Source organism: Streptomyces sp. SAI-127 (genome assembly GCF_029894425.1).
Taxonomy (GTDB): Bacteria; Actinomycetota; Actinomycetes; order Streptomycetales; family Streptomycetaceae; genus Streptomyces.
The window spans coordinates 57187-112919 of sequence record NZ_JARXYJ010000003.1; the positions used below are offsets into that span (position 1 = coordinate 57187).

General features: G+C 68.1%; 52 protein-coding genes and 13 pseudogenes (2 of these 65 only partly in view). 29 read left to right on the forward strand and 36 right to left on the reverse strand.

Annotation, left to right across the window (positions count from 1 at the left end; all coding sequences use genetic code 11):
• The 3 genes and pseudogenes from M2157_RS47415 to M2157_RS47425 form a co-directional block, all read left to right on the forward strand.
• Nucleotides 1-79, forward strand: the 3' end of a protein-coding gene (locus M2157_RS47415) for a MerR family transcriptional regulator (RefSeq protein WP_280859300.1). 716 nt of this gene lie to the left of the window's left edge; the window shows 79 of its 795 coding nt (coding positions 717-795); the start codon falls outside the window, past its left edge; the stop codon is at nt 77-79.
• A 169-nt stretch (nt 80-248) separates the two neighbouring features.
• Nucleotides 249-927: pseudogene (locus M2157_RS47420) on the forward strand (transposase); the annotation flags it as partial.
• 401 nt (nt 928-1328) lie between these two features.
• Nucleotides 1329-1961, forward strand: coding sequence for a hypothetical protein (locus M2157_RS47425; RefSeq protein ID WP_280868597.1), 633 nt, complete (start codon nt 1329-1331; stop codon nt 1959-1961).
• Between the two features lie 27 nt (nt 1962-1988).
• On the opposite strand, the gene M2157_RS47430 is transcribed toward M2157_RS47425, so the two are convergent.
• Nucleotides 1989-2894, reverse strand: a complete 906-nt coding sequence (locus M2157_RS47430; RefSeq protein WP_280859298.1) for a hypothetical protein — start codon at nt 2892-2894, stop codon at nt 1989-1991.
• A gap of 266 nt (nt 2895-3160) precedes the next feature.
• Here M2157_RS47430 and M2157_RS47435 point away from each other — a divergent pair.
• Nucleotides 3161-3341 (forward strand): annotated as a pseudogene (locus tag M2157_RS47435) (transposase); the annotation flags it as partial.
• Nucleotides 3342-3361: 20 nt separating this feature from the next.
• Here the strand turns inward: M2157_RS47435 and M2157_RS47440 are convergent.
• Nucleotides 3362-3767: pseudogene (locus tag M2157_RS47440) on the reverse strand (helix-turn-helix transcriptional regulator); the annotation flags it as partial.
• 443 nt (nt 3768-4210) lie between these two features.
• Here M2157_RS47440 and M2157_RS47445 point away from each other — a divergent pair.
• From M2157_RS47445 to M2157_RS47460, 4 genes are all read left to right on the forward strand, one after another.
• Complete coding sequence (locus M2157_RS47445) at nt 4211-4408, forward strand: toxin-antitoxin system HicB family antitoxin (protein WP_280859297.1); 198 nt, start codon at nt 4211-4213, stop codon at nt 4406-4408.
• On the forward strand, nt 4405-4701 hold the full coding sequence (locus M2157_RS47450) for a hypothetical protein (RefSeq protein WP_280859295.1): 297 nt from the start codon (nt 4405-4407) through the stop codon (nt 4699-4701). Before M2157_RS47445 ends, M2157_RS47450 begins: the two co-directional genes overlap by 4 nt.
• A gap of 592 nt (nt 4702-5293) precedes the next feature.
• Complete coding sequence (locus M2157_RS47455; RefSeq protein WP_280868598.1) at nt 5294-5962, forward strand: class I SAM-dependent methyltransferase; 669 nt, start codon at nt 5294-5296, stop codon at nt 5960-5962.
• Nucleotides 5963-6667: 705 nt separating this feature from the next.
• Complete coding sequence (locus M2157_RS47460) at nt 6668-7165, forward strand: lamin tail domain-containing protein (RefSeq protein ID WP_280859293.1); 498 nt, start codon at nt 6668-6670, stop codon at nt 7163-7165.
• A gap of 340 nt (nt 7166-7505) precedes the next feature.
• On the opposite strand, the gene M2157_RS47465 is transcribed toward M2157_RS47460, so the two are convergent.
• The 4 genes from M2157_RS47465 to M2157_RS47480 form a co-directional block, all read right to left on the reverse strand.
• Nucleotides 7506-7649 carry a hypothetical protein gene (locus M2157_RS47465; protein ID WP_280859292.1) on the reverse strand — a complete coding sequence of 48 codons (144 nt, stop codon included), beginning with the start codon at nt 7647-7649 and terminating at the stop codon, nt 7506-7508.
• A gap of 765 nt (nt 7650-8414) precedes the next feature.
• A complete protein-coding gene (locus tag M2157_RS47470) occupies nt 8415-8999 on the reverse strand; it encodes a class F sortase (RefSeq protein ID WP_280859644.1) in 585 nt (194 codons plus the stop codon).
• A 186-nt stretch (nt 9000-9185) separates the two neighbouring features.
• Complete coding sequence (locus M2157_RS47475; RefSeq protein ID WP_280859291.1) at nt 9186-9683, reverse strand: sortase; 498 nt, start codon at nt 9681-9683, stop codon at nt 9186-9188.
• Nucleotides 9684-10603: 920 nt separating this feature from the next.
• Nucleotides 10604-11338 (reverse strand): DUF4232 domain-containing protein, encoded by a 735-nt coding sequence (locus M2157_RS47480; protein ID WP_280868599.1) that lies wholly within the window; start codon nt 11336-11338, stop codon nt 10604-10606.
• A gap of 924 nt (nt 11339-12262) precedes the next feature.
• Here M2157_RS47480 and M2157_RS47485 point away from each other — a divergent pair.
• The 3 genes and pseudogenes from M2157_RS47485 to M2157_RS47495 form a co-directional block, all read left to right on the forward strand.
• Nucleotides 12263-12499, forward strand: coding sequence for a hypothetical protein (locus M2157_RS47485; protein ID WP_280868600.1), 237 nt, complete (start codon nt 12263-12265; stop codon nt 12497-12499).
• Nucleotides 12500-12875: 376 nt separating this feature from the next.
• A pseudogene (locus M2157_RS47490) lies at nt 12876-13701 on the forward strand (IS110 family transposase); the annotation flags it as partial.
• Nucleotides 13702-15072: 1371 nt separating this feature from the next.
• A pseudogene (locus M2157_RS47495) lies at nt 15073-15237 on the forward strand (AhpC/TSA family protein); the annotation flags it as partial.
• A gap of 240 nt (nt 15238-15477) precedes the next feature.
• Here M2157_RS47495 and M2157_RS47500 read toward each other — a convergent pair.
• Nucleotides 15478-16131 (reverse strand): DUF1326 domain-containing protein, encoded by a 654-nt coding sequence (locus tag M2157_RS47500; protein ID WP_280859287.1) that lies wholly within the window; start codon nt 16129-16131, stop codon nt 15478-15480.
• Between the two features lie 423 nt (nt 16132-16554).
• Between M2157_RS47500 and M2157_RS47505 the strand changes: the two genes are divergently transcribed.
• Nucleotides 16555-17388 (forward strand): DUF2182 domain-containing protein, encoded by an 834-nt coding sequence (locus M2157_RS47505; protein ID WP_280859286.1) that lies wholly within the window; start codon nt 16555-16557, stop codon nt 17386-17388.
• A 268-nt stretch (nt 17389-17656) separates the two neighbouring features.
• On the opposite strand, the gene M2157_RS47510 is transcribed toward M2157_RS47505, so the two are convergent.
• From M2157_RS47510 to M2157_RS47520, 3 genes are all read right to left on the reverse strand, one after another.
• Nucleotides 17657-18058 (reverse strand): hypothetical protein, encoded by a 402-nt coding sequence (locus M2157_RS47510; protein ID WP_280868601.1) that lies wholly within the window; start codon nt 18056-18058, stop codon nt 17657-17659.
• Between the two features lie 95 nt (nt 18059-18153).
• The gene (locus M2157_RS47515) at nt 18154-18576 is read right to left on the reverse strand and encodes an SRPBCC domain-containing protein (RefSeq protein ID WP_280868602.1); all 423 of its coding nucleotides are present in this window, start codon (nt 18574-18576) and stop codon (nt 18154-18156) included.
• Nucleotides 18577-18616: 40 nt separating this feature from the next.
• Nucleotides 18617-18829: a hypothetical protein gene (locus tag M2157_RS47520; protein ID WP_280859284.1), complete on the reverse strand. Its 213-nt coding sequence runs from the start codon at nt 18827-18829 to the stop codon at nt 18617-18619.
• A gap of 50 nt (nt 18830-18879) precedes the next feature.
• Between M2157_RS47520 and M2157_RS47525 the strand changes: the two genes are divergently transcribed.
• Nucleotides 18880-19050, forward strand: coding sequence for an SRPBCC domain-containing protein (locus tag M2157_RS47525; protein ID WP_280859283.1), 171 nt, complete (start codon nt 18880-18882; stop codon nt 19048-19050).
• Between the two features lie 48 nt (nt 19051-19098).
• Here M2157_RS47525 and M2157_RS47530 read toward each other — a convergent pair whose 3' ends face one another.
• The 4 genes from M2157_RS47530 to M2157_RS47545 all read right to left on the reverse strand — a co-directional run bounded on the left by M2157_RS47530 (nt 19099) and on the right by M2157_RS47545 (nt 22000).
• Complete coding sequence (locus tag M2157_RS47530) at nt 19099-19623, reverse strand: thiamine pyrophosphate-dependent enzyme (RefSeq protein WP_280859282.1); 525 nt, start codon at nt 19621-19623, stop codon at nt 19099-19101.
• 236 nt (nt 19624-19859) lie between these two features.
• On the reverse strand, nt 19860-20231 hold the full coding sequence (locus tag M2157_RS47535; RefSeq protein WP_280859281.1) for a DUF1330 domain-containing protein: 372 nt from the start codon (nt 20229-20231) through the stop codon (nt 19860-19862).
• Nucleotides 20232-20391: 160 nt separating this feature from the next.
• On the reverse strand, nt 20392-21270 hold the full coding sequence (locus tag M2157_RS47540) for an alpha/beta hydrolase (RefSeq protein WP_280859280.1): 879 nt from the start codon (nt 21268-21270) through the stop codon (nt 20392-20394).
• Between the two features lie 28 nt (nt 21271-21298).
• Nucleotides 21299-22000 carry an SDR family oxidoreductase gene (locus tag M2157_RS47545; protein WP_280859279.1) on the reverse strand — a complete coding sequence of 234 codons (702 nt, stop codon included), beginning with the start codon at nt 21998-22000 and terminating at the stop codon, nt 21299-21301.
• A 320-nt stretch (nt 22001-22320) separates the two neighbouring features.
• On the opposite strand from M2157_RS47545, the gene M2157_RS47550 reads away from it, so the two are divergent.
• Nucleotides 22321-22938: a hypothetical protein gene (locus tag M2157_RS47550; RefSeq protein ID WP_280868603.1), complete on the forward strand. Its 618-nt coding sequence runs from the start codon at nt 22321-22323 to the stop codon at nt 22936-22938.
• Nucleotides 22939-22958: 20 nt separating this feature from the next.
• Entirely contained in the window at nt 22959-23984 is a 1026-nt protein-coding gene (locus M2157_RS47555; protein ID WP_280859278.1) for a 6-phosphofructokinase, read from the forward strand.
• Between the two features lie 45 nt (nt 23985-24029).
• Here M2157_RS47555 and M2157_RS47560 read toward each other — a convergent pair whose 3' ends face one another.
• The 4 genes and pseudogenes from M2157_RS47560 to M2157_RS47580 all read right to left on the reverse strand — a co-directional run bounded on the left by M2157_RS47560 (nt 24030) and on the right by M2157_RS47580 (nt 27137).
• Nucleotides 24030-24920 carry a universal stress protein gene (locus M2157_RS47560; RefSeq protein ID WP_280868604.1) on the reverse strand — a complete coding sequence of 297 codons (891 nt, stop codon included), beginning with the start codon at nt 24918-24920 and terminating at the stop codon, nt 24030-24032.
• A gap of 542 nt (nt 24921-25462) precedes the next feature.
• Nucleotides 25463-26122 carry a DUF4389 domain-containing protein gene (locus M2157_RS47570; RefSeq protein ID WP_280868782.1) on the reverse strand — a complete coding sequence of 220 codons (660 nt, stop codon included), beginning with the start codon at nt 26120-26122 and terminating at the stop codon, nt 25463-25465.
• A 416-nt stretch (nt 26123-26538) separates the two neighbouring features.
• Nucleotides 26539-26685, reverse strand: a pseudogene (locus M2157_RS47575) (transposase); the annotation flags it as partial.
• Between the two features lie 248 nt (nt 26686-26933).
• Nucleotides 26934-27137, reverse strand: a complete 204-nt coding sequence (locus tag M2157_RS47580) for a hypothetical protein (protein WP_280868605.1) — start codon at nt 27135-27137, stop codon at nt 26934-26936.
• 44 nt (nt 27138-27181) lie between these two features.
• Here M2157_RS47580 and M2157_RS47585 point away from each other — a divergent pair, with 44 nt between their 5' ends.
• The gene (locus M2157_RS47585) at nt 27182-28021 is read left to right on the forward strand and encodes an aldo/keto reductase (protein WP_280868606.1); all 840 of its coding nucleotides are present in this window, start codon (nt 27182-27184) and stop codon (nt 28019-28021) included.
• A gap of 292 nt (nt 28022-28313) precedes the next feature.
• Complete coding sequence (locus M2157_RS47590) at nt 28314-28475, forward strand: hypothetical protein (protein ID WP_280859274.1); 162 nt, start codon at nt 28314-28316, stop codon at nt 28473-28475.
• 251 nt (nt 28476-28726) lie between these two features.
• Here M2157_RS47590 and M2157_RS47595 read toward each other — a convergent pair whose 3' ends face one another.
• The 3 genes from M2157_RS47595 to M2157_RS47605 form a co-directional block, all read right to left on the reverse strand.
• Entirely contained in the window at nt 28727-29446 is a 720-nt protein-coding gene (locus M2157_RS47595) for a hypothetical protein (RefSeq protein WP_280859273.1), read from the reverse strand.
• A 79-nt stretch (nt 29447-29525) separates the two neighbouring features.
• The gene (locus tag M2157_RS47600) at nt 29526-29732 is read right to left on the reverse strand and encodes a hypothetical protein (protein WP_280859272.1); all 207 of its coding nucleotides are present in this window, start codon (nt 29730-29732) and stop codon (nt 29526-29528) included.
• A 69-nt stretch (nt 29733-29801) separates the two neighbouring features.
• Nucleotides 29802-30770: a TIGR01777 family oxidoreductase gene (locus M2157_RS47605; protein ID WP_280859271.1), complete on the reverse strand. Its 969-nt coding sequence runs from the start codon at nt 30768-30770 to the stop codon at nt 29802-29804.
• A gap of 361 nt (nt 30771-31131) precedes the next feature.
• Here M2157_RS47605 and M2157_RS47610 point away from each other — a divergent pair, with 361 nt between their 5' ends.
• Nucleotides 31132-31593 (forward strand): hypothetical protein, encoded by a 462-nt coding sequence (locus M2157_RS47610; protein ID WP_280859270.1) that lies wholly within the window; start codon nt 31132-31134, stop codon nt 31591-31593.
• Nucleotides 31594-31647: 54 nt separating this feature from the next.
• Nucleotides 31648-31839, forward strand: a pseudogene (locus M2157_RS47615) (lamin tail domain-containing protein); the annotation flags it as partial.
• A gap of 126 nt (nt 31840-31965) precedes the next feature.
• On the opposite strand, the pseudogene M2157_RS47620 reads toward M2157_RS47615, so the two are convergent.
• From M2157_RS47620 to M2157_RS47635, 4 genes and pseudogenes are all read right to left on the reverse strand, one after another.
• Nucleotides 31966-32055: pseudogene (locus tag M2157_RS47620) on the reverse strand (TetR family transcriptional regulator); the annotation flags it as partial.
• Nucleotides 32056-32107: 52 nt separating this feature from the next.
• Nucleotides 32108-32605, reverse strand: coding sequence for a hypothetical protein (locus M2157_RS47625; protein WP_280859269.1), 498 nt, complete (start codon nt 32603-32605; stop codon nt 32108-32110).
• Nucleotides 32606-32773: 168 nt separating this feature from the next.
• The gene (locus M2157_RS47630) at nt 32774-33712 is read right to left on the reverse strand and encodes a hypothetical protein (RefSeq protein ID WP_280868607.1); all 939 of its coding nucleotides are present in this window, start codon (nt 33710-33712) and stop codon (nt 32774-32776) included.
• Nucleotides 33709-34065 carry a PadR family transcriptional regulator gene (locus M2157_RS47635; protein WP_150485061.1) on the reverse strand — a complete coding sequence of 119 codons (357 nt, stop codon included), beginning with the start codon at nt 34063-34065 and terminating at the stop codon, nt 33709-33711. The genes M2157_RS47630 and M2157_RS47635 overlap by 4 nt, the downstream gene beginning before the upstream one ends.
• A gap of 382 nt (nt 34066-34447) precedes the next feature.
• On the opposite strand from M2157_RS47635, the gene M2157_RS47640 reads away from it, so the two are divergent.
• The 4 genes and pseudogenes from M2157_RS47640 (at nt 34448) to M2157_RS47655 (ending at nt 36385) form a co-directional block, all read left to right on the forward strand.
• Nucleotides 34448-34666, forward strand: a complete 219-nt coding sequence (locus M2157_RS47640; RefSeq protein WP_280859267.1) for a hypothetical protein — start codon at nt 34448-34450, stop codon at nt 34664-34666.
• Between the two features lie 52 nt (nt 34667-34718).
• Nucleotides 34719-35123: pseudogene (locus M2157_RS47645) on the forward strand (oxidoreductase); the annotation flags it as partial.
• Nucleotides 35124-35204: 81 nt separating this feature from the next.
• A protein-coding gene (locus tag M2157_RS47650) for an IS5 family transposase (protein ID WP_280868608.1) occupies nt 35205-35998 on the forward strand; the annotation gives its coding sequence in 2 pieces (ribosomal slippage) (nt 35205-35522 and nt 35525-35998; 792 coding nt in all).
• Between the two features lie 138 nt (nt 35999-36136).
• Entirely contained in the window at nt 36137-36385 is a 249-nt protein-coding gene (locus tag M2157_RS47655) for a hypothetical protein (protein ID WP_280859265.1), read from the forward strand.
• Between the two features lie 563 nt (nt 36386-36948).
• Here M2157_RS47655 and M2157_RS47660 read toward each other — a convergent pair.
• The 6 genes and pseudogenes from M2157_RS47660 to M2157_RS47685 form a co-directional block, all read right to left on the reverse strand.
• Nucleotides 36949-40965 (reverse strand): caspase family protein, encoded by a 4017-nt coding sequence (locus tag M2157_RS47660; RefSeq protein ID WP_280868609.1) that lies wholly within the window; start codon nt 40963-40965, stop codon nt 36949-36951.
• On the reverse strand, nt 40962-41834 hold the full coding sequence (locus M2157_RS47665; RefSeq protein WP_280859262.1) for a hypothetical protein: 873 nt from the start codon (nt 41832-41834) through the stop codon (nt 40962-40964). Before M2157_RS47665 ends, M2157_RS47660 begins: the two co-directional genes overlap by 4 nt.
• 662 nt (nt 41835-42496) lie before the next feature.
• A complete protein-coding gene (locus M2157_RS47670) occupies nt 42497-43183 on the reverse strand; it encodes a hypothetical protein (RefSeq protein ID WP_280868610.1) in 687 nt (228 codons plus the stop codon).
• A 488-nt stretch (nt 43184-43671) separates the two neighbouring features.
• Nucleotides 43672-43875 (reverse strand): hypothetical protein, encoded by a 204-nt coding sequence (locus M2157_RS47675; protein ID WP_280859260.1) that lies wholly within the window; start codon nt 43873-43875, stop codon nt 43672-43674.
• Nucleotides 43876-44637: 762 nt separating this feature from the next.
• A pseudogene (locus M2157_RS47680) lies at nt 44638-44864 on the reverse strand (DnaB-like helicase C-terminal domain-containing protein); the annotation flags it as partial.
• 268 nt (nt 44865-45132) lie between these two features.
• Nucleotides 45133-45342 (reverse strand): annotated as a pseudogene (locus tag M2157_RS47685) (amidohydrolase family protein); the annotation flags it as partial.
• Between the two features lie 102 nt (nt 45343-45444).
• Between M2157_RS47685 and M2157_RS47690 the strand changes: the two are divergent.
• Complete coding sequence (locus tag M2157_RS47690; protein WP_280868611.1) at nt 45445-45912, forward strand: MarR family winged helix-turn-helix transcriptional regulator; 468 nt, start codon at nt 45445-45447, stop codon at nt 45910-45912.
• 790 nt (nt 45913-46702) lie between these two features.
• On the opposite strand, the gene M2157_RS47695 is transcribed toward M2157_RS47690, so the two are convergent.
• On the reverse strand, nt 46703-47509 hold the full coding sequence (locus M2157_RS47695; RefSeq protein WP_280868783.1) for an alpha/beta hydrolase: 807 nt from the start codon (nt 47507-47509) through the stop codon (nt 46703-46705).
• A gap of 617 nt (nt 47510-48126) precedes the next feature.
• Between M2157_RS47695 and M2157_RS47700 the strand changes: the two genes are divergently transcribed.
• A complete protein-coding gene (locus M2157_RS47700; RefSeq protein WP_280859258.1) occupies nt 48127-48372 on the forward strand; it encodes a DUF5133 domain-containing protein in 246 nt (81 codons plus the stop codon).
• Between the two features lie 232 nt (nt 48373-48604).
• Nucleotides 48605-49048 (forward strand): annotated as a pseudogene (locus tag M2157_RS47705) (IS110 family transposase); the annotation flags it as partial.
• Nucleotides 49049-49284: 236 nt separating this feature from the next.
• On the opposite strand, the pseudogene M2157_RS49205 reads toward M2157_RS47705, so the two are convergent.
• The 4 genes and pseudogenes from M2157_RS49205 to M2157_RS47720 all read right to left on the reverse strand — a co-directional run.
• Nucleotides 49285-49489, reverse strand: a pseudogene (locus tag M2157_RS49205) (IS630 family transposase); the annotation flags it as partial.
• A gap of 83 nt (nt 49490-49572) precedes the next feature.
• Nucleotides 49573-51006, reverse strand: a complete 1434-nt coding sequence (locus tag M2157_RS47710; protein WP_280868612.1) for a non-reducing end alpha-L-arabinofuranosidase family hydrolase — start codon at nt 51004-51006, stop codon at nt 49573-49575.
• A gap of 338 nt (nt 51007-51344) precedes the next feature.
• A complete protein-coding gene (locus M2157_RS47715; RefSeq protein ID WP_280859641.1) occupies nt 51345-52088 on the reverse strand; it encodes an IclR family transcriptional regulator in 744 nt (247 codons plus the stop codon).
• Between the two features lie 290 nt (nt 52089-52378).
• Nucleotides 52379-53125, reverse strand: a complete 747-nt coding sequence (locus tag M2157_RS47720; RefSeq protein ID WP_280868784.1) for an IclR family transcriptional regulator — start codon at nt 53123-53125, stop codon at nt 52379-52381.
• Nucleotides 53126-53405: 280 nt separating this feature from the next.
• Here M2157_RS47720 and solA point away from each other — a divergent pair, with 280 nt between their 5' ends.
• From solA to M2157_RS47735, 3 genes are all read left to right on the forward strand, one after another.
• Entirely contained in the window at nt 53406-54542 is a 1137-nt protein-coding gene (gene solA / locus M2157_RS47725; RefSeq protein ID WP_280868613.1) for an N-methyl-L-tryptophan oxidase, read from the forward strand.
• 5 nt (nt 54543-54547) lie between these two features.
• Nucleotides 54548-55546 carry a succinylglutamate desuccinylase/aspartoacylase family protein gene (locus M2157_RS47730; RefSeq protein ID WP_280859255.1) on the forward strand — a complete coding sequence of 333 codons (999 nt, stop codon included), beginning with the start codon at nt 54548-54550 and terminating at the stop codon, nt 55544-55546.
• A gap of 109 nt (nt 55547-55655) precedes the next feature.
• A protein-coding gene (locus tag M2157_RS47735; RefSeq protein ID WP_280859254.1) for an ABC transporter substrate-binding protein crosses the window boundary here: on the forward strand, nt 55656-55733 show its beginning. It continues 1026 nt past the right edge of the window; only the first 78 of its 1104 coding nucleotides appear in the window; the start codon lies at nt 55656-55658; its stop codon lies beyond the right edge, outside the window.

A 55733-nucleotide genomic window follows, 5' to 3' on the forward strand; every position in this document is an offset into this window, starting at 1 on the left:
CGTTGTCGGCCCTCGCGACACAAGCGATCCCGCTGCGTGGCGCACCGAGATCGGCTGGCCGGTCTTTCGTGTCACCTGAAGCGGTCAGTGCGGTGCGGAGTCTTGGAACGACGGGGCGCACGCCTTAAGGCCTCGCGTTTTCACGGGTTGGGGCGCCGAGGCTTGATCAAATAAGCAGAGAGCGCTGACCTGCAACGATGGGACTTGTCTAGGGTCCTGTTGGCTGCACGGAAAGAAGCACTCTGCAGGTGAAGAAGCGTATCGGGTCGTACCCGCGTGTCCGCATCGAGGGCGGCGGCCGGACGGTGGTCTCGCAGTCCGGGGGCGTGCTGCTGGTCGAGACCGTACGCAAGGCCGGCTTGGACACCGCGATATCAGCGGCGCTGACGCCGTGGCGGAAGCCTCCTGCCGTGCACGATCCGGGCAAGATGCTGCTGGACGTGGCCCTGGCGGTCGCGCTGGGCGGGGACTGCCCTCGCGGATGTCGCCATGCTGCGGGCCGAGCCGGCCGTGTTCGGGCCGGTGGCCTCCGACCCGACGGTCTCCCGCCTCATCGACACCCTCGCAGTCTCCGGGAAGAACGCCCTGCGGGCCATTCGTGCCGGGCGGGCTGAAGTACGCCGACGTGTCTGGCGGTTGGCCGACCGGAAAGCGCCTGATGCGGGCGGGACGGTGACCGTGGACCTGGACGGGGTGCTGGTGATCGCACACTCGGACGAGGAGGACGCCGCGCCCACGTGGAAGCGAACCTACGGCCACCACCCGCTGATGGGGTTCGTCGACCACGGCCCGGGCGGCACGGGTGAACCGGTCGCGGTCGTGCTCAGACCAGGCAACGCGGGATCGAACACGGCCATCGACCACATCAGCGCCGCTCAACTGGCCGTGGCCCAGCTGCCGAAGAAGTACCGGCGCGGGCGCCGGACGGCTCGTACTCCTGCCCAACCCCGGCTGACCAGCAACTCTTGACCATCTCGCCGACAACATCACTCGCCCGGGCAGCGGAACCCGGCGCCCAGCCGACGTGACAGCCGGGCCGCCGGCCTGTCCACCGTCAGCACCGGAAAGTGAAAAAGGGTCCACCGACTCCGTCGCCAGGCCCTCGCGCTAGATCGAGATTAAACCAAATTTCACCCGTTTGGCTCAATAGTTGTGCCCGTATTTCTGATTCCCAGCAAGCTGAGACACGGGGTGTTCGATTCCATTCCAGCGGCTTGGCTCAAGAAACCAGCCGCTGCTCCGGCTCCGTCGGTGAAGGGCCCCGCAGTGGTCACCTGTGCGGCGGGCTCCCAGCCGAAGGACTGGTCGAGCGTGTAACGGAGGCCGTTATGTCTGATAGGAGCGGGACGAGCAGATCGACTCTCGGGACGGTCGTTGCGCTTACTGTTCTGCTCGCGGTCGGCGGCTGCGGGGGAGGCAGTGATTCCTCACGCGAGGCCGCGACATCCCTGGACGCCGAGCCGGTAGGAGCCGCCACGCTCTTCCCGGGAAGCGAGCAGGAAGAGGGGCAGGATATCGATATCCCGCAGACCGCCGTCGGTGAGCCCGCGGCCAGGGAAGTGGAGATCCGCAATAACTCGGATGAACCGATGACGGTAAACGACGTGTCGGCGAGCGGATTCGAGGTGTCCGATGACACCTGTACCGGTGAGACGGTCGATCCCGGAGATTCCTGCACGTTCCAACTGCTCGGATCGTCAGACGATGGAGGAACGGCAACGGGAAGCCTGACGGTCGAGACCGACCAGGGATCCGTCAGCTCGAGCCTGTCGGCAACATCCGTTGACGAGGACGGGAGCCCGTCGCCCGATGAGACCGCCACGCCCACACCCACCGAACCGCCTTCGGAGAATGATGAGACCGAAATCACTCCGACTGAGACACCACAAACCCCGGACGAGCCGGACGACACTCCTGATGACACAGAGGACTTCCAAACGGACTCCCCCGCGGTGCCGTAGGAGGACTGCCGGCGCCGCCGGCACAGGTTACCGAACCACCCCACGCCATGTGCCGACGACCTCCACGCGGACGTTGTCGTCGTCGCGCAGGACCAGGACGACGTCGACATCTCTCGGTCGCTTGTGCGGCACCAGAAAATATCGGGTTCTCGACTTGGCAAGAATGCGAAACCCGGCACACCGGAACTGATACGGCTGATGCGCCCGGCCACGGTCCTCACAGGTGATGGACGGGGCCGAGGCGTGGATCGGCGTGCGCGAATGGACCAGCACACGCGTGGTTCCCTGGTAGCCGTTCTCGGCGTCGTGCTGGGCGCGGGACACCCCCGCCCCATACGCATAGCGGGCCATAGCGAAGAAGAGGATCATCGCAACCGCTGCCAGCAGCAGTCCTTGTGCGGCATTCCAGTGCCGCTGCCTCCGATACTCAGGGCCCCGCCGCAGATACAGCGCGAACAGCAGCATGAGGATGCCGACGGCCACCACTACTGGGGGAAGCAAGTCGCGAAGCCAGAAGCTGGGGAGCCCCCGCAGCACTCCACGTTGCCACCAGAGCGGCTCCAACAGGACCGGAAAGCTGATCAGGAGCAGTACGGCACCCACAGAGGAAACCGCGCCGGCTGCCAGCCTCCTTTGCCTGTCCGACGCCTGCTCCGCCAGCCGTCGCTCCATCGCGCGGAAGAACAGCACCCCCACGAGGCCCACGACAAGCAGGACCCACAGGGGAAAGAACAGTGCGGTGGGGCTGTCGAGCAGGTAATCCTGCGGAGTGAGCTCCAAGTCGCGCATCGGGATGCCGAAGTAGGAGTAGTAGGCACTCCGATACCTGTTCCCCAAGTAGTACAGCAGTCCGATCACGACCGAGCCTGGGGTCACGACATAGGCAGCCCTCTCAAAAAAGGACTTCTTCCCCGGCTCCGTCTCCTGCTCCATAAGTCGTCAACCTCCAACATTCGGCCGTTTGAAAGCTAAGCGCCAGCCGTCACCACAACGGGTTATGACACGCACCGTGCGACGGGACTGTAGGACGTTCGGTGTAACTCCCGGTCATGGAATATGCACCGATGACCAGTGAGAACGTAGCCAGCTCTGAGCTGTCGGGCCTGCGAAGACTCTTCCGGCGAAAGAGTGGACGACCAGTTGATCGACGAGCTGGTGGGCCGGGCCCAGGCCGAGGGGGGACTGGGACAAGATCGTCCGTTTACACGGCCCCCACCGAAGAAGCCGCCCGGGACCGGTTCGCCGAGTTCGCCGATGCGTGGGGCCGAAAGTATCCGGCGATCGTGAAGCTGTGGGAGAACGCCTGGGGGAGCTCACCCCCCTTTTCTGCGCTTCGACACCGAGATCCGCCGCATCGTCTGCACCACCAATGCGATCGCGTAGGTCAACGCCCGCATTTGCGGGAACCGCGGATTCGCCGGCCGCCCAGCCTTTTCAGTGCCCGGACGCCGCGATGCCGCGCCGGCCAGGGGTGGCGGGACGCGCCGCTCCTGCACCTGGAACTTCGACAGGCTGCGGGGCGTCTGTCGTCTCCAGCTCGGACGCGCCCGGTGCGGCGACCGCCGTCGGCACCGGCGCGGCAGCCGAGACGGCACCGGGGGCCGGATACTTCGCCGCCCACCCGTTGAGTAGCCCCTGGTGGGCATCAAGGCGCGGCGACTTCGGCTCGCTCCGGCCGTTCTCCCAGTTCTTCACCGACTGGGTCGTCGTCTTCAATGCGGTAGCGAGGCGGGACTGGGTGATGCCGGCAGCCAGACGCAGCCGGGCCCGCTCCGCCGGAGGCGGCAGGTGCGGCTCCTCATTCAACAGAGCGTCGACGGACGCGAACAGCTCTTTCTGAGCCGTGTGGACGGCCGGGCGGCGGCCTCCCACGTCATGGCACTCGGAGCAGCGTAGGCACGGACCTGCAGTCTCTGGTCCACCCAACAGGCCGAAACGGCCCCCCAGTTGCGTCCACTGGCGGGCCGCCGTGAACTGCCGGGGCGCTACTGCGGGACGGCGGGTTCGTGACTACATCCTCGACGGCACCCCTGCCCCCCGCAGCTATCGGCGACAGCGCGAGCGCCACTGCGCTGCAGGCGGCAATGACGCCGACAGCCACCTTCTCGAGCTGGAAGCCCACGAGGTGGAGGGGCACTGCCCCGAGCCGGTGATGCCGGCCAAGCGGAGCCGACCGCTACCGCCAGCCAGGAGATACCGGTTGATGCTACTGACTTACGCCACCGCGAAATGGTGGCTAGTCTGAGGTCATGCCTGTCACCACGATGACCCTGCGGATCCCCGATGAGCTGGCTCCCTCCATCAAGGCGGCTGCCTCGGAGGCCGGCCTGAGCGTGAACCAGTACGTCGTGCGCGCCGCTCGCCGTGCCGCCACCCTCGACGCCGCGCACCAGCTCGCCGCGCTGGGTCTCGGCGACGACTTGGCGGGCGAGGGAGACACTCTGTGAGACGTGGAGAGATCTGGACCCTCGGCGATGGACGCAATGTCCTGATCGTCTCCCTGACCGGCTTGGAAGAGGCCTACGGTGCGGTGGTCACGATCGTGCTGCATCCCTCCGGCCGCTACCCCGATACGGCCATGTCGGTCGTGATCGGAGACCCGATCCCGTGCACCGCGGTCGCCGTCAACCTCCAGCAGCTGCGGGTGACCCGCTTCGACGGCGCGAAACTCCTCGGTGAAGTCGACCCCACCGCGATGGCCCGCGTCGACCAGGCGCTGCGCGCCGCCCTGGACCTGTAGCCGCCCCCACCAGAGAAGAGAGAGGCTGCGGCCCAGAGCGCCGCAGCCGTGCATAGAACTCGCAACACGATCATGCGCCCCAGACCCAGGAGTCGTCCGTGGTGGAGCATGGGAGAGTGGCCCTGGATCGCGGGCGATGACCTGTGGGGGGAAGAGGGGCGAGGTGCGCGGCGCGCTCCCTCCAGGCTGGCCGTTCCGAGGAGGGAGTGTCCTGCCAGGGCGCATGCAGTCTGATCAAGGTCAAGCCGGTGGGCGGCCGGCCCCATCTGGCGCCGCTGATCGCGCGTAGGACCTGCTGGCAGGCAGCGTCGTCCGCCGCCCATGCCGCGTCGCGGGCCTGCGCGGCCAGCGCCCGGGCCTGTTGCCGTTCGTCAATGCTTCCCATGGGTCCACCGTGCCCAGCCAGCCGACGGCCCCAACACCCGTACGTCGAACGAGAGTCCAGGCGGCATTCGTCTCGGTTTCGCCGCCGAGGGTGGCGACGGTGGGAGGCCGCCGCCAGCGATCCGGACAGCACACCGGCCGACCACCAGGCTCAGGGGCATGGGGGTCTACTGTCTGGCTTGTCAGTGCACCCGTCTAGATTCGCCGGGTGACTGAGCCTTTCTATCTCGCCGCGGTCCGGGAGTCATGCGACACCGTCGCCGACGACTACGCCGCCCTCGTCAAGAACCCGTCTGAGCTGGACCCGTTGTCCCGCTCGATGCTGACCGCGTTCGCCGAACTGGTGCGGGCATCTGACCTAGGACCGGTCGCAGACCTGGGCTGCGGACCCGGAAAGGTGACGTCACACCTGGCCGGACTCGGGGTGTCTCCGGTCGGCATCGACGTGTCGCCGAGGATGATCGAACTGGCTCGAAGCGCCTACCCGGACCTGCGTTTCTCCGTGGGCTCCATGACCGCGCTGGAGATCGAGGACGACACGCTGGGCGGCATCCTTGCCTACTACTCCATCCACCACACGCCTCCCGAGCTGCTGCCGGCCGTGTTCGCCGAGTTCCACCGCACCCTGGCACTCGGTGGACATCTTCTCCTCGTAGGCCACGTTGGCGCCGGTGAGCACCGCCGTCCGACACACGCCTACGGCGACCATCCCGTGTCCTACGAGTCCTATCGACTGCCCGCATATCAGCTCGCGGAGCTGCTGAAGCGGGCCGGGTTCACCATCACTGCTCAACTGGTCCAGGAGCCCGATGAAGCGCTGAAGTGGAAGATCGCCAGTTTCATGGCCCAGAAGTCGACGACCGACGGCGCAGCATGACTTCCTAGCCACGAGGGATGTCTGGACCGCGACCGCTACCGTCCGCGTCCTCGCGCGCGGTGCGGTGCGCACTCCTGGGTGACGGTGCGCACCACCGTGCGGGGAGTGCGCTGCATCGGGCACGACATATCGCGCCGCGCCGCGTGTGGGCGGTGCGCGGTTGTGCGGGCTGGTGAAGGCCGGGAATTCAGCCGGGACCACCGTGCGTACCTCGCTGGTCGGGCCGGCATCGGCACGCGGGAGCGGTGCCGGTGGCTGCAACCACTCAACAGCTTTGCAGAGGAGGTGCTCCTTCGAAAAGCGGCTCCTCGGGGAGGCCCGCCGTGCGCGGTCGGAGTTGGCGCACGCCAGGACGCGCGGGCCTGTTACGCACTTTCGGGTGACGGGACGACGAGGGCTGGGGTGGCGTATTCCGTCGGTCGAAGGCGGGGGCCAAGGCGTATACGGGTCGGTGATCTGGCGTGGCGTCAACTTGGTGCGTACGCCGTATAAATGGACGATGCATCCAAGAGTCACAGCAATATGGACGAAGAGTAACGGAGGGCGCATATCGCGTTCACAACCTGCACAGGGCGGTCATGGTGTGGGTGTGCGGCCGACCGGCCGCCACCCGCACACCGCACCAGCCCGTTCCGCCGCCCTGTCAGGGGCCGGGAACAGGGCGGGTGCTCGTACAGCCCTGGGGGCTTTGTGTCTTCTTCCACGGTGACTGCCCGTCGTCTGTCCGCCGCCGCGTTGGCGGCCGCCGCGATCGTCGGGGCGGTGGCGCTGCCGGCGTCGGCGGCCGACCACGCCCGGCCCGACCGGACGAAGGTGGAGATCAGCGCGGTCCAGTACGACTCACCCGGCCGTGAGGACCGCTCGCGGCGCTCGCTGAACAAGGAGTGGGTGGAGCTCACCAACACCTCGCGGCGCACCGTCAACCTCGACGGCTGGACTCTGAAGAACGAGGACGGCGACACCTACACCTTCGACCACTACCGCCTCGAGGGCCGCGCCACGGTCCGCGTCCACACCGGCCGGGGCCACGACACCGACAGCGACCTCTACATGGACCGCCGCAACTACGTGTGGGACAACCACTCCGACACCGCCACCCTGCGCAACGACCACGACCGCTTCATCGACGACGAATCCTGGGGCCGCCACGGCGGTCGCCACCACGGCGGTGGCCACCGCCACGGTGGTGACCGCCACCACTGACCCGTCTTCCCGCACTTGCGGCATGAGGTGATGGCACGGGTGTGAGGGGATGTGGCCCCGGATGGTTCGCCCGGATGCTGGTTGGTTGATCAGGGGCCCAACGTGACGTCGGCCTTCGAGACCTGGTGGTGGTCGTGAAGGCCGACGTTGTCGTGTGGGATGTGTACGGATGTCGATGCAGCCGAAGCGACCGCGGGGGAGCGCCCGGCGGCGACGGCGCGGGCCGCGTCCCCGTAGGGCAGTTTTGCGATCCGGCTGCGGGATGAGGGACAGCTCGGGGGACTGCGCCGCCGCCTGATGCGGCACAGCCACCGACTGGTGTGCTGCCCTGGATCCGTTGTCAGGGTGCGAGGTCGTGCGTGGCGTCCGCAGGGGGTGCGTTCCCGGCAGGCTCGGAGGGGGGAAAGAGCCAGTCCTCGAAGGCGTCCAGGGCGAAGAGGGCGGCCAGCATTATCAGGGGCAGTGCGAGCGCGAGCACGATCACAGGACCTCCCTTGGCTGTGGGCCTGCGGCTGAGGAAGTGACCGGACTTCAGGATGCGGCCGAATGGCTGATACCGCACTTTGGCCCCCACGCTGACCGCCAGCGGGACAGTGGCGGGCGGTGCGCAACGCAACGGGCCGTGCCCAATGCCGCAGAGCCCTCGTTCACAAGACATGGAGGAAGATCCGCAGCTGAGACGACCCCGCCTGCTGGGTGACTACTGGTCGGGCTCGCCGCCCCTGTCACAGGAGCACTGCGTCTGCCGGGAAAGCAGCTCGCAGGGACGAGGCTGGTGTGGTGCATCGAAGGGCACATGGCTGCACACGGGCATAGCACTGCTGGCTTGGAGCCTGGTCGTCACCGCCATGCTGGCCACGATCATGAAGTAGGCCCCCGCACCGTGCCCAGGTCGTGCCGCCGCCCATTCTTCGTCAGCGGCGGCGGCACTCCGGAGCTTCCGGCCCAAGTGGCGACGTGGGAAGACCGGATCAGCCCGTACGACGAGTCTGTAAGGCGGCATGGTCCAAAGCCAGCCGTGCGCCGCCGAACGGAGAAGCACACCCTGTTGTGGTCGAGGTCCTGGCGGCCGTGGTCAGACCTGCACCCGCTGCAGGCCTTGTCGTATGGCTGTTCGGGCCACACGCATCCCAGGAAACCCTCACCAAAGGGCGAGCTGCAGATCTGTATGCCCTTACACGGGTGGATGCTGTGCCCAGCACGTCCGCTGTCTGGCGCGGGGCATAACGAACAGGCTGGTTCGGTGTGGTCACGTCACCGCGGTCAGCGTCGCGAATACCACGACATTGCCTCGGTAGCCAGTTTCTTCGGCGTATTCACCCCCACAGGTGATCACGCGCAATTCAGGCCTCGGGGAACTGCCGTAGACCTTCTCGTCCGGAAATGCCTCCTTGTCGTAGACCTCGACGGCGTCGACCGTGAAGACTGCTGTTTGCCGGTCTGCCCGGGTGATCTCGATGGTGTCGCCCTTGGCCAGCTCCCCGAGCCGGTAGAAAACCCCGGGTCCTTCGTGTGTGTCGACATGTCCCGTAGTGATGGCTGTCCCCTCTGAGCCGGGAGTTGTGCCATCGCCGTACCACCCGGCAAAGGCCGGCATATCTGCCGGTGGTGGGCGCAGTGCTCCTGTCTCGTCGAGGGTCAGTTCCGTCAGGGGGGCATTCACGCCGATGGCGGGGACCCACAGCCGGACCGGATCAGAGCGAGGCAGCGCCGACACTGAGGGGTGGTGGGCCGAGGCGGTGTTGCTGGGACCGGGCCGCAGGGAGGGGGAGAAGGACTGCGTGGTCGAAGGCTGCGGAGGCTGTCCGCCCCGGAGTGCCGTGATCATCAGCATCAAGCCCGTCAGCAGGGCGCAGACGAGGAACTTGGTGGAGGGGGTGAACAGGGGGGAAGGATCGACGGGCTCATCGCCGGGTGCCATCGTTCTAGCGCCTTTGCTTTGCGGCCGAAATGGGTGACGGGAGCGACTCGGGCCCCCGGGCCGGCACAGGCCCGGGGGCTGGGCCGATGGAACAGAGCGTCAGGTGCGGGCACGGGCCGGGCGGCGGCGCATCTTGATCGCGCCTCCGGCGGCGGCTCCGGCGAGCAGCATCGCCCCCAGGGCAAGCTGTGTGCCCTTGTCGTTGCCCGTCCCGAAACCAGCATCGACTGGACCGCTGGGGTTGCCCGTCCCGACCAGGTACATGCCCGTGACTTTGACTCGCGGCGGGCATTTCAGAGTGACGGTGTAAGCACCGGGCTCGGTGCCACTCGGCACCTGGAACTCGCCGGTCAGTACGCCCGTGCGGTCGCCTGGGAAGAGGTGGAACTTGCCTCCTGCCTCGGACTCGCCCTTCCCATAGGTCTCCGAGCCACAGGCTGTCGTGCTGACGCGGACGGTGGAGCCTGGGGCGGCGTGTCTAGTGCTGATGTGGATATCTGAACTGGTGGGGGCGCTCGCGGCTGCTGCGGCTGGGCTCGACAGACCGACGGCACCGAGAACCAGACCGATGCCGGCGCCTGCACACTTGATGCGCATGAAGTTCCCTCCGGGGAAGCAGTGGCCGGCCCGAATGCGCAGCCGCGTTGTTGTGCTCCGCTCATGAGAAAACCGACAGACCGGCCGGGCCGCAACACGGCATACGGACGGATGGGTCATCCGGCCACACCCAGCGATCGCAGTCCTTTGATCATTTACGCAGGTGAGCGGCTTTGAGGGAGAGATGGGAAGAATGCACCGCACAGGTGACGAAGGACCAGCGTCCGTCCCCTGGGTGAACCTTGAAAGCGCAGGACGCCGGTGGCTGCCGCTGCAGTGGTTCATCCTCCCGCGGCGAGTGACCGTGAAGAGGGGGGTCGATTGATTCCCCACGTTGCCTTTGGAACGACGATCGGCCTCCTGCATCGTGCGGGGGTGGAGTGCACCGGCTCCTACTGAGCTGCCCTGGCACGGTTCCTGAGCCGGGAGAAAATCAAGGTCGTCGAGGTCAACCCAGCCCGATGGCGCGCCGCCGTCACGACCAAGACGGGCGAGGGCCCGGCCGCCGACCTGCTCGTGCTGAACGGGCGAAGGAATCGGCCGTCAAGCCCGAATACAGTCGAAGGACCAGCTCAAGGCCGTACTTGTCGGCAGCGATCCCGAGCGGCGCGAATCCCTGTCCGTGTGGGGGCGGCTGCGGTGAGGGCGGCTGAGGCGAGGGCGTCGCCGGTACGGGAGCCGGGCAGTTGCGCCATGATGCTGCGTCGTGTGCGGGCGGCCTCACTGCGGCGACACTGATGCAGTGGTTTACTTGTACGCTAACCCGCGTGTTCTGATGGCGATGGCGTCCCGTGTGCAGGTCGCCAGGCCACATCCATGTCATCTGCGATGGACCCGCCACGAACGGCTGTCGGTGAGAACTGACGCCGCTCCGCTTGACATCGTCCTGCTGCGCGCGCTGGTGCTGCGGCCGGAATCGGTCAAGAAGGCCTGACCTCCGATACGGCGGTGACGGTCACGGTGTCCTCGCACTCGGCGAACTGCCCGTCGTCCAGGGCCACCTGGTGCGCCCCGGACCCCGGCAGCCGTACGACCATCGTGGGATACACCACGGGCGCCGAACCGGACACGCAGTACCCATCGGCCTCTCCCTGCACCTGCACGAACGTCAGCTTCACCCACGCCATGCCGCCGGGGGCCACCTTCACCTGCGCCGCGGCTCCGGTCGGCTTGACGGTGAGCGGCACGTTCATCTCGGGAGAGCCGTTCCCGGCGCCGGCCACCGTGGGGTGCCCCATGAGGACGCACGTGCGTCCGGACACGTTGGTGAACTCGACGACGGCCGCCCCGGTTCCCGTACCGGCCGGCCGCGCGGCGGCCTGACGGGCGGTCGCCTTCAGACTGTCCGCGGAACAGGTCGCCGCCGAACCGCCCGGAGCGGGTGCCGACGACGGAGGTACGGAGGCGGCGGGCGAGGAGGAGCCGGGAGCGGAGGCGGAGGGCGTCGACGACGAGGAACCGGAGGCGGAGCTGCCGGGCTTCGGGGCGCCGGGCGTGGGGGAGGAGGCCGCTGAGCTGACGGCCCCGGACGGGGTGACGCCGCCGTCTCCGGTGTCCGTACCGCTCCCACCGGGCTGACATCCCGCCACCGCCAGTGCCGCCGAAGCCACGACGACCGCCACCGCCGAATAGCGCATTCCGTTGACGTACCGCATGCTGTCCCCCGAGTACCAGTTGTCCGGAGCACGGCTCCTCGCCGCCCTCGTCGAACCAGACAGAACCGTGGAGCCGGCAGTTCTCCCTCACTCCGCCCTGTGACCCACCGGTGACGAAATCCGGCCACAACCACCGTGGAACGCCCCGGCAGACCGAGCTCCTGACCCGCGGCCTCCAGGCCGAGGGCGTCTCTTGCGCACCGGACGCGCCGGTTCGATCTCCAGCGCCACGTCGCCCAGGACGAACTGAGCGCGGGAGACCTGCGCGATCGGCTCTTTGGCCTGAGCGACGAGCTGTTCGTATCGCTGGGTGACGCCCCGATCCGGTCAGTCACGTCGGTCATGAAGACCACCGCCCTCGTCAGGGTCCGGCCCGGCCACCATGACGTGACCGGGCAAAGAGGCGCCGGCCCTGGTCACCGTCAACTGTGACGCGGACACGACACGTCGACGCAGAGCGTGAACCAGAGGCGCTCAAGCACCCAGCGGCCGCCGCCAACTCCCCTTCAATGCAAGGCGTGTTCGAGGTGCTCAAGAGACGTTCGGCTAGGGCGTTTCCGAAACGCCGGTCCGCGACGCCCGCCGCTCACGGCAGGCCCGCACCCGGCAGTGGTCAGAGCAGAACACCGCCGCCCTCGACCGCTCTACTCCCGCGGTCCACGACCTGCCACATACTGGACACTCCGCCTGCTCACCCCGCTGCATCGCGATGACCCGCTGCCGGGTCCGCTGAAGCCTCCGCCGCGACCTGCACCGGCCGAGCAGAACACCGCCTCCGCCACCATCGCCTGCGGAAGCGGATCACCACGAATCCTGCTGCGCAGGCCGCTCTCTTGGCGGGCCAAGCGGCCGAGGTGTACGCCGTTGGCGGTACAGCAGCGATGGCAGCCGAGAGGCTCAGTGCTGCACGGATAAGGTCCCTACGTGACACACACCTTCGAAGAACTCCTGGACAAGCAACGTGCCGCCGACGAGGCGCACGCCGCCGTGCAAGCCCTACGCGGCCAAGGCGACCCGCCCGCTTACGAGACGGCGTGGCAGGCATGGCGCGACCTCGTCCGAGACGTGCAGGCCGCGGTCGCCGAGCACGCGAAAGAGCAGGGCGCGATGCGGGCCGGAGTGGAACTTGATGTGAAGAGGGCGGTCCGGTACACCGAGTAGCGAGCACGCCGGTCATCCTTCAGATCGTGTTGATCTGGGAGCAGGCGCGGATGGCAGCTTGGGCCTTCACTGGAGGTCTGATCTTGCTCCCCAACCGTGCCCGGCTGCTCGACGCCGCGGACGCGGTCGACGAGCTGCGTGCCCTGCTCTGAGCTTGGCACATATGGTCGGAGCTCGTCCTACCTTTCAAGCGTGGGCCTGAGGCGGTCATTCGTAAGATCGTCGGGCCCGGGGGTTCCGGGTATGGCTGTGAGCTTGGTCCCCGTTGGATAGCTCAAATGACTTGGCCGCCCGGGGCACCGCGACGACTCGACACGATTGCTGTGTAGGACAACGTCTGCGGGACTGTTGCGACGACGAGCTGGCGGAGGTGACCGTGCCCGAGATCTGGGCCGGCGTGGACATCGGCAAAGAACATCACCACTGCGTGGTGATCGACGCGCAAGGTGAGCGTCTGTTGTCGCGGCGGGTGCTGAACGATGAGTCCGCGCTCCTGGAGCTGATCGGCGACGTCCTTGCGCTTTCGGAGGACGCGTTGTGGGCGGTGGACATCAACCACGGCGGTGCCGGACTTCTCACAGGCCTGCTGCTGGGCCACGACCAGCCGAGGGTCTATCTCACCGGCCTCGCTGTTCACCAGGCATCAACTGCTTACCGCGGCCAGAGCAAGACTGACGCCAAGGACGCCTTCGTCATCGCCGACCAGGCCCGCATGCGCAATGACCTCGGCGTGCTCCGGCCAGGCGACGAGATAGCCGTCGACCTCAAGCTTTTGGTCCGCCGCCGCACCGACCTCGTCAACGATCGCACCCGCCAGATCAACCGGCTCCGAGAGCAACTCCTGGAGATCTGCCCAGCTTTGGAGCGGGCCCTCAGCCTGACGAACAAAGGGCCCGTCCTGCTGTTGACCGGCTATCAGACGCCGGCAGCCATCCGTCGCAGCGGTGTCAGGCGCATCGAGACCCGGTTGAAGAACCGCAAGGTCAAAGCTGCCACAGCGCTCGCCCAGGTCGTCGTCGAGGCAGCCCAGGCTCAGCACACTTCGCTGCCAGGCGAGACGCTGGCCGCGTCAATGGTGGCCCGCCTTGCGAAGGGGGTGATGGCTCTCGAAGAGGAGATCGCCGAGCCTGGACGCGCTCATCGAGGCCCGGTTTCACGAGCACCCGCACGCCGAGGTGATCCGCAGCCTGCCCGGCATGGGGCGTTCGCGCCGTCCAGGCTGCCCAGCTGGCAGCTTCGCCCCAGGCAAGCCCGGCATCTACCCAGCGTCCGCCCTCAGCCGCCTCCTGCCCAGCGACGAGAAGCTCTTGTATCTGCGCGCCGACTCAGGTTGGGGCTGGACGGACGTCACGGAGGCTCCTGGAAAGAGTGCGGGTGGCAACCGGCCGATGGAAGCAGAAGCGCCTCTTCCGCATGGCGTGCATTTGATTTTGCATCGGAGATCGGCGCCGACACTGCTGTCGGTCAGTGGGGATGCCGACGTGCTCGCCGTCATCCTGAGGGCTACGGCGAGGTGACGGAGGACGAGTTCAACGAGGAGCCTCGCCTTCACCGTCATTCCCGTGTTGTGGCTGGGCGATCCGTGCACGGCCACAGTTATAAGTTGGACTCATTGTGCCCAACTGAATTGTCGGCCAACAGCGGATGCGTCAGCGGTGCAGCGGTGTGACAGTAGGAAGTAAGGTGCCGAGCGAGAAGGCGGTTCTTGAGGTCGCGAAGCCTGATTGGAAAGGTTGGGTTACCAGTGCCTGACTCTAAGGTGACTGACGCTCAGAGCGATGCAATCTTCGCTGAGCTAGATGAGGCTGAGGCGCGTCTTCGAGAGGTGCAGAGGAAGGCTCGTCAGCTCCTGATGGGGGAGGACGATGACGGGTTCACTCGCTGCATGGTATTCGAATGCGGTTGCCCTTTCTACAAGTCTCCTACCTCCGGGCACTCCAGCCTCTGCACTCGTGCCACATGTCGCCATCCTTTCTCATCCCACGACTTTCGGTAGTACTGCAGCTGCAGTTACGGGGCCTAAACACCGTTCGCCGCAACCCACCCGAGGTCAACATGCAGCAGCACGGCCCAACGGACGCCCAGAAGAAGGCCTTCGAAGAGAACGAGGCCGACTTCCGCAGGTTCGGCGAGCAAATAAGCGGCATCCGGGAAACCGCCCGAGCGCGACTGGAGAACAGTGGCTGGGATCCTGGACAAAATGACGCCTGGCCCTGTCTGTCCTGCTGGTGCCCTGGCTTCGAACCCGGCGGCCCGCAGGGAAAATGCAAACGAGTCAGCTGTCGGCATCAAATGATCGACCACGACCTACCGACCTGACAGCGGGCCATCATCGGGCTGCATGGGAATTCGGCATCCGCTATCACACCAGGCCTGCTGCGAGTGGCATCAAGGCCAGTGTTACCAGCAGTGCAAAGTAACTCTCGCACCTTGCCGTGCAACCGCCGCAGCAGTAGGCGGATGAACAGCAAGCGATTCGTGTTACGGCGCTGTCTCCTGGCTATGCTGGGGTGACAGCGCCGCTGGTTTTGGGCCGGGCCTCCTGATCGAACGGGCGGTTTCGACGCCCATGTTTCGACCTCCAGCGCGTCAACGACGGCCACCCGCGTACGCTCCCGCTGACCGCCACCTACGTCATCGACCGCGTCGGCGTGATTCGTTGGGCCTTCGTCGACACGGGCTACACGGCCCGCGCGGAACCGGCGGACATCCTCGCTGCCCTCGACGATCTGGGCTGAGCACGCCGCTTCGGGCAGCCACGTCAGGGTCGAGCCGTCGCCCTGACGGGACTGCACACGGCCGAATCGAAATTACTGAAACTACGACGGCCCGTCCGACCTACCAACAACGTGGGACCGGCTGACCCTCCGGGTGTCGAAAGCGTCGGCATCCGGACCATCGCGGTGGCTGGCAGGAACCGGCACGTATCAGCGGGGATGAAGGTTCTCGCTCGCCCCGATGGCACGGGTCACGCGCAATCAGTCGGGGCCGCTCCAGTCGAACGGGAAGTGCTTGCTGGACTTGCCGCTGCGGTCCCAGTTGAAGCCGAAGGCATCGGCCTGGTCCGTGGTGGCGCGGCCCCACGTGGCGATCTGGCCCGGGCCCACCTCGGCACCGCCGGCGTTGTGAACCTGCACCCGTGCGCCGGCGGGCGTAGTGGGACCGGCCAGGGCCTCGGCGCGGGCGGTGACCCGGCCGGGGACCTCGACGCTCCACGACCCCAGGTCGTCGTCGATCTCGACGACGACAGGGGCGACTTCCATGCCGCGCACCTCGAAGGGGGCGAGCTCGCTGAACTCCTTCGGCCAGCCTCCTACCTCACCGCTGAAGATCGTGCCGAGCGCGGCGCGCTGCTGGTCGTCGGCGCGCTCGTCGACGAAGAAGGCCGCATACGAGTCGGTGGCGGCGCCGGCCCATATGTTGCCGGTGAAGGACCCGAGCATCAGGAAGTTCAGCCCGTCGAGCCGGACGTCCCCGTACCGGCCCTCGCGTATGTGCCAGACCAGCACTCCTTCGCAGTCGCCCTCGGTCGGGGGCTGGGCGAAGGTGCAGGGGCACGGTATGGCGCACTTACAGGTGTCGAACCAGTCGCCGACCAGGCGCCAGGCCGGGCTGGTGGTTGCTTCGGTCATCTCACTGACCTCCTCATCCCCCGTTACCGCAGGGCTCTGGGAGCGGCGAGGCTGCCCCGCACAGAGCCCGCGCCCACAACGGCGAAGCGACCTCATCTCCAGCATGCGCCTGCCCGGCCGGGAAACCCCAGCCCTGCGCGGGGCCGCCGCCTCACCGCACACCGCCCCCAGCGGGGATCGGACCCAGGTACTGGACTGAGCAGATCAAACGCGGCAAGGCAGCTGCCTGCCGGTCTGAAGGACATCCCGTCAGCCGCCGCACGAAACTGGTCCGGCCACTGCCTTCCGCTTTTGGGCCCTGCGATTCTGTGCTCTGCTGGAGATGTCTTCGCAGTGCTCGCCGTGCTTCCCGGCGTTGCGCAGCCCCACCACTGCGCGGGCCGCTGCACTGATCGGGCAGTGGGCGACCTCGGGAGGCGTGCCATGGCCCATCTCCGGTTCGCGCCGCCGGTGCCCACCCGGCCGGGGGTGCTGCTGGCGAGGCGTGATCTGGCCCTCGGCTGGGTTTTCCTGGTGTTGATCGCCGCTCTGGCATGGCTGCTCACGGTCGCCCAGTCTCGCGACATGGGGATGGAGCCGGGCACCATGGGCCTGACACTCCCGCTGTTCCTCCTCCTGTGGGTGGTCATGATGGCGGCGATGATGCTGCCGTCGCTGGCGCCCGTCGCCCTCACCTGGGTGCAGGCGATCCGCCGCACCACCGAAGGCCACGCCCGGGCCCTGCGCATCGCCGAGTTCGTCGGCGGTTACCTGCTCACCTGGACCGGGTTCGGGCTGCTCGTGTACGTGGCCCTGGCCGCGACCGGGCGTCTCGTCGACAGCGACCCGGATGCGGGCCGCTGGATCGGTGCGGGCGCGTTCCTGCTCGCGGGGCTGCAGCAGTTCGGCCCGCTCAAGCGCGTCTGTCTGCGGCACTGCCGCAACCCGATGTTCCAGCTGCTGCGGTACGCACGCTTCCGGCCATGGGCGAAGGACCTGCGGGTCGGTGCGCACCATGGGCTCTACTGCGTCGGCTGCTGCTGGGGTCTGATGATCGTGCTGATCCCTCTTGGTGTCATGAACGTGGCGGCGATGGCGGGACTGGCGACCGTGATCTTCCTGGAGAAGCTGTGGCGGGGAGGCCCCTGGCTCAGCTGGGCGGTCGGCCTCGCCTTCCTCGTCCTGGCCGCGCTCGCGCCGTTCCAGGACTGGCTGCTGCTGCCGGGCTTGGAGATGTCCGATCCGTCGATGGACGAGATGGTCGGCCGGAGTCGCTGACCGGTCGTCGTTCGGGCGGCCGGTGAAGTCGAAGGCCCGCGTCCCGGGCCGAGCCAGGGCTGCTTCGGTTGCATCGGGCGACTGGCACCATCAGCTCGTCCCCGATCACTCCGACCGCTAAGTTCCCTTCGTGTAGGAATGCCAGCCTCCGAACATGTGTTTCTCACTGATCGCCGGATAGGCGCCCAGCGGGGAGCGGATGCCTTCCGCCAATCCTTCGTCGTACGCCATCACTGACCTCGGATCGTGCGGGGCAGGTGGGTTGTAGTCAGGGATCGGCCCGCAGTCTGCGTTCGAGGTCGCGCAGGTCCTTGCCGAGGGAGGAGCGGATCTTCCTCGCCATGAGGGGCGAGGCGAGCCGGTGGTACCGGCCGGAATCGCCTCGGACGCGGATGCTCGCGAGTGTGCCGTCCGGGTGCGGGTCGAAGGTGTAGGTGACGTGCATCGGCATGGGCCCGGCCACGTACACCATGTCCAGCAGCCGCCCGGGATCGTGGGCGGCGACGCGGAGCACGTAGTCGATGCGCTTGCCGAGGAAGTGCGCCGTCCGGGTCACCTCGGCTCCGACGCCGAACCCGCCGCCGTCCGCCTTGCGGGTCAGGGCCGCCTCGCGGATGCCCTGCGTCCTCCTCCATAGCCCTGAACGGGCATGGGAGGTGCCCTCAGGCATCGTGGCGCGAGGCCATGGCGTATGCGGCCACCTGGCCGGGCGGGAGCGGGATCACCCGTTTGGCGCTCACGTCGATCGGCATGGCGTGACCCTGCTCAGAGGGTGAAGAAGGGCTGCGGGGTGCCCGACTCGGCGTACTTCTTGAACCGGTCCATCAGCAGGTCCCAGGTGTCGGCGGTGTGCGCAAGGTCGGGGTCGCCGTCGGCGAAGCCGGCGTGCCGGAAGTCCACCCGGGTGCCGGACCCGTCAGCGGTGGTGGTCAACTGCCAGGTGATGACGGTGCCGGCCCAGTGGGGCGGGAAGGCACCGATCGACGTCCACACGATCTCCTCCTTGTCCGCGCGGTCCCGGCGGAGCCGGAAGGGCTCGGGGATCTGCGGGAAGTCGAAGAGGAGGACCTCGCCGTCACGGTTCACGCCGGTGGTCCACCAGCCCGTGAGGCCGTCGTGGGTGTTCAGCGCCTCGTAGACCTTGGCGCGATCGGCGCCGATGTCGGTCCGGAAGGTGATCTCGGACATTGCTGCTCCTAGTGCGTGGGAGGGGGAAACGGGGCGGGGCTCAGACGGTGAAGTACGGGACCGGGGTGCCGGTCTCCACGTACTCCTTCAGACGGGCGAACATGCCCGCCCAGCCCATCGTGACCTCCCGGAACATGTCATCGATCTCCGCGAAACCGGTGTGGTCGAACCGGACCACCGTTCCGCCCTCGGGATGGGCCTCCAGGGCGGGCCGGTTCGTCGAGGTGGACCCGCCCAAGCGGCTGGTGTTCACCTGGGGCTGGGCTGAGGGCGGGATGCCCCTGCCACCCGGGCTCGACCACCGTGGAGATCACTCTCGAAGCCACCTCGGACGGCACCCTGCTGCGCCTGGTCCACAGCGGCCTGCCCTCGCCCGAGGCGTGCGCAGCCCACGAGGAAGGCTGGAAGCACTACACGGAGCGACTCGCCGCACGAGGCGAAGGCCGCGACCCCGGCCCCGACCACTGGATGTGACCTGCCTGCTCGCGGCGGCCGGCGACGCACCGCGCATACCGGGAGTTGTCAGTCCCGGACCGAACCGGGCGAACCTCCGAGCAGCAGCGGCAACATGCTGGGCATCTCAGCCACCGGTACCTCGATCCACGTGGAGCCCGCTTCGCTGAGGCAGTCCTGGAGGGCCCAGGCGAGTCGTGCCGGGGCCTCCGCCCGGAGGGCGGGCACGGAGAACGACTCCACCAGCCGGACGCAGTCGGGGCTGGGCTGGTCACTGCCGATGAATCGGCCTGCGAACCCGTCGGCCTGGATGCGCCGGACGTTGCCGTAGGCGTTGCCGTTGAAGACCACAGCCGTCACCCCAACCCCGTGCCTGCGGGCGGTCGCCAGTTCCTGCACATTCCAGCAGAACCCGCCGTCGCCGTTGATGGAGTCGACCGCCCGGTCCGGGAGGCCCACCTTGACACCCAGCGCCGACGGATAGTCATAGCCGAGGGTGCCCTGGTAGCGGGGGGTGAGGAAGGTCCCGGGGTGGTGGACGGGGTAGCCGACGGCCGCCCGGTAGCCCACCTGGGTCAGCTCGTCAAAAGGCATTGCATCTGGACGCGTCCTCGGCCACGCCGGGGCCGGATGGGACGGACGCTGTCAAGAAGATCCTCGGATTCTCCTCCATCGCAGTGGGAGTGGCGGAGCTCGCAACCGCGGGTGTGGCACTGGTCACGGGCAGGCCAGTGCGCAGAGCGACCTCGGTGTCGGCCATGCCCGGTTGAAGCGAATGCTGCGCTGACTTGGTATCAGCTCACGCTGGATACGCTGGCCGAGCCCGGGTATTAGGGTTTGAGCACCGCCAGTACATCGTCGAGTGAGACGTCGGCGGGGTCGCTCATATCGAGACCATCGAACGTCTGCCAGACATAGGACGCCGCCCCGCTCTCCCGCAGCGGATGCAAGTCGGCCAGGGCGGGATCGTCCCGGAAGCTGATGAACGCCTCTTCGGACTCCCATTCAACGAGAAACAGGACCTGCCGCGGAGCGACGTCACCGGCTACATTGTCTCGGAAACGACCGAACGCCACCATTCGACCACCATACTGCGGAGCCGATTCGGGCAAACGACTGAAATACGCGAGGTACTTCTCCAAGTCGACCACGTCAAACATGTTCAGGGCGTAAAACTTCTTCTTCTCCGAATTCGTACTCATTGTTAATACCCTCTCCGGTTTCAGGATGCCGACATTGCTGTTGATGATGACGCTGACGAAGGCCGCGATTTACGACTCTGAGGTCGCGGAAGTCTGAGTAGTGTGTCTTTTGTTCAGTAATCAGCTGTTCGGGTAATCAGCCCGCTGACGCTGGCGGACCTCACGCCACCGCGCTCAACAGGTCGGCCAGCACATCGGGCCTTTCCAGCGCGATGAAGTGCCCCGCTCCCGCCACCTGTGTGAAGTCGGCGGCCGGTAGCAGGTTCTTGTTCGCCTGCCGGTCCGAGGGGCGGGACCAGTCCTTCTCGCCGTAGACGAGGTGGACGGGTGCCTTGACCTCGGGGTAGCGCGAGCGGGCCGCGATGAGGCTGGGCAGGGCCTGGTACACGGCCCGGGCGACGATCGGGTAGCCACGGCGGGTGCCCACCTGGAGGAGCTCGTCCATGTAGTCGTCGCGCAGCGCGCTCTTGTCGCCGAGTCCGCCCTGCAGGATTTTGCGTAGGGCGGGCTTGGGCTCCACCCCGGCAATCACCGGACCTACCCCCGGGGCGAGAACACCGGTGACGACCACGCGGGCGAGGAGGCTCGACCGGGCGATTCCGCCGCGGAAGTCGTAGCTATTCACCGCGACGACGCGCCGTACCCGCTCCGGGAGATCGGCCGCGGTGGTCAGGGCGAGCACCGCCCCCATGGACTCCCCGACCAGTGTGACGTCGTGGAGGTCGAGTTCGGTCAGGAGCCGCTTGACGCCCTCGCGCATGGCCGGCTCGTCGTACGACGCCCCGGGCACGATCTCGGAGTAGCCCATCCCCGGCAGGTCGAGGGCGTACACGGTGAACCGGTCCGCGATGAGCGGGATGAGGAGGCGGAAGTGCTCGGCCTGCGTGCGCACGGTGTGCAGCAGGACCAGGGGAGCGCCGGTGCCCGCCTTGAGGTAGCGCAGGGTTCCCTCGCGGCTGTGGCGGCCTGCGCGCGGGGCGATGGTGTGGCTGGTGGTTTCTGGAATGTGGATCGTGGGACGTGACTCGCGGCTGGGCATCTCGCCGACTCCTTGTGTGTGAAGGGGGTTACTTCGCCAGCTGGGCGTACAGGCCGGCCGGGTCGCCGGCCAGGCCCGCCTTGACCTGCCGTGAGATGTCGTCAGCGAGCACCTCGTACGCGCCCGTCTCGACCCCGTCGAGGGCGAGGGCCGCGACGGCACGGGGGGCGGACTTGGGCGCCTCGACGCCGGCCGCGAGGTCCGTGTCCACGTAGCCCACGTGCAGTCCGGTGACTGCGATGCCGCGCGGCTGAAGCTCCAGGCGCAGGGAGTTGGTCTGCGACCAGAGGGCGGCCTTGGATGCGCTGTAGGAGCCGCCGAGGGCCAGCCAGGAGAGCACGGAGTGCACGTTGAGGAGGTGGCCGCCGCCGTTGCCCTCGATGACCGGCACGAAGGCCCGGGTGAGAAGCAGCGGACCGTAGAAGTTGGTCTCGAACTCCCGGCGCACGTCGTCCACCGGGGAGTCCAGGAAGGACGCGCCGACCGAGGCACCGGCGTTGTTGATCAGCACGGTCACATCCTGCGCCTGCGCGGCGGCGGCCGTCACGGAGGCGGGGTCGGTGACCTCCAACGCCACCGGGACCGCGTCCGGGTGCGTCACGCTGCGCGGGTCCCGGGCGGTGGCGTACACCTTGCCCGCGCCGCGCGAATAGAGCTCCTCCACCAGGGCCTTGCCTATGCCTCGGCTGCCGCCGGTGACGAAGACGTTTGCGCCCTTCAAAGCAGTCATGACTCTCTCCACAGAATGGGAAACCGATCGGTTTCCACCAAGGTAGACCGATCGGTTTCAAGGCGCAAGCCCGCCACAGTCGAGTTTCCCGACCGTGTCGTAGAGCCACCCCGGGACGATGTCGGGGGTGAGGTGGAGGCGGAGGGGGCAGGGGGATGCCTTCAACGCCGGACAGGTGCCCTCAGGCTCTCGACGTACAGGGGGATGTGGTCGCCTCGGCCACTTCCAGGTCACGGACCGTGACAGCCGCCGCGGAGAACTCGAGCACTCGCTTGGCCCGGCGACCGTGTCCACGGTCACCACCCACCGAAGACGAGGTCGTGCAGTTCGAGGCGGCTTCCCTTCATGTTCCAGGACTCGGCGGCGAATCGACCGGCGCTCTTGTCCTCGGGGATCTTGAGATCGCTGATGTCACGGATGAGGGAGGCCCCAGTGGTGGGCCTCCGCTGGAGCGACGTCTTGGTGCTCCGGCGGCCTGGAAGATCCAGACCAGGACCCCGAACGTCGCGGCCAGTGACAACATGTCCATCGCGATGGCCTTCAGCGGCAGCACCACCGAGCCGAGCGTCCAGAGTGTCGACGTAGACCGCCGACTCACCGGCCAAATACGCCTGGGGCGTCCTGCGGTGTTGGCGGTGCGGCACAAGTGTCCGACGCTGACATGGGCGCTCCGTCGGCCGCGCACGGCAGCTGCCTGCCCGATGCTGGTGGTGCGGGGCCGACCCGACCCGAACAATCCCGTACTGCTGGCGGTCGACGGCTCGCCGACAGGCGAGAACGCCGCTGAGTCCGCCTTCACCGAGGCCACGAGCGAGCCGCCTGGAGCGTGCGTACGCCGAGTGGCCACTGCGGACCGAATGGAGGGACGCTGGAGGGAGCTGATCCAAGTTCCCGAAGCCATTTTCGATCGCCGGGAAGGCTGCCACCAGGTCGGGTGACCAGCTGATGGGAGGAAACCATGAGGGTTGGAGTGCTGACCGGCGGCGGTGACTGTCCCGGCCTCAACGCCGTGATCCGCAGCGTCGTCCGCAAGGGCGTCCAGGAGTACGGCATCGACTTCGTCGGTCTGCGGGACGGCTGGCTCGGCGCGCTCCAGGACAGGGTGATGCCGCTCGACATCCCCAGCGTGCGCGGAATCCTCCCCCGCGGCGGAACCATCCTCGGCTCCTCCCGCACCAACCCGTTCAAGCACGAGGACGGCCTGCGGCGTGTGCAGGACACCCTTGCAGCGCACGACGTGGACGCGCTCATCGTGATCGGGGGCGAGGACACGCTCGGTGTCGCCACCGAGCTGAGCCGTCAGGGGATCAACCTGGTCGGTGTACCGAAGACCATCGACAACGACGTGTCCGGCACCGACTACACCTTCGGCTTCGATACCGCCGTCGGCATCGCGACCGAGGCCATCGACCGCCTCCACACGACCGCTGAGTCGCACATGCGCACCCTGGTGGTCGAGGTGATGGGACGGCACTCAGGGTGGATCGCGCTGCATGCGGGCATCGCGGGCGGCGCCAACGCGATCCTCATCCCGGAGCAGCCGTTCGACATCGATCAGGTCTGTGCGTGGGTGCAGAGCCGGTTTGAGATCAACTATGCGCCGATCGTCGTGGTGGCGGAGGGGGCTGTCCCCCATGAGGGACAGATGATGCTGAGGGACCAGGCGTTGGACGAGTTCGGCCATGTGCGGCTGTCCGGAATCGGCGAGTGGCTGGCCCGGGAGATCTCGGAACGCACGGGCACGGATGCTCGCACCACGGTCCTGGGGCACATCCAGCGCGGCGGGACTCCCAGCGCCTTCGACCGGTGGCTGGCCACGCGCTTCGGGCTGCATGCCGTCGACGCGGTCAAAGACGGTGACTTCGGCAAGATGGTGGCCCTGCACGGCACGCAGATCGTGCCGATTCCGCTCGCCGATGCCACAGAGACGACCAAGAAGGTCGATCCGTCGCTCTACGACGAGTTCGAGGTGTTTTTCGGCTGACCCCCAGCGACTCGCCGGATCGCCGTCGGACCCGCTGGTCCACCATCAGCCCACGTGCGGAACGACTGCCACCGGACAGCGGGCGTGGTGCAGTACGGCGTGGGCGATGGGCCCCAGTCTGCCGTCGACCGCCTGCGGATCGGTACGGCGGCCCACGACGAGCAGCTCCGAACCGCGGGAGGTGTTCAAGAGCGCTTCGGCGGGGTGGAGCAGCACGACATCGGAACGGACCGTCACCCGCGGGTACTTCTCCTGCCACGCGCGCAGGGCGTCGGAAAGCTGCAATACCTCTTGATCCTCCCAGGTGGCGCGGTCCTCCTCGGTCACTGTCAGCGTCCGGGGAGACACGGAGTCGGCAGGAAAGGCCCATGCCTGGACGACCCGCAGACATGCTCCCCGTGCCTCAGCGGCCGAGAACGCGAAGTCCGCCGTTTCGCTGACCGGGTGATGCGCGTCGAACCCCACCACCGCCTGGGCGGCGCCGGGTGCTGCGGGTCTCCCTGCCCCCAAGGCGCCGGCGGGCTGTCGAGGCACCAACACGACGGGGCAAGCGGCTGCCATGGCCATCCGCAGGGCCACCGAGCCGACCGCGAGACAGTCGAAGCCGCCCGCGCCCCGTGTGCCGACCACAAGGATCCCGGCAGTGCGTGCCGCGGCCAGGAGTGCCGAGGCCGGTGCGTCATCGGCCTGTTCAGTCCGTATGGCGAGGTCCGGGTAGCGGTCGCTGAGGTCGCCAACCGCCCGCTGGAGCATCTGCTCACCCACGCGACGCAACCTTTCCACGGCCGGGAGCGGCACGGCGGCGCCCGGCAGCAGTGGGGAGGCATGTATCAGGCGCAGCTGAACGCCACGCAGCGCGGCCTCTCGCGCCGCCCAGTCGGCTGCCATCGAACTGTGCACAGACCCGTCGATACCCGCCAGCACAGGGCGACTCATCGTGTCCTCCTTCGCCGGGCGTGGACCTCCGCAGGAGAACCGCTCAACCCCTGCCCTTTCCCTTCCACTGTTCCACGGCGGGAACGCGATGGCGTCTGCAAGACGCCGGCAAGCTATCTCGCCAGACTCGGTCTGCTCAACGTGATCGGTACCTGGCTCCCGGTCCTCGTCCTTGTCCCGGCGGCGCTCGCCGTCTGGAGTGCACCCGCGCATCGTGTCGCCCTGATGGCCACGGCCATCGGCGTCGGAATCATGATGATCGTGCTGCTCGTCGGTCTCGCCGTGATGCGCCAGGTCTATCTGGACTCCGTCCCCCGACCGCCCCGCCGCAGGACACCGCGGGCGACATCTTCGACATCTTCACTGGGTCGGTATGTCGGAGGCTGCCTCGAAGAGGGAACCAAGGGATTCATCGTTCGGAAGATAATCTTCTCCGGAAAAGGCGAGACAGCCGGCGGCCCATCTCCGGCTCCCACAGCCCCGCCTGGTGACGAGGACGTGCAGGGGAGTGGATGTAGAGAATGCGGCCACCAGCGCGGTGATCACGTCCGCTCTTCCGGGGCGGTCGTCTCCGAGCCGCCTTGGTCCAGGCGGAATGGTGGGTACTTGTCCGTCATCAGGGTGGCGTAGGCGGTTACGCGCAGGACCCACCGGTTGAGGCCGATGATCAGGTCGAACAGATCCTTCGGATACTTCTCGGTGAAGACCAGGATCACGGCCGCGATGACCGTCAGCAGGGCGATCAGGCCGCCGGACCACCAGCCGAGGTGGGCGCCGCCGAGGAAGAAGCCGATGACCATGTAGTGCGGGATGGCCAGGAGCCACCACTTCACCAGTACCAGGCCGCGGGAGAGCCGCTCCGGGTAGGCGATGTCCAGCCGTGCCGGGTAGTCCGGTTCCTCGCCCAGGCTGAACGGCGGATACCGGTCGGTGCCCAGGGCGTCGTACGAGTAGTACGAGACCCGCCAACTCCAGCGCAACACTCCTAGGTTGAAGTCGAACAGGGCACGGGGATAGCGCTCGGTGAACAGGATGGCGAAGAACGCGATCACGGTCACCACGGTGAAAGCGATCCAGAGGAAGAACAGCACCACGTAGTGCGGAATGGCGAGGAGCCACTTCACGAGCCACAGCCATCGGGACAGTGGCGAGTCGATACGCGCGTTCACCTGGACCGGGCGGTCGTGGAATGCAGCTGGAATCGTCACGGTGATCAGCTCCCTTCCCCGGCGTATGCGCCGCCGGGCGGCCTCATGACCAGCCTGGCTGCTTCCGCCCTGGCTCGCGAGGGCAGACGGGTCCGTTCCGGTGGCCTATCGGCTGGTCCCCGGTGCACAAGCGGTACCCGAGGCTGCCATAGCCGAGCACGATAAAGCTGCCGTGACGCACTGTGCGGCGGGTCGCTCGGCCCGAATGACCCCACCAGCCGAGGCGGTGGGACCAGCCTGCCCCTGCGGGCGGCGGCCGTCGGGGGCAGGCTGGAAAGACGAAGTCATTCCGTTCGAAGGCGGCCCCCCGAAGCGGCGTCCCACCATCATCGACGCCGGTGGTTCCGGGCAGCAGGTGACTGCGCGTAAGGGCTACCGGTCGCTGTTGCCCCCCGGCACCAGCACTCGGAGTGGCGGACGCTCAGGTCCTCGATCACGACCGTTTGGTTCTCACGGACGAGACGCGTCGACAGCTTGCGCAGGACGTCGCGGCGCCGGTCGGCGATCCGCGCATGCGCACGGGCGAACTTGCGGCGGGCCTTCTCGCGGTTCGCCGACCGCGCCCGGCCCGGGTTGGGCCCGGCCAGGGCGGAGGTCCTGGGCAGTCATGGCCGAGGCTCAGGGCCTCTGCTCAAGGTCAGGCGGCCTGCGCGACGGGCAGGATGGCCACTCTTCTTGCTCCGAGTCGGTCGGCGGGCCATCAGGCCGGGAGTCACTGCGAGCGCCCACCGAGTCGCCATGATCGGGGTGATCACGGACCGACCATGGGGCCGGCCGTCCCGCGGACACCCCCGACCACAGCGGGTCAGCGCGTCCGGAGCAGCACGGTCTGCATGAGGAACGTCCCGTGCAGTGGCTGCACGGAAGCATGGATCCGCGTCAGGTTGCGGTGGGTGTTGCGGCAAGAGTTGCGCTGGGTGCGTGTCTCTATGCCGAGTCCGTCGTCGATGAGGTAGCTGCTGTTCTGATCGGAGGCCGATCCTTGCTGGTAGACGCTTGTCGTGGCCAACTGCGCTGTTAGCGTTGCTGCTTGAGCGAGGGGGAAGACAGCACGTGACATCGACTGCGTTTTGTATCGGCGGGGATCTAAAAGTACGGCGGTTGGGGTTCGGGGCCATGCACTTGCCGACGGAACCGGGCCCGTGCCGCGAGACCTCTCTCGCCGTCGCCCGGCGGGCCGTCGAGCTGGGTGTCACGGTGGTCGACACCGCGTATCTCTATGGCGGGGGAGCCAATGAGGAACTCCTGGCTGAGGCCCTGCACCCCTACCCGGATGGACTGCTGATCACGACCAAGGTTGGCGTTGCTCGATCGGGCTCCTCAGGCGAGTGGAAGCTCGACGGGCGGCCAGCCGTGCTGCGGGAGCAGGTCGAGCAGGCGCTCCGCCGGCTGCGGGTCGAGCGGATCGAGCTTCTTCAACTGCACCGCATCGACCCCGAAACGCCGCTCGCCGACCAGGCCGGCACGCTGGGGGACCTGCAGGCTGAGGGCGAGATCGGCCGGATCGGGCTGTCCGAGGTCACCGTCGACGAGCTCAACCAGGCACGGGAGATCATCGACGTCGCGAGCGTGCAGAACCGATATAACCTGCTCGACCGTGAGCACGAGCCCGTGCTCACGGCCTGCGAAGCGGCAGGAATAGCGTTCCTGCCATGGCGCCCCGTCGCCTGGGGCAACTCGGGGGCAAAGGTCGAGGTCGCTTCCGTAGCGACCGAGCTCGACGCCACTCCCACGCAGGTCGCACTCGCCTGGCTCCTCGGCCACTCACCCGTCATCCTCCCGATCCCTGGCACCGCCCGGATCGATCACCTGGAGGAGAACCTCATTGCGGAGCGTCTCGAAATGACCCCGGTGCACCGCGATCGCCTCGACAGTCTGTCCGAAGTGGCATAGGGCTCGGGCAGCGGCGACAGCGCCTGGTAGAGGGCACGCGACACGCTGGCAACCGGCTCCAGCCCCGACTCGTTCGGACGAGTCGAAGCCAAGGAGGCAGCCCGGGAACACGTCCGGCACCGCGCGGACGGCCCGCGCTGTCGTCATCACGCATTCCAGGGGCCCGGGGTGCCGCTATGGGTTTGGTCAAGTGCCAGGAGCGATACTGGGCATCGACTGTCTCTGGGGAGAATCGATGAGTGGGTGGGCAGGGCTTGGTTGGGGTCTGGCCTTTGGGGCCGCTACTTCGCTGGTGGCCTTCAACTACCGCGATGTTGCGTGGCGGATCTACGGCTTCATGGCGAACACGGTGGGGATCAATCAGCTCCTGACGCCAGCGCTGGTCAGGTTCACCTGTGGTGTTCTGGCAACCGTTTCGATAGTGAGCGTCGCGGTTGGTCTCGCCCGGCCCTGAGTGACCGACGAGGAACGCAGGTCTCTCATGTTGTCGTGGTTGACCCGGCTTCATAGAAGCTGCCGTCGCGGAGCTTCGGGAACAGCACGTCGGCCCGTCGTCTCGCGAGGCAGAGCAGGGTCCTCGAAGGCACCGGCCGCTTCCGGTCACTTTCGTGTTGCTCGGCACCGGCCCGCACAGGGGCGAGCGCGCGGGTCGATGCCGAGGGGGCGTGGAGGTGCGGTTTCCGGACGGGTGGGGGTATAGGTGGGTCAGTTCTTGGCGTCGGAGGTGCCGAAGATCTCCAGTTGATAGGTGCCCGACGGGGAGTAGGCGCCCTTCCGCAGATAGGCGGCGGTGTCGCCCGAACGCAGAAGAGGGCTGGTGATGGGCACCTTCTCTTTGGCGAACGCCTTGTCCACCTGGGGTTTCACCCCGTCCAGCCAGGCTGCGGCGGCCTTCCCGTCGGAGCCCGGGTGGTCGAGACCGACGCAGGCCTGCAGGAACTCCTCGTACCGGGGGGCGTTCGCGGTCGCCGAGCAGTAGAACTGCCTGAGGTCGCCGGAGAGGTCCCAGATGGCAGCCACTTGGAAGTCGCTGTTCTTCGTCGGGTGTGCCTCTCCTCCGACCTGCCAGGCCGGCTCGCTGAAGGTGAGCTTCTGCCGCTTCCCGAGTGTGATGTGCCAGTCGGCCGCGAGTTCCTTGAGGAAGCTCTGCCCGGTGTAGCCCTTCGCCATCACCGTGGATTTCACATCCGTGGGCACGTCCTGCTTGGCAGCCGGGTATGTCGGCCAGTTGTCTATGCCCGTGGGGCGGGGTTGTGGGCTGGTGGCAGTGGCGGCGGTGCTCGGAGAGGCGTCCGCGGTGGGGTTCGTGCCCGAAGACGCGGACGAACCCGCGCTGTTGGTGTCGTGGCCGGCCGAACAGCCGGTCAGGGCCAGCGCGACGACCAGCACGGCGGTGTACCGGGGGCGGTGGGTCGGGAGATGCATGGTGGGACTCCGCGAGAGGGGGGAGAGGGGCGTCCACGGCCCGGTGGGTTCCGGGCCGTGGACGCGGTGCCGGGTGGGATCAGGAACCGGTGAAGCAGGGACCGGTGGCCGCGGTCGTGGTCACCTGGAAGACCGCCGCGTCGTAGGCCACGTCCAGATCGCCGGTCGCGCCCGCGAACGACGTGTTGTCCGTCTGCATGTAGGCGCCCTCCCAGAGCCTGAGGCCGACGTGGCCCACCAGCACTCGGTGCCGGGGCTGGCCAGGGGAGTGTGGTGTTGTGCGCATGGGGGTTGGTGCAGCACAGGCTGGTCAGGGATGACGGGGCGGCCAGATCGGCCGCCGTCCCGGATCCGTTCACCGGCGTGCCGCGGATCCGCCGTAGATCCGTTTGCGCACCCGATGTACCAGCTCATTCGCGGCCTGCGGCCACTGTGCGTACTGAAAGTCGAAGCCTGCCTGGGTCAGTCGGCCCGGGACGACACGGCGGCTCTTCAGCAGCAGTTCGGTGTCGGAACGAAGAGCGAGCGCGCCGACCTCGGCCATCCACTTGGTCGCAGGGAGACCCACCGGTACACCCCACGCGGAGCGCAGGGTACGCATGAATGCGCGCTGCGGCAGAGGATGGGGAGCCGCCAGGTTCACCGGCCCTGCGATGTGTTCCTTGTCGATCAAGAACTCCACCGCGCGCACGAAGTCATGTTCGTGGATCCACGACACGTACTGTGCCCCACCGGCGACCGGGCCGCCGAGACCCAGGCGGGCCAGTCCCAGCAGGACGGCGAAGACCCCGCCGGGGTCCGGGCTCATCACCATGGCCGAGCGCAGAGCGACCTTGCGCGTGGCCGGCGTCACGGCCTGCTGCTGAGCCTGCTCCCAGGCTTTGGCTATCTCGACGCTGTACGCCCAGTAGTCCGGCACGCCCGGTTCGGTACCGCCGATCACACCCGTGGCCTCGTCGTTTGGGGCGTCGAAGCGGTGCGCGTACACCGTGGCGGTGCTCATCTGCAGCCAGACCCGGGGCGGTCGGGCAGCGCCCGCGATCGCGGTACCCACGACCCGGGTGGAGTCGACCCGGGAGTCCATCATTTCCTGCAGATTGGCCGCCGTGTAGCGGCAACTCACAGTGCGTCCGGCCAGATTGATGACGATGTCGCTGCCGTCCACCGCCGCCGTCCATGGCCCCAGAGTTCGACCGTCCCATTGGACCTCGCCGTCGCGCCTGGGGCGTCTGGTGAGAATCACGACCTCGTGGCCTGCGGCATCGAGCGCGCGCTTCAGGACCGCGCCGACCTGTCCGGTGCCCCCAGGAATCACAATCTTCATCGCTACCCCCTCCTTCGTCTCGGGTGAGCCTAGACCAAAGAGTTGAACGTGTTCAAAACGGTGTCGGGGTCGGCCGGAGAGCGTTCGCGATCACGCGTGTGATGGCCGGTCATGTCACCAGCGGCACGACTGGGGCGGTCCTGGCCGTCACAAGCCAGGCGGGGCCGGCCGGGACCGGCGGGTGCCGGGTGAGAAGACGACCACTCTCCAGGAAGGACACGCCGACGGGCGGAAGGCGCTCAGACACCGAAGTCGCGGCCGGGAGCGGCGTGCCCTGACGGTCGACACCAAACGGCCACGGTCCCGTTCACTCGGTATCCGGGTTCCGTATCCGGTGCCAGTGGCCTAAAACGCTGGGCGGGTGACGACGGTCAATCCCTTCGAGGTCGACAAGCTGTCGGGTCTCTCGACGAAACGGGGGATTCACATGAACATCCTTCAGCGTGCCGCAGAGGTCGGAGCGGTCACGGCCGCCGTGGTCGGCGCCATGGGGGGCATCGCATCGCAGGCAGGGGCGGCGACGCCTCTGGCGAAGTACAACGGTGTCTGCGGGGCGGGCTACACGGTGGTCGACTCGGCACCGGTCGGTACGGCGGGCACGGTCTACCCGACGTACAACCCGTCGACCGGACAGGACTGCGTGGTCACCGTGCGCGACCGTCCCGGCGCCGCCGTGTCCATGCTGGCAGCGGTCACGGACGCCCAGGACGTCGACCCCGAGTTTCCCCTACTGGGGACGGATCTCCGGCCAGAGCGGCGGAGCGAACAACGTGCACTGCACACCACTGACCGACTGAGCGGTCTCACTTGGTCTTCCGCGTAGGACGGCCGAGGTGGTCCAGCGTGTTCCGCAGGTGGGCGGCATTCCTCCCGACCTGGCCGTGCCACGGTCCGTATCCACACCGGCAGGGGCCACGACACTGACAGCGACCTCTACATGGACCGCCACAACGAGGCGTGGGACAACCACTCCGACACCGCCACCCTGCGCAACGACCACGACCGCTTCATCGACGAGTCCTGGGGCCGCCACGGCGGTCGCCACCACGGCGGTGGCCACCACAACTGACTGTCTTCCCGCACTTGCGCATGAGGTGATGGCGCAGGTGTGAGGGGATGTGGCCCGTAGAGGGTGGGCACATGCTGTTCCTGCTTGGCCATGTGGTCTGCAGGAACGACGGGCGGTATGGCTGAGGTGCAGGAGATGGCCGCTGCTCATGCCGACCTCGCGGCCGAGGGCCGCCATGGTGAGCTTCTCCAGGCCGCGTTCGGCGATCATCTCCATGGCGGCGACGAGTACGTGGTCGCGGGGCGGGGCGCTGTTGCGTCTGCGAGGTTCACAGCTCGGCCACCCGTACCGCGTCGGGCAGGAAGCCCGTCTCGTACGGAGCGGAGCAGTCGGCGTACAGCGTCGCCACCACGGCACCGCACGCCGCGCACACCTCGTTGGGCCCTTCGCGGCCCGGCGGACCGCAGCACCCGATCTCCTGGAAGGCGGGGTTGGCGGACAAGTGGCCGCGGGTGTCCTCGGGGTGGACCACCAGGGTGCCGCGCGGTCCGCCGGAGATCAGGAAGCCCTCCCCGTCGGGGTCGCCGAGGCAGGAGTGGCCCGGGTTGGCGGCATCGCACCACTCGGGATCGGGATGCGGCACATACGGCGCCCCGGAGGGCTCCGGGTCCACCGCGTACGTCCCGCGCGGCACCGTCGGCGGGGCGTGCCGGGAGCCGTCGGGTCCCTTTCGTCCGTCGAACTCCGGGCGGGGCGGCAATTCCGGCAGGAGCCGCAGCGGCTCGGTCAGGCGGCTTCCGCAGGCGGCACAGGTCAGCACGTTCACCCCCACGTTCTACCTGACCGTCGCCCTGGGCTGCTGCTGAGTAATGCAGTGGATGCCACCCCCTTCTGTCCCTCTGCGAGTCAGCAACAGGCCGTATCAGCCGCACTTCCGGAGGCCCGGCAGAAGCGCCGGGCCGATCCGGGGTGCGGTCCGGGGTCCCGGAGCCAGCTATGCCGCGCTCGGCGGGGTTGACTGGAAGTGGCGCCGGCGCGCGCGGAGGAAGGGCACCGTGCTGCTGAGCAGGACCAGGGCCAGGACAACCACGCCCGCGGGGGTGAGCTGGACCGTCACCTGCAGCGTGGTGGGCAGCACGGCCACCGCCACTCCCGCGACGGTCAACCGGTTACGCGTGCCGAAGAGCAGGGCGATCGCGAGGACCCCGGCCCACAGGACCCCGGCCCACAGCGGGCCGATGGCGCTGAGAACGCCCATAAAGGGGTAGTACAGGTCGACGAGCTGCACGCCCGACACCAGGACGGCCGCCAGGGCGGTGGTTGCCGTGATCGTGCGGCGTTGGGACAGGGAGGGGCCGAGCAGATCCCTGGGTGCGGCGAGGACGATGGCGCCGGTGAGCAGCGGCACGGCCAGTCGGATCACTGCGATCGAGGGGGTGCCGTGGAAGCCGGAGGAGGAGAACGCGGCCAGCAGGACGTCGGCCAGGCACAGCACCATCGCCGGCACGACCAGTGCACGGGCCACGGTCCAGCGCCCGGTCCAGACAGCCGCGAGCGCCGCCAGCCAGAGCAGCGGCGTGAGGCCCGTGTTGGCCAGGCTCATCACATTCGGCGAGGACGCCGGCGAGGTCCGGACGTCGGGGGCGAAGAGCCACAACAGGCCCGCCACGAAGCTACCCGTCGCCACGGCGACAGCCAGCGGGGCCGCCTGCGCCAGGACCTGACCCGCCATCCGGTCGGAGCCCAGGCCGGTGCGCCGCCGCAGGCCATGGCCGGCGACATCGAGCGCCTCGCGCAGCCGGCCGAGCGGGCCGGCATCCTGCGTCGCCTCGGTATAGATCGCGGTCAACTCGGCTTCGTGCTCAGCGCGGTAGGCGGCCGGATGGAGGCGCAGCGCCCAGCGGAACGCGAGTGAGCTGTGTTGCTGCGTCATGCCAGGGCCCCCTTCGGGCGGATGGCGTGGGCGCGACGGGCGGCCAGTCGACGCTCCGCCTCGGCGACGACGGCACGCAGCCGCTCCGTCTCGGCGGCCAGCACGTCTTGGCCGGCCTCGGCGAGGGCGTAGACCTTGCGCGCCCGACCGTCCACGACCTCCTCGCGCTCGACTCGGATCAGGCCCTGTTGGACCAGCCGGTCCAGCGCGCCGTAGAGAGTACCGGTGCGCATCCGCACACGGCCCTGGGAGATCGCGTCGATCTCCTGAATCAGTCCATAGCCGTGCCTCGGCTCGTCGGCCAGGGCAGTGAGCAGGAGCAGCGTCGGCTCCTGAAGCGGTCGCTCATTCATGCCGCCTATATATATCAGTGACCGGCATATGTTGTCGATCGACTCATCGTTCTGCCGCCCGGAAGCCCGATCCGCTGCCTGAGGGCCTGGCCGCTGTGGCGGCGGCGCGTCGGCGGGCTGATATCGCCCAGTACCCGATCGCACAGATGGTCGCTGGCGGGCTGCACCCCAGCGCCGAATTTGTCGCCTAGCGGCCGCGGCGGGGTCCGGCTGGACTGGGAGGAAGGCCAGGGCTGGTACCTGACCGGGTTCGCTCCCCATGACGTGCTGCTCTACACCGCTATCACGGTGCTGCGCACCCTCATGGCGGCCCCCCGAGACGGTCGCCGACGGTGCCGAGCATCTGGTCCGCCACCGGCGGCTGCCCGACCAGGAGTTCCGGATGGAGTGGACCGGCGCCCGGGAGGTACGGGCTGCCGCCATCGACGTCCGCCGCACCCGCCCCGGTCTGGGGCCCGCCATGCCCGGCCGGGACCACGGCTCCGGTACAAGGGAGGGTGTGCAGCTGACGATAGACACGCAGACCGATACCTATGAACAGGCGATCGCGGCGGTGCAGGCGGCCTACGGCCTCAACCCCGCCGCCGTGGCGAGCAGTTGACCAGATGCCCCCGCGGCGGTGCCGCGGCCGGGTCCGGAGAGCCTGAGCGGCCCTCGCCTCCTGGCTGCTCGACTCCGCGGAGACGGGAACCACCGGCGCGTACAACACTGTCGGCCCTGTCGTTGCGTTCGAAGAGTGGATCGAGCTGTCCCGCGCCGCCGGCGGGCACACCGGTCGGGTGGTCACCGCCGCATCGGCGTGGCTGCTCGCCCACGGCGTGGCCCAGTACATGGGGTCCGAATCGCTGGCGATGCGGCTGGTTGAGCCGGGCTTGGAGGGGTGGTCGGCCCGGGACGGGGCCTCGGCGCAAGCCGCGGGGCTGCGTCACCGGTCCCGGTCGGAGATGCTGGCCGACACGCTGCGCTGGGAACGCGAGCAGGGGTTGGACCGGGAGAGGCGCGCAGGCCTCAGCGCGCAGCGCGAGCGCGAGTTGCTCGACGCCCTAGGACGGGCATGAGCAATAAGGGCTCGTAACACGATCTTGTGATTCGTCGCTGGCGAGCGTGTCCGGTGTGTCGATTTGGCTGTTCGTGAAGGTGTGAGCAACAGGCCGTGGATCGTGGACGATGCGTTGTGGGCGGTGATCGAGCCGCTGCTGCCGAAGTGGCCGGAGCGGTCGCCGGGGCCGCGTCCGGTGGACGACCGGCGGTGCCTGCAGGGCATCTTGTTCGTGCTGTACACCGGAATTACGTGGCAGCAGCTGCCCCTGGAGCTGGGCTTCGGCTCGGGGCAGACCTGCTGGCGGCGGCTGGGCCGGTGGCACGAGGCCGGCGTCTTCGAGAAGCTGCACCGGATACTGCTGGCCGATTTGAACGCGGCCGGCCAGATCGACTGGTCGGGCGCCTGCGTGGACGCCTCCCATGTGAAGGCGAAAAAGGGGGCGAGGCGACCGGACCGTCCCCGGTCGACCGGGGCAAGACCGGCAGTAAGCACCACCTGATCTGCGACGGACGCGGCACCCCGTTCGCGGTCATCACCACCGCGGCCAACGTCAATGACGTCACTCAGATGCTCGCCCTGGTCGACGGCATCCCGCCAGTAGCCGGCCGCATGGGGCGTCCTCGCGCGCGCCACGATGCCCTGCTGGGCGACAAGGGCTACGACAGCAACCCCAACCGCCGGGAGCTGCGCAAGCGCCGAATCCTGCCGGTCATCTGCCGCAAGGGCAGCCCCAACATCGAGGGCCTGGGCAAGCTCCGCTACGTCGTCGAGCAGACCTTCGCCCTGCTGCACCAGTTCAAGCGCCTCGCAATCCGCTGGGACCGACGCCTCGACCTGCACGACGCCCTCGTCTCACTCGCCTGCGGACTCATCTGCTGGAGAAGACTCTGATGACGGCGTGCGCGATCAGGCTGAGCCCTCCTACGCTGATCAGCTGTGACTGACACACCTCAACTCTGGCTCAACAGCGGGCTCCGCGCTTTTGAGATAGTCCACTGCCGAGTGACAGGGCATCGAGGACGATTCGGCGTGGAAGTCGAGGTGGTCGCTCCAGCATCCGCTGTTCCGGCCTTCATCGACTTCGTGAACCTCACCGACAGCCTGGAACACCCACGCCCAGAGGACTTCCCACCGATCGGGAGCATGCTCGATGCCGTCGCGCTCGACTTCATGCCTTGGGGTGAGCTGCGCTTGACGGCTCGTCCATCGTCACTGGCATCTCAGCGGCTGCCGGATTCGCCCGCACAAGAGAACGAACTGCCTCGGGCAATCCCCTGACGTCTGCTGAACCATCTGCTAGCCCAAGATCGTGTTACGAGCTCTAAGTGGCCTGAGAAACCCGTTGGGATGCAGGGCTCCTTTCGCGCTTTCCGGAGTCTATCGACGGGGCGGCAGAAATTTGTACTCGCTCAGGAGGGAATGCAGCGCTCACAGACACACTTTGGCTGCACTCTCACTACCTTCTCGCGTACTTCTGACGTCTCTGTGCCAACAAAACCGCAGGTCAAAAGTGATATCGTGTGACTCCGGTCACTTTATAGCGGAAGCGCAGCGCTCGTTCTTCCGCGCCCTCACATTCCGGCCTACCCAGAAGGGTGAGTTCTAGTGAGTTCCGGTAAGTTCCAGTGAGTTTCGCCGAGTCTCGCCGGGCTCGAAATCGTCCCTTGAGGCAGCGGGGAAGATAGGTGCCGGCCTGAGCCGAAGCGCGATATCTGTCACAGTGTTCGACGTCCCGGACGGCATCGTGGGGGAGGACCACCACAGTGGGACGCCGGACTGGTCGTCGAGGGCTTGGCGGGTTCCGGGGTCGGGTCGGCGGACTTGGCTGGTCCTGCCGAACCCTACCGACGCTTGTAAAGCACTAGGCGCGAAGTCGTAGCGACGATTAGTGAGTGGTCAGTTGCCCAGGCAACGGCGAGACCGTGAGACGGCATGTGGTGAGCCTGGACGTCGCTGTGGCCGGTTATCAAGTCCCACATCCGCATCGTGCCGTCATCGCTGCCGGTGACGGCGATGGGTGTGCCGTTGAGGACCGTGCACGCCACCGTATACACCACATAGGTGTGGCCGGTGAGGGGTTCGCCGATCTGTCGGCCCGCGGCCAGGTCCCACACCCGCACCGTGCCGTCCCGGCCGCCGGTGCCGGCGACTGGCGTCCCGTCGAGGGCCGTGCAGGCCACCGCACACACCGTGCCGCTGTGGCCGGTGAGGGGTTCGCCGATCTGCCGACCCGCGGCCAGGTCCCACACCCGCATCGTGCCGTCATCGCTGCCGGTGACGGCGATGGGTGTGCCGTTGAGGGCCGTGCACGCCACCGCATGCACCGCATCGGTGTGGCCGGTGAGGGGTTCGCCGATCTGTCGGCCCGCGTCCAGGTCCCACACCCGCACCGTGCCGTCCCAACTGCCGGTGACGGCGATGGGTGTGCCGTCGAGGGCCGTGCAGGCCACCGCATTCACCGGGCGGGTGTGGCCGGTGAGGGGTTCGCCGATCTGTCGGCCCGCGTCCAGGTCCCACACCCGCACCGTGCGGTCGTGGCTGCCGGTGACGGCGACCGGCGTCCCGTCGAGAACGGTGCACGCCACCGCACACACCGTGCCGGTGTGGCCGGTGAGGGGTTCGCCGATCTGTCGGCCCGCGTCCAGGTCCCACACCCGCACCGTGAGGTCGGTGCTGCCGGTGACGGCAACGGGCGTCCCGTCGAGAACGGTGCACGCCACCGCACACACCTCGCTGGTGTGGCCGATGAGGGGCTCACCGATGATCACGCCCCAGCTGCCGATGGCCAGGTCCCACATCCGCACTGTGCCGTCATCGCTGCCGGTGACGGCGATGGGTGTGCCGTCGAGGGCCGTGCAGGCCAGCGCATACACGGTGCCGCTGTGGCCGGTGAAAGGTTCGCCGATCTGTCGGCCTGCGGCCAGGTCCCACACCCGCACTGTGCCGTCTTCACTGCCGGTGACGGCGATGGGTGTGCCGTCGAGGGCCGTGCAGGCCACCGCATTCACCGGGCGGGTGTGGCCGGTGAGGGGTTCGCCGATCTGTCGGCCCGCGTCCAGGTCCCACACCCGCACCGTGCGGTCGTGGCTGCCGGTGACGGCGACCGGCGTCCCGTCGAGAACGGTGCAGGCCACCGCCCACACCGCATCGGTGTGGCCGGTGAGGGGTTCGCCGATCTGCCTGCCTGCGGCCAGGTCCCACATCCGCACTGTGCCGTCATCGCTGCCGGTGACGGCGACCGGCGTGCCGTCGAGGGCCGTGCAGGCCAGCGCATACACCTCGTCGGTGTGGCTGGTGAGGGGTTCGCCGATCTGTCGGCCCGCGGTCAGGTCCCACACCCGCACTGTGCCGTCGTTGCTGCCGGTGACGGCGATGGGTATGCCGTTGAGGTCCGTGCAGTTCACCGCATTGACCCCATCGGTGTGGCCGAAGATGGTGTCGCGGAGGGCTGGGTGGGAGACCCCGCCGATGGCCCAGCGTGGTGCCAAGACGCCGGTGGGCATGTTGTGGACGAGGCGTTGGTGCAGGGTGGTTGCTCCAAGACTGGCGGCGTCAGTGGCAAGAATCTGGCGACGCGAGTCCGGGGTGGCTTCCAGGAGTAGCGGCAGGCTGGAGCGGTAGATGGCGACGATCTGGCGGGCGGTTTCGCTGCGCGCCCGATGGAGGTGGGGGGTCAGGCTACGGGGATGGGCGTGGACGAGGTAGCCGTCGTGGTCGAGGAGTTCGTCCAGGCGCCCGGCCATGGCGGCATGAAATGCCAGGTAGTTAAGGGTGTAGGGGTGGGCGCGTGACCAGTCGCGGGTGCCGTCGGCGTGATAGGGAACGGCCTGGATGAGGACGCTCATGTAGGCGGCGTGGACGTGGGCGGCGTCAGTGCCGTCGCGGAGGTGCTCGACGAGGGCCTGGTGGTAGAGGCGGTAGGCGGAGCGGTCGGCTTCGGTGGCTTCGACGACGTAGGCGCCGGCGTTGCGGCGCAACCACATCAAGTCGGCGTTGGTGTAGTGCCGGCCGGAGATTTCGGAGGCCAGCGGGGCCCAGATGTCTTCCCAGGGCAGGCCCTGACCAAGGGCGAAGGCCAGCGGCCGCAGGAGGTCTGTGACACGTTGCGCATCGTTGCCGAGGCGACGGGTGAGGTCGTTGCGCATGGCCGCCCCGGCATGGCGGGGCAGAGTAGCGCGCCAGTGGGGGGCGGCGGGGTCGTCGACGACGGTCTCGGCGGCGGCGAGGGTGCCGGCGGTGATGCGGGCGACGAGGAAGGAGTTGCCAGCTGCTTCACTCACCGCCTGGGCCACTGGTCTAAGGGCGGCGGGGCAGTGTCGGTAGGGGGAGTTGGGCTGGGCGTCCAGGAGGTTGCGGATGGTGTAGATCTGCAGGGCCCTGGGGTCGGCGTAGCGGGGGTCGTCGAGGTCGATGACCTGCTCACGGTAGGCAGGCGTGGCGGCGGTCAGGCCGAGGCAGTCCAGGAGATAGGGGCGGGTGCCGAGCAGCAGCCGGATCTGCCCGCTTCCGTACTGGATCAGTGGTCGCACGATCTGTGAGCAGAGGCTGTCGGGGGTGGCGGCTTCGTCGAGTGCGTCGATCAGGGCGGTGAAGGGCCGCGGGCGCTTTTGTGCTGCGAGGGCTTGTAGGAATTCGCCCACCGTGTTCACCCTCAGGTCGGCTGCGGCGGCCAGGCCGGCCAGGACTTCGGTGTTGGTCAGGCTCTGTGCGTAGATGGCGACGTCCACGCTGCCCTCGTCTGGCATCAGGCTCGCGGACAGGTTCAGGGCGCGGGTGGGGACGGTGAGGCGGTGTTCGGGATGGGACAGAACGGCGATCATCCCGAGCACGGCCGTCTTGCCCGAGCCCGGCCCGGCGGTGACCACCCGGCAGATACTGCTGCCATTCGCGCGTGGCTCGCGCAGCCATGCGGCCAGGTCGGCGAGCACCCGTTGGCGTCCGCTGAACCACCAGTTGCGCAGGCGGGGATCGCTGGAGCCCATGGCCCGCATCAGCAGGCGGGTGGTGAGCTCGGTGTCGCGACGTTTGGCCTGCGCATCGAACTCCGCCGCGTGCTGGATCGCCAGATCCACACCGGTCAGAGCGCTGTCGCGGCGGGGGTTGGTAAGGAAGGCGGGTGGTTCACCGCTCAGGCCGACCAACGCGAGGTTGATGCGCTGGTGACCAGGCCGCTCGGGGCTGTTGTTCATGTGCTCGACCAGCGTGGACACCGACAGCGTCCGCGGCCCGTGCCCGGCCGTGGCCCAGCTGCTCACCGCATCGGTGAACAGCTGGGGAAACGTCCCGGCTTTGGCCTGCTCGTGGGACTGCGCCGAGGAGATGATCACCAAGCCTGAGCCGGTCGCGTTGCGCCACTGCTGGTTGATGCGGTTCAGGGCGGCCGCGGTCATCTCGTTGCCGCCCTGCCCGGAGTAGCAGGTATCCAGCATCAGCAGCAGCCGCCGCACCGGTGTGTCACGCAGCATCGCCCGCGCCAGCTCCACAGTCGGCAGGCTGGTGTAGGCGGTGTCCTCAGGATCGGTGTCGGAGGTGTACAGCACATGGTCGCCCCCGTCCTCGAGGACCTCCCCGTGCCCGGACACATACACCGCGACCAGGTCATCCTCACGCCGGTCAGCAGACTTGCAAAACGCCCGCAGCTGGTCGGTGAGCTGCCCGCGGGTGGGATCCAGGCCAAGCGCCGTCTGGTGGCGGTATCCCAGCTGACCGGTAAACAGCTCGATGACAGCCTCGCGGGCCTGCACCAGACCGGGCCGGTCCCAGGCAGGACACTTCGGATACCGGGAGATCGCGGTGGCGATCAGGAAACGGCGCGGACCCTCACCCCCCAGCTGCCCCGGAGTCTCGGTGCTGGTCATGCCAGGCCGTCCTTGACCGCCTGCCCGCACAGCCGGTCCGTCAGATACGCGGCCGCATCATGGGCGTGCGAGCCATTGTGCACCCGCGCGCAGCGCACGAGCGGCCCGAACGCCGGCCGAAGGTCCTTCACCAACGCCACCACGTCACCGTCCTCGGCAAGGTTCGTCCACACCAGCCGCTCCCCGCCCGGCCACACCCCACGCGGCTGCCCGCCCAACTGGATCGGTGCCGGCTGCAGACGGTGCAGGATCAGATGCGAAATCCCCAGCGGCGAACCGATCGTGACCAGCGCCCGCACCCCGTGCCCGGGCCGCGCACACAACGCCTCATATGCCACAACCGAACCAAGGGAGTGAGCGACAACTACCCGCGTGTCATCGCCGATCTGATCGGCCACCCGCCCGCGGGCCCGCACCCGTAGCTGCGGATCAAGGAGGTAGCGGTGGACCTGCTTCAGATCAGAGACCATCGCCCGCAACGCGACCCCGGCAAAAAACCGCGACCCCGACAACGCCCGCAACCCGGCCTGCACCGACCGCGGCGTTCCCGCCAGCGTGTCCTCAGCACCGGGCGGAACAACCCCCGGGTCACTGGCGGCCGCAGCCTGCCACCAGGCCAGCAGCAACTCCGCCTCGAAGCCGGCCTCCACGTCCTGCGACGTGTACGGCGGGTCGCCCACCGCCAGATACTCGCCCTCCGGGCGGAACACATCCCCGTAGAACGCCATCGCCACATCGGCGTCCGCCAGCCGCTCCGTCGCGCCGGCACGCTTCAGACCGTCGTTCAACGCCGGTAACCACTGCTGACGCAGCGTCTCCTCACCCAGCAGCTGCTTGCCGATGCCGTGCACCCCAACAACGCGCGCCATGCCCCATGCCCCCGTGCTCGCCCCCGGCCTGCCGTGGTCAGCACTGTAGGGGCAGAAAGGACACGGAACATCACGATCTGCAAACTCCACCCGCAATCTCAGAACACCGACGCGCGTTCTGCCTTCCACCACCTGTAGACCACTTTCTGATGGGCTGAGCACCCGTCGGTCGATGAGGATGGGCGGACGCTCCCCCGTCTCGAGCGTTTCCCAGAACCGAGCGACACCCTCGTGATTCCCAGAATGCCGAACCCTGCCCCAGTGATCCGGGTTGGCGGCGTACTCCTCGAAACAGCCGTTGTCGGACGCGCCGGCCGGCATCTCGCATAGCTCGCCAGCGGGAACTGCTTCGAGACTCCCCACGACCCCAGGTCGCCATCGGCAGCGACCAGGTCGTACAGCGAAAGCCCGTCGCCCAGGCTCGCGTCCAGGGACAACACCCGACCGAGTGCCTCGCCGCCAGAGGGGGGTCAGGGCCCTGTGCAGGCCGCGGGCCTCAGCTCGCAGAGCCCCGACCGCCGTGTGTCGGCCACCTTGGTCCGCTGCTGGCGCTTCAGCCGGCCAAGCGGTTCCGCAAGGACACCGTGCTCACGCCTGCCTGCCGCGGCCGTGCGCCGGGCAGAAGTGACTGCCGTCCTGCACGGACGCGGGTGCGGGTACGGTCAACGCGGTACACGGCGGGCTCGGCGCCAGGCGCTTCGCCAATGGCGCCAGAGGTCCGCGCCGTTGACACCGATGGCCAGCGCCACGACGGCGATGGAGCCCAGCCCGAAGATCCAGGAGAGAGAGAACCCGGCGAGGATCGCCATCCCCGCAAAGCTCCCCCCGCTGTACAGGGCGACCAACCTCTCGGCCAGTTCTCTGTACCGGCCGTGCCCCTGGATCAGCAGCTCGCTTGCGAAGTTCAGTACGAACCAGCCGCCGATCAGGATCAGTGTGAGATAGATGAGTGTCCACCACGGCCATGGTTCGTACAGTTCTTCCCACCGATGGTGCTCGCTCTCCTGCCAGGCCCACACCTCGCCCTGCAAGTCGGCGACGACCACTGTCGAGCTGTCCCGCTCGCTCCAGCGCGGCGAGATCTCGAACGCCGGCTCCGAGGCCCCGTCGAGATACACGTCCAGCATGTCCCCGCCGAACGTCTGCTTCAGCTTGACTGTTTTGGTGATGGCGGCGGTCCGCACCGGCAGGCACTGCTCGACACCACGCTCGGCGATACACGCCGACACAACCCGTTGCTGGTGCTCACGGTGATACGCCGGCCCGATGCGCCAGGCGCCCAAACCCACGAGAACCAACCCGAACACAATGTTGGCGACACACCATGAACTGCCGTATCGCCAGCGCATTCCGCAAGTAGAACAGCGAAAGGCGGAACCGTACAGGTGGCAGCGGATCCGCTGCTCCTGGCCCTCCGTCAGTCACCACGCAGGCTTCGACGGAATGGGGTCGGGGTCAGGACTCGGCGAAGGGGCCCTTGGTGAAGGCCAGTTCGGCGTGGCCGCGTTCGCCGTAGAGGTCGCGGCCGTCGAGGTCGAACGGGCATAAGCTGCCGACATGTGAACGATGCTCCCGAGACTGCCCCGGCCATCCCGACCGGCCCCCGTGACGGGGCTGTCGTGTCCTAGACGGGGCTGTCGTGTCCTACGGGCTGCACGTCAAGCGCCGATGCGACCTCGCGCTGGAACTGTTCGCCCACGACCTCGACGCCCCGCCGGGGGATCGACTGCGCCAGGCCCTGGCGCTGAGCAACTGGCTGGACCCTCTGGGACGTCCTTGGCGGCCAGTACTACCACTGAGTGCTCCGCACCTGGGGCAAGTGGGCTGGCCTTCCTCGTCAGAAGCCAGCAGGGCCGATCGGCGGCTGACCCGGCGCCGCGCCCTCCTGGTGGCGACCGGCTATGGCTGCGGCGAGCGCCAGAAGCGCCTCCACTTGAGCCATCTGCAAGCGGTAGTCAGGCTGGACTGTTCCTCCCATGGCACCTCTCAGCGGCGTCAAGAGTTCGATGGCGGCTTGCTCGTGCTCTTCGTAGCTGGCCATGCATGTCTCCAGGTCAATTGGTGCGGCGCGGCACGCTACCGCGCGATCAACGGAGCGGCTCTGGGGCCGTGATCTTAGGGGCTCGCTCCAAAGCGGCTGTCTAGAGCCGTGGAGTTGATCGCCTCAGCCCCCACGATCCCATGGGGCGAGTAGGGCGATTGCTGCATCCCCTAGCCGTCCCTGACTGGCCGTTCTATATCCGGTCGTGCGCTCGGTCTGGTTCGAACGGGATCCTGGATCGGGTGACTTGTTGGCTGGTGGGGCATAGAGGAAGGGCCTCTTGGTAGCTCGCGGTTGTCGAGTCCAGCGAGAAACAAGAGGCTCTGTTGTCGATGTGTCGCGTGGTCGTGGTTGCCGGGTCCAGTCCGTCCACTCCTGGGTGTGACTGTCTCGCCCATCGGTTCGGGAACGCGGCCGACCGGCCAGAGCGCCGACCCCGGTACGGCTCGGACATGAGCGATAAGCGGAAACCGCACATGGGGTTCGGAACGAGAACGACCTCTAACGTGTGGTGACTGCGCGGTGATCTGGGTCGGACAGTCGCCCGTTCGTATGTACCGTCCTCCGGATCGCGACAGGGCAAGTGCATCGCTGCCGTAGTCGCCGCCTACAGCGTTAACGGCTGTGCCGCCCCGATCCGGACGAGGCGCCTTGCCGTTGCTTTACCCACTCTCACGTTTGGCGAGGTCGCTCTCGTGTGCAGCTGCCGGTCCACCGCCGTACGGCGCGTCGTCTCGGAGGCGTACAGCATCCAAGGCTGGTCTATGTCTGGGACATGTCGACGAAGCGGGAGTAGGGCCCTGGAGGGCGACGGTGATGGTCGCGGTGGGCCCATGGCGGAATTTGGTGACGATGAAGTCGGCCTCGCCGGCCCGTGGAGAGTCCCTTTCGTAGGCGTCCTCGCGGTGCAGGACGATCACGTCGTCGGCGTTGTCCTCGAGGGCCCCGGAGTCCCGCAGGTCGTTGATCATGAGTTTTCTGTCGGTGCGCAGTCGGTCACGCGGCACTGCGACTGGGCCTCGGGCACGAAGGCCGTACCGGAGTTGGTTCACCGCCTGTGCAGCGTCTGGCGCCACCCCCGGCGATCGAGGAGGGCCTCTGCACGTTCAGCCCCTGACGTTCGGTCCCTTGTAAACATGCAGGTCACGGCGGTCAGTGATGCCGGGAAGGGACTCAAGGGACTCAGGCCGGGAGTGTGTGCGAGGGCGTGGTGTCGGTGTGGGGCTGGGGTGTGGGGCGGCCGGTGGAGATGTAGGGGGCGAGCGCCAGGGAGCCCGGGGCGGAGTGGACGTGGGCGTCGATGAGTCCCGGCAGCAGTGTGGCGCCGCTTCCGTCGACGATCTCGCTGCCCTCGGGAGCGTCGCCACCGACGCGGGCGATCCTCCCGCCGTCGATGACCACGGTCCGCACGCCGACCGCCTTCTCCCCGTCGAAGATCTGCGCGTTGGTGATCGCGGTGAGCGCCATGGCGGTCCGCCTCATTTCCTAGCTCGTTCAAAATTTACATACCCGATGCTATGTACTTATTGAATGGTATGCAAATGTGCCGGCCGGGCCTAGACTCGGCACATGAGCAGCACGTCCTCCTCCGAGCAGCCCCCCGACGACCCGGCGCTGGATCAGATCGGCCCGGCGCTGTCCCGTCTGCGGCGGCGCGCACCGGCATCGGGCAAGGACCTCTCCCGCAACCTCGTGCTCAACGTCATCGCCGACACGCCGGGCGAGATGACCGTCGGCGGGCTGGCCACCGAGATGGGCGTCGCGCAGCCGGTGGCCAGCCGGACCGTCGCCGCCTGCATAGCGGACGGGCTGCTGCGGCGGGCGGCATCCCAGTCCGACGGACGCCGTACCGTCCTCGAACTCACCGAGCAGGGCGAGGCCGAACGCAACCGCTTCGCCGCCGAACAGCGCAAAGCGTTCCTGGAGATCACCGTCGCCTGGTCACCGCAGGAGCGGACCCAGTTCGCACGGCTCCTGACCCGATACGGAGCCGACGCCACCGCCTGGTCAAAGAAACAGACCACGAGCCGCGATTGAACGAGCAGTGCCCCGAGACCGAGTCACGGCCAGGAGCCCAGGCGTCGATCACGCTGACGGACGACCTACCATTCCGACACTCACCCGTGAACAGGGCGAGAGTCCTGGAAACCGACCGCATCAGCCCTTTGACGTGTGACTCAACGTCCTCGCCTTCCTGCCGCAGAACGTTCTCGGTGAACCGGATGATGGTGTTGGCGACGCCCCAGATCGCGCTGGGGACGCACTCACGCGCCCCCGACCTCGTCCAGGGCGGCGGAGTCCGCGCACGGATCGGCGTCGGCTGCCAGGTCCGTAACGGGAAGGATGATGTCCTCAGCTAGCCGCCGAAGCAGGGCCGTCGGCGCCGGCACGGCCTTGGTCCGATCGGCACACCCTGAGTTTTTGGGTATCCGGGCCGGTGACTCCGGCGGTGCAGCGACTGCTGGGAGTGATGGATACGGGTCCTGTGCTGCTGGCAGAGGCTGCTTGATCAGGCTCGGTGAAGCCGTCGCGATATGAGGGTGTGGACGGGTGGCCTTGGCGGTGTGCCACTTACGATCACTGGTGCGCTGTCATCGGTGAGCCGTGTACTCGGCTCCGCAGGGCCCGCGAGCCCCGTTGCGCGGGTGGTTGTCTCCGGGACGGGCAGGTGTCCCCCCGCCGCCTGCCCGCCCCGGCCCCTCAAGGAGCTACCGAGGGAATCCGTTGACCTGCGGAAACGTGGCTCGTTCTGTGTGGATCTCCCGCATTGAGGCGTGGGGGGTTCCCGGCTTCCGTACGTCGGGGCCGTCCGTTGGCTCGTCTGGCGTTATGCCGGACTGCCGTCTGTTGGCGTCTCCGTGGCGCGCCGGATGGGGAACATCGTGGGGACCGGGTCGTTCGTGAGGAAGTCGAGAATGAGCCGGTTGACGTGCTCGGGCTTCTCCATCGGCAGCGCGTGCGAGGTTCCCGGGACGACGGCCAGTTCGGAGTCGGGGATCGCACGGTACAGGGCAATCGTGTGTTCGAGTGTGATGAGGTCGTCGTCACCGACGAGGACGATTGTGGGCGCGCTGATACGGGCCAGATCGCCGGTGGAGATCGTCGGCTGTGTGCGGATCATGTCGAGCGTCTTGTTCACGATGACCGGCCAGTGTTCGGCGCCGTCCGGCGACACAGCTTCGTACATCTCACGGAAGGCCGCCATATCGGGAGCATCCGCCGCCATGTGGTCCAGCAACGCCGGCGCCGCAGAGCTTTCCGGGCCGGGGAGGAAGTTGGCCCCCATGGCCACGACCTTTTGGACCAGGTCCGGGCGGGCGATGGCGACGAGCAGGGCGACAATCCCGCCGTCGCTCCATCCGACGAGATGGGCCGGGCCTTCGACGACCGACTCGATGAAGGCGGTGGTGTCGTCGGCCATGTCCTGGTACGACAGCGGTCCCTCAACGTCGGGTGTATGCCCGTGGCCGCGGCGCTCGGGGAGGAACAGGCGGTACCTCGCCGCGAGTTCGGCCCGCTGGGCTCCCCAGGTCTCGTTCGTGCACAAGCCGCCGTGAAGCAGGAGCAGCGGGTCGCCGGCGCCCTCTGCCTCGTACCACGTCGTCACGCCGGGTAGCTCCACATATGCGCCCATCGCAAGCCTTTCTGGGATGCCGCCGTTCCTCCTCAGTCTCCGCAGCCGATGCAATGACCCGCAACGCGACGGTGCAGCTGAGCGCCCAGGTGCGTGAGCATCCACTTGGCTGCCCGCCCGCTAACCGGGGCGATGGGCCTTCCGCCACCTGAGGAGCCGCATTTCGCCAGTAGCCCTCAAGGCCGGCGGCCACCCTCCTGCTCATCGTCGTCACGTCGGTTTCTGCGGCTGCCGCCGCATGGGTGGTGGGACACGGTACGACGGCTGTCACCGTCTGGCCCGCCGCAGGGGTCTGCACTTCGCTGCGAGCCCGCCCGGTACCTGAGGGATCCCGCAGGGGCAGGGGGGTAGCGGGCTGGGGGCGTCCACCTCCACCGTCCCATCGGCTGTCTCCGGGCGGAATCCGGTCACTTCATGGGCATGCCGGAGCGCATGGCAGCAGCTCCGGCACGGGCCGAAGGGCAGCGCGCACCGTGGCATAGACCGCCGGTTGCGGGGCACGTGAGGCCTGCTTGACGTGCCCGGTGGTGAGCCGTGGGTGTCAGAGCCTGGATGCAGCCAGTTCCTCGCGGTGCGGGCAGCCGCCCGGTGGGAGGAGTCGAGGGGAAGGTGTCACTGTGATCATTCCGGCGGAGAAGGAACTGCGCGCTGTTCTGGCCCGGTTTGCTCAGGCCCGTATCGAACATGACGTGCGCCCTACCGGCCGCACCAGCAGTGCTCTTGAAGACTCCACGTACACGCTGTGTGTGATGACCGGGGCCCGCACTGCCGAGCAGGCTTTGCGCGTGGCCGATGCTCTGCTGGAGCAGTACAGCACGAGCCGTGCCGGCGTCCTCCAAGAGGACAAGACGCTGGCCGCGTAACTGATCCCTACGTTGTTCTGCGGGACGTGGTGAGCCCTTCGTGCGGTTCACCCACCCAGGGCGCCGAGTGTGGCTCTAACTGATCCGCTGCTCGTAGCTAGAAACGATTGGCCGCTCGGCGCCCCACGACGACTCGGCTGCCGATGAGGAATTGCGAATGATCGCTGAGTAGGGATCTGACAGCGAAGTCGTCGGTGGGAGGCACCCGCAGCACACTGTACGGAGGCACCGCATGGCCGCGATCTGGGCCGGCATCGACGCAGGAAAGACCCACCACCACTGCGTCGCGATCGACGAGAGCGGCCGTCGGCTGCTGTCGCGGCGCGTCGCCAACGACGAGCCCGACCTTCTCGAGCTTCTCACCGACGTCCTGGCCCTGGGCGACGAGGTGACTTGGGGAATCGACCTGGCCGACGGCGGATCCGCCCTGGCCATCGCAATCCTCCTCAACCATGACCAGCTGGTCCACTACATCTCCGGCCGAGCCATCCACCGCGCCTCTGAGAGCTACCGCGGTGAAGGCAAGACCGATGCCAAGGACGCCGCGGTCATCGCGGATCAGGTTCGCATCCGTCGTGACCTCCAGCCCTTACGGTCCGAGGACGAGACCGTCACCGACCTCAAGATCCTCACCGGCCGGCGAATGGACCTGGTCGCGGACCGCACCCGCACCGTCAACCGGCTGCGGGTCTGATCACGGTCCAGCCGGTAGGCGGCCGGCCCCAGCTGCCGCCGCTGATCGCGCGTAAGATCCGCTGCCAGGCAGTCTGGTCCGTGCCCATGCCACGTCGCGGGCCGGCGCGGCCAGCGCCCGGGCCTCTTGCCGTTCGTCAACGCTTCCCATGAGGTCCACCGTGCCCAGCCGGCCGACGGCCCCAACACCCGTACGCCGTCGCCCGCAGCGGCCGGCCGGTTGAAGTTGTGGATGACGTCGCGGACCCGGTCGGCGCTGGTGAACGTCACCTCGGCGATCTTGGCAACGCCCATGCCCTGCGCGGACAACATCACCATCTGGGCCCGTCACCAGGTCACCACCCACCCGGTGCCCCGGCGGACGATCCGCAGCAGCCGCTGCCCCTCGTCGCCATCGATCTCGCACCCGTACTCGTTGAGCCACATGATCATTCTGACCGTCCGGCGCCACCGAGTGCAGCAACCGGACGACCCGTCAAAAGAGGGTGAACCTTGCCTGATGCGGCACTATCGCTGCAGTGTCAGCACGCCCGGCCGGTACGGCAGGAGGCCGTAGTCCATGCCGTCGGTGCTGGGGTCGCGCCCCTGGTAGAGGAACTGGAGGTTGCAGGGGTCGATGGTCTTGGTCTGGTCGGGGTTGGTGCGAACCAGATCGCCGTGGCTGATGTCGTTGGTCCAGGTCGCGCCGCTGTTGGCCTTGCCGGCGAAGGGGTTGGTCACGGTGTCGGCCTGCGGTGTCCAGGTGCCGTCGAGGCTGGTGGCCGTGAACGAGCGGAAGTAGCGACCGTACCCTGTGTAATTCTGGGCTTCGACGATCATGAGGTACTGGTTCTGACCCTGGACCTTGTAGACCTCAACCGCCTCGAACAGGTTGAGCGGCGTGTCGCTCATGATCTTCGTGAACGAACCGAAGGTGCCCGGGAAGTTGCCGATGGGCATGCTCGCGCGCCAGATGCCACCCTCATCGTCGGCGAAGAACATGTACATGTTCGTGTCGTCGCCGATGAGGGTCACGTCGAGGGGGCCGCCCTTCGGGAGGGTGCCCGTGAATAGTTCCTGCTGCGCGGACCAGCCGTTGGGGTTGGTGGGGTCGCTCGAGGTGCGGTAGCCGAAGCTGTATGGCCAAGCCCCGTTGTAGGCGAGCACCCAGAGATTCTTCGGGGCGAAGTAGAACAGCGTCGGCGCGATGCCATCGAAGGGGATCGTGTTCTGGGTGGCGTTGGCCATGTCAGACCAGTTCGTGAAGGGGCTGAAGGTCGTCAGTCCCCAGCGTCCATCGTCACCGGCGAGGGTGTTGTGCGTCGTGGCATAGACGACGTGCTTGCCGTTGTGGACGACGCTGGTGAAGTCCTTGAGTGAGGCCCACCCCGCCTTCGGCTCCGCCAGCGGGCCGGTCGATGTCCAGCGGTACGTCGACGGAAGAGCACACACGTTGTTCGCCCCTGACAGGCCGGTCCATTTCTGGTTGGTGCCGCCGTGGCACGACCACATCTGCACTCCTGTGCCGTTGGCCTTGCCCCAGCCCGCGACTTCCAGGCACAGGCCGGACCGGACCCCGACGATCGTGCCGTCGGGGTTCACCCGCCACTGCTGGTTGTCACTGCCGTTGCACGTCCAGATCTGCACCGGGGTCCCGGGCGTGGTGGCGCCGCCCCGGACATCCAGGCACTTGTTGCCGTACACGGTCAGCTGGGCGCTGTCCGTCAACGTCCACTGCTGGTTGGTTCCGCCGCGGCAGTCCCAGATGTGCACGTTCGCGCCGTCGGTCTGGCTGAAGCCCGCCACATCGAGACAGCGGCCGGAATCAACACCGCGCACGTCGCTGGTGGTGGCCGCCTGAGCCGGGCCGGCAACGAGCAGTGCCGCCAACGCGGCCAGGGCCGCGACCACGGCGGCGAGCACCGCGGACGGGCGTCTGCGGCTGAAACTACGTCTGCGCATAAGGACCTCGTCATCCTTGAGCAAGCGACTCCGGTCTTCCCTGTCAGAGGCTGACGTCCGTCTGCTCCTGTGGGCGAGCGACGTGGGCGAGGTCCGGGCACCTGCGTGGTGTTGTGCGGCCCTGCCCCCGCCTCACCGGCCCAGGCGGCCGGCGGGCCGGACGAAGCCGACACCATGCGCTGCCACGCAGAAAGTTGCCACGCAGAAAGAGGCCCGCATGCCCCGGACGCGGCTCCGACAAGGCGTAGCCCACGGTGTCGTAGGGCCCGAGCCGGCTGTGGTCCGGGCCGGAGGGCACGATGTCGTTCCCCGGCGGTGGGACGTGCTCGGCGTTGTCCTCAGCCCAGGTGGCGGGCGGTGATTTCCGCCGCGGTGTCGGTCACCCGCCGCCCCAGCTCGGCGAGCCGGGCGGGATCGAAGCGGGAGTCGGGCATGGAGATGCCCACAGCGGCCAGCGGCACGCCGTCACCGTCCAGGACGGGTGCCGCGATGGCGCAGACACCTTGGATGTACTGGTTGTGGTTGACGGCGTATCCGCGCTCTCTGACACGGCGTATCTCCGCGCGTAGAGCGACCGGGTCGGTGATGGTCTCCTCGCCGTAGCCCTCCAGCGTGCCCGCGGTGAGCTCGTCGACCTCGGACTTCGGCAGATGGGCGAGGACGGCGCGCCCGGTGGCCGTGGCGTGCAGGGGTGAGGTGTCGCCGATGGCGTGGAAGGTGCGTACGGCGTGGTCGCAGTCGATGCGGTCCACCACGACCATGCAGTGCAGGGCGTCCGGAACGGTCAGGTGGATGGTCTCGTTCAGCGCGTCGCGGAGCCGCATCATCGGTTCGCGGGCGGCGGCGTACAGGCTGGAGCCCTGGAGGGCGGCGGGGCGTACGGCGAGCACTCGTGCGCCGATCTCCCAGCGGGTGGTGTCTGTCCGGTTGGCCCGCAGCCAGCCCGCCTCGTCGAGGGTGACCAGGGTGCGCTGCACGGTCGACTTCGGGAGCCCGAAGAGCTTCGTCAGCTCCCCGACGGTCACCGGCTGGTGCTGGGCGACCGCCTCCAGGATGCGCAGTGACCTGGTCACACTCTTCATTTCCATTGCCGCGCCCCCGGGGGTTCTGCAGACGTCGTCGGACTCACCTCTCGACTTCCTCCCGGAGCCGCAGGCATGCTCGTGCCGGATTCTAGCATGGCGTCCCACAATGTGGCACGTGCCTTTGTCTGGAGATCGGACCGGCGCAGAGGCGGAATGTGGATCCGGCGCCGGTGCCCGCGCTTCCCCCTGGCCGGGTGCAGGGCTGGGCCTGGCGTGGAAACGCGAGGGCCGACTCCCGGGCGGGGGAGCTGGCCCTCGTTCCTGCGGGGCTGATCCCCGCTTCCCGCTCAGGCGCCCAGGCGGCGCCCCGTGATCTCCGTGGCCGTGTCGGCGACGAGGCGGCCCCACTCGGGCAGCTGGTCCTCGTCGTACCGGGAGTCGGGCATGGAGATGGCGACGGTGGCCAGCGGCGTGCCGTCCTCGTCGAGGACGGGCGCGGCGATGGCGCAGACGTCCGGCCGGTACTGGTTGCGGTTGACCGCGTAGCCGTCGGCGCTGGTCCGGCGCAGCTCGGCACGGAGGTCCTCGGCGTCCACCGGTGTCGTCTCGCTGTAGCGCTCAAGCCCCTGGGCGATGAACTCCTCGACGTCCTGCTTCGGCAGATGGGCGAGGACGGCGCGCCCGGTGGCCGTGGCGTGCAGGGGTGAGGTGTCGCCGATGGCGTGGAAGGTCCGTACGGCGTGGTCGCAGTCGACGCGGTCCACCACGACCATGCACTGCAGGGCGTCCGGCACCGACAGGTGGATGGTCTCGTTCACCTTGTCCCTCAGCCGCACCATCGGTTCGCGGGCGGCGGCGAACAGGCTGGATCCCTGCAGGGCGGCGGGGCGTACGGCGAGCACCCGTGCGCCGATCTCCCAGCGGGTGGTGTCCCTGCGGTTGGCCCGCAGCCACCCCGCCTCGGCCAGCGTGACCAGGGTGCGCTGCACGGTCGACTTCGGGAGGCCGAAGAGCTTCGTCAGCTCCCCGACGGTCACCGGCTGGTGCTGGGCGACCGCCTCCAGGATGCGCAGTGATCTGGTGACACTCTTCATTTCCATCCGATTTCCCCCTGTTAATCCTCGGAGTTCTCCAGGGACATCCTCTTGACTCCCTTTCGTGGCCCTGCCATTCTCGTGCCAGATTCTAGCACAGCGTTCCACAATGTGGCACGGCTCCCGGGGAGATCCCGCCGAAGTGAGCCGGACTTGAGATGCGGCGACACCCAGCTGTTGGGCCGCAGAGAAGCCCCCAGCCCCCGCCCAGACCGCCTCGAATCGATCAGCCTCACGTCGGGGGCCAGCATGCGCCCCGGCGAAACGAAAGGAAAGCCCCGTGTCAGCTGCCAGGAAGCGCGTCGCCGTCGTCGGCGTCGGAACGATGGGCAGCCAGGCCGCCTGGCGCCTGGCGGCCCGCGGCGCCGAGGTGGTCGGCTACGACCGCTTCGCCCCGGGCCACGACCGCAGCGCCGCCGGCGGCGAAACCCGGATCTTCCGCAGCGCCCACTTCGAGGACTCCCGGTACGTGCCGCTGCTCCAGCACGCCGACGCCCTGTGGGAGCGACTCCAGCAGGAGACCGGCCGCGAACTGCGCAGCCTCACCGGATGCCTGCTGATGGGGCCCGCCGGTCACCATCAGATGGCCACCGTCCTTCAGTCCATCGCCGAGCACGGCCTGGACCACGAGGTGCTCGACGTGGATGCCCTGGCCAAGCGCTTCCCGCAGTTCCGGATCGAGGACGGTGACGCGGCCGTACTCGACCGCAGGGCCGGCTTCATCCGCCCCGAGCTGTCGATCCAGACCGCCGCCCGCCGCGCCGAGGAGCTGGGCGCGCGCATCCACCGCTACACCGCGGTCCGCGAGATCGTCCCCGTCGCGAACGGCGTCGAGATCCGCACCGACGCCGGCAACGAGCACTTCGACACGGCCGTCGTCACCCCCGGCCCCTGGGTCAACGACCTGCTGCCCGACCTGCCCTGGGAGGTCGACATCCGCCGGCTGATCAGCGCCTGGTACGTGCCCACCACCGACGCCTGGTTCGGCGAGGAGCGCCCCGCCTTCATCCGTACCGCGCCCACGCACTGCTACGGCCTGCCCTCCCCGGACGGCGTCTCCGTCAAGCTCGGCCTCTCCCGCGCCCTGCACCGCCCCGCCGGTGACCCGAACCAGCTGGACCGGACCGTCGAGCCCGAGGAGCTGGAAATCTTCACCGAGTTGATCGGGCGTCACATGCCGGACCTGAACCCCGATCCGACCCGCCTCTCCGTCTATATGGAGGGCTACACCGCGAGCAGCCGCCCGCTGGTCGGTCCGCTGCCCGGCGCCGAGAACGTCGTCCTGCTCGCCGGTTTCTCCGGCCACGGCTTCAAGCTCTCGCCCGCCTTCGGCGACATCGCCGCCGACCTGGCGCTGGACGGCGACTCGCCGCAGCCCGTCGACTTCCTGTCCACCCTCGACCGAACGGTGGCGTGACGACCATGACCTCGACGAAGAGCTCCCTGTCCGTCGGCGCCCTGAGCGCCGAGCCCGGCAACAAGGTCCGCGGCACCGTACCCGCCGACCTGGGCACGCTCACCGCGGACATCCCGCTGACCCTGGTCAACGGCGCTCACCCCGGCCCTCGCGTCCTCATCACGGCAGGCGTGCACGGCGGCGAGTTCACCGGCATCGACGCGGCCACCCGGCTCGCGGCCCTGCTGGAACCCGGCGAGGTGCACGGCCAGGTCGTCGTCTGCCAGGTCGCCAACCCGCCGGCGGTGTACCAAGGACGGCTCGGCGTCTCCCCGGTCGACGGCGTCAACATCAACCGCGTCTTCCCCGGCGACCCCGACGGCGGCCCCACCGAGCGGCTCGCCGCCTGGCTCTTCACCCACCTCGTCGAAGGCGCCGACGCCTACGTCGACCTGCACTCCGGCGGCATCGACGAGGTCCTCAAGGACTTCGTGGGCTACCGCCTCACCGGAGACCCCGAACTCGACGGCAAGACGGCCGACATGGCAGGCGCCCTCGGCATCGAAGATGTCATCTTCGGCATGAACGCCGACGGCGGCAACAGCCACGCGGCCGCCGCCCGACAAGGCATCCCGGCGATCCTCGTCGAGACCGGGCAGCTGGGCGAACGCGACCCGGAGGCCGCCCGGCGCCTGGTAGGCGGCCTGTACGGGGTGCTGAGCCGGCTCGGAGTCCTCGACACACGGCCCCAGAACCCGGCGTCGCCGGTCCGCGAGTGGGTCTGGGCCGCGGGCGTCACAGCCGAGAACAGCGGCCTCTGGTACCCGGAGTTCACCGCCGGCGACGACGTGACGGCCGGCCAGGTCATCGGCCACGTCATCGCCCCGGCCGACGGCCAGGAGTACAAGATCCACACCCCCGCCACCGGACGGATCTTCTACGGAATGCGCGGCCTCACCGTCGCCCCCGGCGCCGAACTGGCAGCCATCGCCGCCCCAGCCCCCCGGGACTCCGGCGACCACTGACCCCACCCCCCGCAAAACCCCTCCCCGTACGACCAGAACGGGCAACCGCACCAGCCCGCACCCCCGCACGCATCCTCTCCCCTCGTACCGCACCTCCAGGAGGCAACCGGTGAAGGACTTTCGGATCGACCGCAGAGTGTTTCTGCGCGGCGCAGGCGGCGTTGCCGCAGGCATCGCCGCCGCCACG

Excerpts from the sequence above, each read along its gene's own strand:
- M2157_RS47425 (WP_280868597.1), top strand. The coding sequence starts at position 1,329 with ATGTCTGATAGGAGCGGGACGAGCAGATCGACTCTCGGGACGGTCGTT.
- M2157_RS47430 (WP_280859298.1), bottom strand. The coding sequence starts at position 2,894 with ATGGAGCAGGAGACGGAGCCGGGGAAGAAGTCCTTTTTTGAGAGGGCT.
- M2157_RS47445 (WP_280859297.1), top strand. The coding sequence starts at position 4,211 with ATGCCTGTCACCACGATGACCCTGCGGATCCCCGATGAGCTGGCTCCC.
- M2157_RS47470 (WP_280859644.1), bottom strand. The coding sequence starts at position 8,999 with ATGCTGATGATCACGGCACTCCGGGGCGGACAGCCTCCGCAGCCTTCG.
- M2157_RS47475 (WP_280859291.1), bottom strand. The coding sequence starts at position 9,683 with ATGCGCATCAAGTGTGCAGGCGCCGGCATCGGTCTGGTTCTCGGTGCC.
- M2157_RS47480 (WP_280868599.1), bottom strand. The coding sequence starts at position 11,338 with ATGCGGTACGTCAACGGAATGCGCTATTCGGCGGTGGCGGTCGTCGTG.
- M2157_RS47500 (WP_280859287.1), bottom strand. The coding sequence starts at position 16,131 with ATGACCGAAGCAACCACCAGCCCGGCCTGGCGCCTGGTCGGCGACTGG.
- M2157_RS47505 (WP_280859286.1), top strand. The coding sequence starts at position 16,555 with ATGGCCCATCTCCGGTTCGCGCCGCCGGTGCCCACCCGGCCGGGGGTG.
- M2157_RS47510 (WP_280868601.1), bottom strand. The coding sequence starts at position 18,058 with ATGCCTGAGGGCACCTCCCATGCCCGTTCAGGGCTATGGAGGAGGACG.
- M2157_RS47515 (WP_280868602.1), bottom strand. The coding sequence starts at position 18,576 with ATGTCCGAGATCACCTTCCGGACCGACATCGGCGCCGATCGCGCCAAG.
- M2157_RS47530 (WP_280859282.1), bottom strand. The coding sequence starts at position 19,623 with ATGCCTTTTGACGAGCTGACCCAGGTGGGCTACCGGGCGGCCGTCGGC.
- M2157_RS47535 (WP_280859281.1), bottom strand. The coding sequence starts at position 20,231 with ATGAGTACGAATTCGGAGAAGAAGAAGTTTTACGCCCTGAACATGTTT.
- M2157_RS47540 (WP_280859280.1), bottom strand. The coding sequence starts at position 21,270 with ATGCCCAGCCGCGAGTCACGTCCCACGATCCACATTCCAGAAACCACC.
- M2157_RS47545 (WP_280859279.1), bottom strand. The coding sequence starts at position 22,000 with ATGACTGCTTTGAAGGGCGCAAACGTCTTCGTCACCGGCGGCAGCCGA.
- M2157_RS47555 (WP_280859278.1), top strand. The coding sequence starts at position 22,959 with ATGAGGGTTGGAGTGCTGACCGGCGGCGGTGACTGTCCCGGCCTCAAC.
- M2157_RS47560 (WP_280868604.1), bottom strand. The coding sequence starts at position 24,920 with ATGAGTCGCCCTGTGCTGGCGGGTATCGACGGGTCTGTGCACAGTTCG.
- M2157_RS47595 (WP_280859273.1), bottom strand. The coding sequence starts at position 29,446 with ATGCATCTCCCGACCCACCGCCCCCGGTACACCGCCGTGCTGGTCGTC.
- M2157_RS47600 (WP_280859272.1), bottom strand. The coding sequence starts at position 29,732 with ATGCGCACAACACCACACTCCCCTGGCCAGCCCCGGCACCGAGTGCTG.
- M2157_RS47605 (WP_280859271.1), bottom strand. The coding sequence starts at position 30,770 with ATGAAGATTGTGATTCCTGGGGGCACCGGACAGGTCGGCGCGGTCCTG.
- M2157_RS47630 (WP_280868607.1), bottom strand. The coding sequence starts at position 33,712 with ATGACGCAGCAACACAGCTCACTCGCGTTCCGCTGGGCGCTGCGCCTC.
- M2157_RS47635 (WP_150485061.1), bottom strand. The coding sequence starts at position 34,065 with ATGAATGAGCGACCGCTTCAGGAGCCGACGCTGCTCCTGCTCACTGCC.
- M2157_RS47640 (WP_280859267.1), top strand. The coding sequence starts at position 34,448 with ATGGAGTGGACCGGCGCCCGGGAGGTACGGGCTGCCGCCATCGACGTC.
- M2157_RS47660 (WP_280868609.1), bottom strand. The coding sequence starts at position 40,965 with ATGACCAGCACCGAGACTCCGGGGCAGCTGGGGGGTGAGGGTCCGCGC.
- M2157_RS47665 (WP_280859262.1), bottom strand. The coding sequence starts at position 41,834 with ATGGCGCGCGTTGTTGGGGTGCACGGCATCGGCAAGCAGCTGCTGGGT.
- M2157_RS47670 (WP_280868610.1), bottom strand. The coding sequence starts at position 43,183 with ATGCGCTGGCGATACGGCAGTTCATGGTGTGTCGCCAACATTGTGTTC.
- M2157_RS47675 (WP_280859260.1), bottom strand. The coding sequence starts at position 43,875 with ATGGCCAGCTACGAAGAGCACGAGCAAGCCGCCATCGAACTCTTGACG.
- M2157_RS47690 (WP_280868611.1), top strand. The coding sequence starts at position 45,445 with ATGAGCAGCACGTCCTCCTCCGAGCAGCCCCCCGACGACCCGGCGCTG.
- M2157_RS47695 (WP_280868783.1), bottom strand. The coding sequence starts at position 47,509 with ATGGGCGCATATGTGGAGCTACCCGGCGTGACGACGTGGTACGAGGCA.
- M2157_RS47710 (WP_280868612.1), bottom strand. The coding sequence starts at position 51,006 with ATGCGCAGACGTAGTTTCAGCCGCAGACGCCCGTCCGCGGTGCTCGCC.
- M2157_RS47715 (WP_280859641.1), bottom strand. The coding sequence starts at position 52,088 with ATGAAGAGTGTGACCAGGTCACTGCGCATCCTGGAGGCGGTCGCCCAG.
- M2157_RS47720 (WP_280868784.1), bottom strand. The coding sequence starts at position 53,125 with ATGAAGAGTGTCACCAGATCACTGCGCATCCTGGAGGCGGTCGCCCAG.
- M2157_RS47730 (WP_280859255.1), top strand. The coding sequence starts at position 54,548 with ATGACCTCGACGAAGAGCTCCCTGTCCGTCGGCGCCCTGAGCGCCGAG.